Genomic DNA, 50,589 nt, shown 5'->3' with positions numbered 1-50,589 from the left:
ACCGGTACCGCTGAGCCGGGCAGCACGATTACCCTGAAAGATGCCGATGGCAACACCATCGGAACGGGCAAAGCGGGCAGCGACGGGAAATTTACGATTGATCTCGGTACGCCGCTTACCAACGGAGAACAGATCACCGCTACCGCCACCGATCCGTCCGGCAATACCAGCCCGGGCGTTCAGGTCACGGCACCGGATTTAACCGCGCCGGATGCACCCGAGATTGTCACCGTCAATGATAACGTGGGCGCCGAAACAGGCCCGCTGAGCAACGGACAACGCACGGACGATGCGCGTCCGACGTTCAGCGGCATCAGTGAAGCCGGCACCGTCATTACCTTCTATGACAACGGGAAACCGATTGGCACCGCCACAGCCGATGCCACCGGGAAATGGAGCTTTACCCCGTCGACCAACCTGTCTGAAGGCAACCACGCCATTACCACCACCGCGACCGATGCCACAGGCAATACCAGCCCGGCGTCCACGGCGGTAACCTTCGTGGTCGATACCGTCGCGCCTGGCGCGCCAGCGATCGTCAGCATCACCGATGATGTTGCGCCTGGCACCGGCACGCTCGGGAGTGGAAGCAGCACCAACGACCCGCGGCCACAGCTCACCGGCACGGCGGAAGCGGGCTCGACGGTCACCATCTATGATAACGGCATTGCCATTGGCACAGCGGTTGTGGGCAGTAACGGAAGCTGGAGCTTTACGCCGTCGGTGAATCTGAGCGAAGGCAGCCACCAGCTTACCGTGCGCGCCACCGACGTCGCCGGTAACACCGGCCTGGCCTCGCCGGTCTTTACCGTCACGGTAGATGTCACCGCGCCGCAAACGCCTTCCGGATTTATCATTAACGACGACACGGGCGTACTGAAAGGGGCGATCGGTGCCGGGCAGTTTACCGATGCCTCAGAGCCGCGCCTGACGGGCAGAGGCGAACCGGGCAGCACGATCACGGTTTACGATAACGGCGTTGTTATCGGCACCACCACCGTTCTGCCGAACGGTACCTGGAGCATCACGCCGACGAGTCCACTGGCAGAAGGCACACACTCGATTACCCTGCGGGAAACCGATGCGGCAGGCAACCAGAGCGGTCTGTCTCAGCCGATCAACTTTACCGTCGATCTTACGCCGCCAGACATGCCGGTTGCGACGCTCAACTCCGCAGGCACCCAGATCACCGGTACCGCCGAGCCGGGCAGTAAAATCGTCATCACCAACAATGCCGGGCTGCAAATCGGGACCGCCACTGCCGACAGCAACGGCAACTATGTCGCCAACCTGAACCCTGCGCAGACCAACGGTGAGATTATCTCCGTGGTCGCCTCCGATGCCGCAGGCAACCAGAGCTCACCGGCGCTGGTTAACGCAGCGGATATCACCCCGCCTGCCGCACCGGGCAACCTGGTGGTGGCGGAAGACGGGGCCAGCGTCAGCGGAACCGCCGAGCCAAACAGCACGATTATCATTAAAGCGCCGGACGGTACGATCATCGGCCAGGCCACCGTCGGTCCGGACGGCACATTTACCATCCCGATTTCGCCAGCCCAGACCAACGGCGAAGCCCTTGAAGTGACGGCCACCGACGGCAGCGGTAACACCAGCCCGTCTGGCTTTGCCGACGCGCCAGACAGCACCCCACCGCTGGCGCCGGAAAACGTGGTGATCTCTGCCGACGGCACCACCGTAACCGGTACAGCCGAGCCGGGCAGTACCGTCACCATTCGTGAAAATGGCGTGAAGGTCGGGGAAGCGGTCGCCGACGATCAGGGGAATTTCAGCGTAGATCTGATCCCGCCGAAAGCCAACGGCGAAGCCCTGACTGCCGATGCCACTGATACCGCCGGAAACACCGGTCCGACCGCGCCGTTTGACGCGCCGGACATCACCGCGGCACAAACCCCGGTCATCACGGGCGTGGTGGATGATGCCCCCGGCGTCACCGGTCCTGTCAGCCAGAACGGTCTCACCAACGACAGCACGCCTACCATCAACGGAACGGGCGAGCCTGGCACCACCATCACCCTCTACAGCGGTACTACCGAAATTGGCACCGCAGTCGTGTCGGCGAACGGTCAGTGGTCCATCACGCTGGAAACCGCGCTACCGGACGGCGGGCACGTACTGACGGCGACGGCGGTTGACGCCAACAATAACCTCAGCGGGACATCGAACACCTGGAGCATCACGGTGGATACCGCCGCCCCGGGCGCGCCGGCCATTACGCAGGTCATTGATGACGTACCGGGCCGCACGGGTGCGCTCGACACCAATGAAACCACCAACGACACGCTCCCGACGCTGAACGGTACCGGCGAGCCGGGCTCCACCGTGACGATCCGTCTGGACGGACAGGATATTGGTACTGCCGTTGTCAACAGCGGTGGCGCATGGACCTTCACGCCTACTACCCCATTAGTGAACGGGCAGCATACGTTCACCGTCGTCGCGAGCGATGCGGCCGGTAACGCCAGCGCACCATCAGCCGGCTTTACCTTTACCGTCGATACGACTCCGCCACCAGCGGCCACCATTGACACCGTTTCCGATAACGTGGGGCCCGTGCAGCTTCCGCTTAACAGCGGGGACACCACCGACGACACGCTGCCGCAGTTGCAGGGAACCGCACCGGACGGCACCACCATCACGATCTATGACGGAACCACCCTGCTCGGCACGGCCGTGCTCGACGGCAGCGGTGGCTGGAGCTTTACGCCAACCACGCCGCTGACGGACGGCCCGCACTCGCTGACGGTCCACGCAACGGATGAGGCGGGTAACACCACCATTTCGCCGCCGTTTGAACTGGCGATCGACACCACCGCGCCTGCAACGCCGGATATTCCTGAGATCACCGTCAACCCGGACGGCGGCTCGCCGGGGACGGCCCTGAATCCTGGGGAGACCACCCGGGATACCACGCCAACCCTGAGCGGCTCGGGCACGCCGGGCGATACCGTCAACATTTACGATGGCGCCACCAAAATTGGTGAAGCCGAGATCGATGGCGACGGTAACTGGAGCTGGACACCCACCACTCCGCTGCCTGACGGCACCTACGATCTCTCCCTGACGGTGACCAACCAGGACAGCGCCGGGAACGAAAGCGCGCCGTCCACGCCGGTGACCATTACCATTGATACCGACGCGCCTGCCCAGCCGGGAACCCCAACGGTGACAGACAGCGTAAGCCAGATCACCGGCCCCGTGCTGGATGGCGAATCCACCAACGATCCGCGTCCGGTCCTGAGCGGCACCGGTACGCCGAATGACGTCATTACCATCTATGACCAGGTGGGTACAGGCGAGCCGCAGGCCGTGGGCAGCGTTACGGTGGACGGTAACGGTAACTGGAGCTGGCGTCCTGAGAACAACATTGGCGAAGGGACGCACGAATACACGGCGACCGCCACCGATGAAGCCGGGAACGAATCTGTGCCATCAGCCGGTATCACGATAACGGTCGATACCCTCGCCCCGGACACCCCTGTTATCAGCGACATCGCCGGCGCGCAGAACGGCGGGTCCACTAACGACACCACACCGACCCTGAGCGGAACCGGCACCACCGGCGAGACGGTGATCATCTACAACAACGGCGTGGAAGTGGATCGCGTTGAAGTCGTCAATGGCGGATGGTCCTATACCCTGCCGACGCAGACCGACGGCCCGCTGAATATCACCGTCGCCGCGGTGGACGATGCCGGTAACGTTAGCCCGGTAAGCCCGGTCTTTACGGTGGAGGTTGATACGCAGGCGCCAACCGTGCCGCAAATTGACGCCGTCTCTGACAGCCAGCTGACCAACAGCGTGCTTTACACCCGCGACGGTACGCCAACCCTCACCGGGATTGGCGAGCCGGGTTCGAGCGTCACCGTTTCTGTTGATGGTGTCGCCTCGCCGGTGGTCGTGGAGGTTCAGCCGAACGGGACATGGTCCTGGACCGCCGACCCTGCGCTTACCGAGGGGCCGCATACCTTCTCAGTGGCCGCGAGTGACGCGGCGGGGAATACCTCCGCCAGCTCCGGCGATCTCAGCGTGACGGTGGATACCCTGCCGCCTGCAACGCCAACGAATATCACCATTGCCGCGGAGGGCACCCCGCTGACCGGGACGGCAGATGACGGAACCACGGTGACGGTTCGTGACGCCAACGGCAATGTCATCGGGACCGGGGTCGCGACGGGAGGCACCTTCTCCATTGCCCTCTCCCCGGCCCAGTTGGATGCCGCGACGCTGACGCTCACCGCCACGGACCCCGCAGGCAATGCCAGCCCGTCAACCACCTTTGACGTGCCGGACTCTCCGCTCGAGCTGCCTGCGGTACCGGTGATTACGGCGATCAATGATGACGTCGATCCCGTCACGGGTGATGTGAAAGATAAAACCACCAATGACACCACGCCGACCCTTACCGGCACCGCCGATCCGGGCAGCGTGATCGCCATTTATCAGGATGGGGCGCTGGTTCCGCTGACGAACGTTGTTGCGGATGATAACGGCAACTGGAGCTACACGCCGCTGTTGCCGCTGACGGAAGGGCCACACACCTTTGCCGTGACCGCCACGAATACCACCACCGGCGCGACCAGCGGGCAGTCGCCGATCGCGACCGTGACCGTCGACCTTACCGCCCCGACAGCGCCAGCCATCGGTGCGGTGACTGATGACGTAGGTCCGATCACCGGCCCAATCGCCGACGGGCAGAGCACCAACGACAACCGTCCTACCCTGACCGGGACAGGCACGGCCGGGGACACTATTACGGTGTACGATGACGGCGACCCGCTGGGCACCGTTGTTGTCGGTCCGACCGGCACCTGGAGCTACACGCCGCCTGCGCTGGACGACGGCAGCCACACCCTGACCGTGACCGCCACCGACCCGGCGGGCAATGAGAGCACCCCGTCGGCCGGGATCACCATTGTGGTCGACACCGTCTCCACCACGCCGGTGATTACCAGCGTGACGGATAACGCAGGCAATGCGGCAACGCCTGTCCCAAGCGGCGATCCAACCAACGACACCACGCCAACCCTGACCGGTACCGCCGAGCCGAACAGCGTCGTCGCCATTTTTGATGGCGCCACGCAGATTGGTACGGTGTCGGCAGACGGTACCGGCGCCTGGACATTTACCCCTGAAACCGCCCTCGGGGAAGGAACGCATGACTTTACGGTCAGAGCGACGGATCCGCAGGGCAACGTCAGCCAGCCGTCCGGCGTCTGGAGCATCAATATCGATCTGACGGCGCCACAGGTGCCGACGATCGATACGGTCAGCGACAACGCTCCGGGTGGCGTAACCGGCCCGCTTACCGCCGGGCAGGTCACCAATGACACCACGCCAACCCTGAGCGGCACCGGCCAGGCGGGTACCACCATTCACGTTCTGAATAACGGCGTGGAGATTGGTACCACTACGGTCGACGGCAACGGTAACTGGACCTTTACGCCGGACCCGGTTCTGACGGACGGGACGTATAACCTGCGCGTCAACGCCAGCGATGATGTCGGAAACGTCTCCGCCAACTCGCCAGTATTCGCCTTTACGGTGGATACCACTGGCCCTGCGGCCCCGGTGGTTACCACGGTGATAGACGATGTCAGCCCGGGAACGGGAATCATCGCCAGCAACGGTTCCACCAACGACACCCGTCCAACCTTCAACGGTACGGGGGAAGTGGGCGCAACGGTGCACGTTATTGTCGATGATGTGGAAATCGGCACGGCAATCGTCAACGCCCAGGGTAACTGGACCTTCACGCCGACCACCGCGCTGGGTGAAGGGCCGCATACCATTACCTTCAACGCCACCGATGCCGCAGGCAATACCGGGGTCACCTCGCCACCGTTCAACCTGACGGTGGATACGTCGGTGCCCGACGCACCAGTCTTTACCCCTGCCACCGACAATGCCGGTCCCGTGCTGGGCCCGGTCGCCTCGGGACAAAGCACAGACGACACCACGCCAACGCTGAACGGCACCGCGGCAGCCAACGCGACCATCACCATCTATGAGAATGGTCAGCAGGTGGGCACCGCCGTGGCTGATGCCAACGGCGTATGGAGCTTCACCACCGGCACGCTGGCAAACGGCAGCCACACCTGGACCGCCACGGCAACCGATGCCGCGGGCAACGTCAGTCCTGCCTCACCAGGCTTTACGCTGGTTGTGGATACGACTGCGCCTGCCGCGCCGGTTATCACCCAGGCGATTGACGATGTTGGCACCATCACCGGGGCGATTGGCTCCGGCCAGACCACGAACGATCCTCTCCCGCGCCTGGTGGGGACCAGCGAGCCGCTGGCCACCGTGAATATCTACGAAGGCACTACGCTGGTGGGCACCGGTACTGCCGATGCTAACGGCAACTGGACCGTGGATATCACCGTGCCGCTGGGCACCGGGTCACACACCTTTACCGCAGAAGCAACGGATCAGGCGGGGAACACCGGCTCGCCGTCCGCCGACTTCAGCCTGACCATTGACACCACGCCGCCAGCGCTACCGGTGCTGACCAGCATCACCGACGACGTCGGTAATGCTGCGACGCCTGTCGCCAACGGCGGGTTAACCAACGATGCACGTCCAACGCTCACCGGTACGGCAGAAGCCGGCGCGACGGTAACCATCTATGACAATGGGGTACAGATTGGCACCGCGGTCGCCACCGGCGGCGCGTGGAGCTTTACGCCGTCCACCCCGCTGGCTGACGGGCCGCATAATCTGACCTTCTCCGCCACCGACGCCGTGGGCAACGCCAGCGCGCAGACCGGGGGTTATACCATCAATGTGGATGCCACCGCACCTGTCGCACCGGCAATCACCTCGATTGTGGATGATGTGGGAACCGTCACCGGCCCTGTCACCGGCACCAACCCAACCAACGACACCCGTCCGACCTTAAACGGTACGGCGGAAGCCAATGCCACCGTACGTATTTACGACGGCACAACGCTGGTGGGAACCGTCACTGCCGATGCCAACGGCAACTGGACGCTGCCGCAAACCAGCACCACGCTGACCGAAGGCGCGCATAACTTCACCGCCACCGCCACCGATGCCGCGGGCAATACCAGCGCGCCATCGCCGATTATCACGATCAACGTTGACCTGACGCCGCCAGCAGCCCCAACCGGGCTGGCGGTGATCACCAACGGGACGCAGGTTACCGGTACGGCGGAAGCAGGAAGTACCGTCACCATTACCAGCAGCACCGGAACCGTGCTTGGAACGGCCGTCGCGGACGGCAGCGGAAACTTCAGCGCCACCCTCACCCCTCCACAGACCGGCGGGGAGTCACTGATTGTCTTTGCTACCGATAAGGCCGGTAACGCAGGTATCACCACCTCCGTGATTGCTCCGATCACCACGATCCCGAACGCGCCGGTTATCGCTAACATCGACGATAACGTCGGCACGGTGACGGGCAACCTGACCAACGGGAAAACCACCGATGACACCACGCCAACCCTGAGCGGCACGGCGCAGCCAAACGCGACTATCACCCTCTATAACAACGGGGTGCTGATGGGCACGGTCACCGCAAATGCCAGCGGCAACTGGAGCTTCACCACGCCGGTGCTGAGCGAAGGGCCGCATGCCTTCACCGCCACGGCGAGCAACGGCTCGGGCACCAGCCCGATTTCCACCTCGACCACCGTCATTGTCGATCTCACTGCGCCAACGGCCCCGACCGGGACCTTCAACGCAGACGGCAGTGTACTGACCGGTAGCGCCGAAGCGGGCAGTACCGTCACCATCCGTCTGGCGGATAGCTCAACGGTCACCGCCACGGCAGACAGCAACGGCTCCTGGAGCTATACCTTCCTCAATAAACAGACGGAAGGCCAGACGCTGCAAATCACCGCCACCGACGCGGCAGGCAACGTCTCGCTGCCCGGCTCAGCCCTTGCGCCGGTGGTGCCGCTCTCAGCCAGCACCAACGTTGAAGAGCTGGCGCTGACAACCACCGCAACGGTGACCAACTCGCAGTACAGCGACTATGGTTTCCTGCTGGTGGGCGCCGTAGGTAACGTGCTGACGCTGCTCGGCAACGACACCGCGCAGGTAGGTTTCACCGTCGGCAGCGGCGGCAATGCGGATATTGCCGTGAACGCCAACGCCACGGGGGCCGTACTCTCCCTGCTCAATACCCTTGAGCTGGTGGTACAGCGCTTTGACGCCGCCAACAACACCTGGACCACCGTGGTCGACACCGGACAGCCGCAGTTCGCTGACCTGCTGACCCTCGGCGCGACGGGGGTGTCGCTGAACCTGACCGGCCTGGCGGATGGTCAGTATCGCGTCCTGAGCTACAACACTAACCTGCTGGCAACCGGCTCTTACACCAGCCTCGATGTGGCGGTGAAAGAGACCAGCGCAGGCACCGTGTCCGGCGAGACCAGCGTTGTCGGGAACGTCATCACCGACGTGGATCCAACCGCAGGCAGCGACAACGCCCCGGCGGGCACCACCGTCACCGCGGTCACCAACGCCCAGGGCACCACCACCAGCGTCACGGCTGACGGCACGGTGATTCAGGGGCAGTACGGCACGCTGACCATCAACCTGGACGGCAGCTATACCTATAACCTGACCAACACCAGCGCCGCCGTCATTGGCCGCACGGAGAACTTTACCTACACCATCACCCACAACGGCACCAGCGCCTCGGCAAATCTGGTTCTGTCGCTGGGCGAAGGCACCAGCAGCAGCGGTATCGTGGCCGTGGACGATACCGCCTCGCTGACCTTCGATACCACCGTGGAGGCGATTAACAACGGCACCTCGTCGCAGGGCGGCTTTACCCTGGTGGGGATCAACCTTGGCAATACGCTGGGGCTGAACCTGCTGGACGATCTGGCCAACCCGATCATCTATAACGTGGAAGAAGGCACCACCCGCACCATGACCGTTCAGGCGTCCGTGGGCGGCGTGGCGCTGGCCTCGGTGTTCGACCTCTACATCTATAAGTTCAACAATGCGACGCAGACCTTCGAGCAGATGCGCGTTGAACCCGGCTGGCTGCGCGCGCCGCTGCTGGGCGGCACCTCCTCGCAGCTGACGCTGAATCTGCCCGCCGGCGAGTACCTGTTCCTGCTCAATACGGCGGCGGGGATCACCGCGCTGACGGCCTACACGCTGAACGTCTTGCAGGATCATGTCTACAGCGTGGCAAGCGTGAGCGAGAGCACGACCGGGGATGTACTGGCGGATGATATTGCGCCAGCGGGTACCGTAGTCTCCGACGTTAACGGCGTGGCGGTGAACAGCAGCGGTCTGACGGAGATCACCGGCGAGTACGGTACGCTGCGGATCAACGCGGCCGGAGAGTACACCTACACCCTGAACAGCGGGGTCGGGGCGGACCATATCAGCACGCCGGATACCTTCGTCTACACCATCACCGCGCCTGACGGCTCGAAAGACACGGCATCGCTGAACATCACCCCAACCGCGCGCCCAATGGATGCGGTAAACGATGTCAGCACCGCGATGGACGTCACGTCGGTTCACCATACCTCAACCTATACGGATACCTCCGTCGGCACCGCCAGCTGGACCACCGCCGTGTTGGGGTCAACGCAGGGCAGCGGAAGCGGGACCTTCGTGGTGGATGCAAACACCGCGCTGCATAACGCCTCGCTGCACTTTAACGTGGCCTCGCTGCTGGCGCTGGGCGGGCTGACGGTGAACTGGTCAATCACTGACGGGACGAATGTGATTCGCAGCGGCTCCTTCAGCGGAGGCTCACTGCTGGGCGGCAGCATCGACGTTCCGCTGACCGGTCTGGATCTCAACGCCGGGACCTATACGCTGAACTTTACCGGCAGCGTACCGGGGCTGAGCGTGGGGAACATCACCATTACCCCAAGCGTAAACGGCACGACCTACTCCCTGTCGCAATTCGACGCGACGGGCACCCACACCGTTGACGGCAATATCTTCGACGGCACCGGCTCCGCAGGGGCGATGGACCAGCTGCACTCGGTTGATACCCGCGTGAGCATTACTGGCTACGACGGCGTTACCACCACGCTGGATCCGTACACCGGCAGCACGATGTCAAACATCACGGGCCACTACGGGACGCTGGCGATTGCCGCTGACGGCAGTTACACCTATACCCTTAACCCGGGGATCTCGCTCTCTACCATTACCAGCAAGGAGGTCTTTAACTACACCCTGACCGACGCCAGCGGCGCCACGGATACCGCGTCGCTGACCATTGACATGGCGCCGAAATTTGTCAGTTCGGAGCATAACGATGTGATTAACGGCACGGCCTACGGCGACACGCTGATTTATCAGGTGTTGAACAATACGGCGGGTAACGCTACCGCAGGTAACAGCACGGGCGACCACTGGACGAACTTCTCCCTCACGCAGGGAGACAAGATCGACATTGGCGATCTTCTGGTGGGCTGGAACGGTAGTGCGTCGACGCTGGGGAACTATGTGTCTGTTTCACAAAGCGGTAACAATACTGTGATCTCCATCGACCGTGACGGCACGGGAGCCGCCTACACTAAATCTGCGCTCGTTACGCTGGACAACGTTCAGACCACCTACGACGAGCTTGTAAACCAGCAACACATCATTACCTAATAGCACCTGCAAGAAATGACCCGGGCGCGCACAGCGCCCGGGCATAAACAAAAAAGCAGTACTTTTTTATTAGGGACAAGACATGGGAAAGAAGATGCCTTACTGGTGGCTCTCGTGCTGCCTGATATCTGTGCCCGCTATCGCGGCAAACCCTGCGGCGATGATTAATACCGGACAATTAAGCGAAACGCAGGAACTCCCCTCTTTAAATGGTCGCGTGGCGCCCGTAGCCAGCAAAGCCGCCCCCGGCACGCTACAGCTGAATGAAGCGGTTAACCGCGCCGTGACCTGGCATCCGGCCATCAGTGAAGCCGTCGGCAAACTTTATCAGCAGAGCGAAAATGTGGACGTCGCCAAATCGAAATATTATCCGCAAATTAACGCCGGCATGGATAACGGTTATAGCCACGACGGTGACGATAATGGCTTTACCCCTTCGCTGGTGCTTTCTCTTTCGCAAATGCTTTACGACTTCGGCAAAGTCGCAAGCCAGGTACGCGCGGAAAACGCGGGCGTCGCCCAGCAGCAGGCCAACGTGCTGGTGAGCATCGACACCATCGCCCACGATACCGCCATCGCCATGGTGCAGGTGCAGACCTGGCAGCAGATGGTCGAGACCGCCAAAGAACAGCTGGATGCCCTGTCCTCCATCGGCACCCTGACGAAACAACGTAATGATGAAGGCGCAACGTCACTCTCTGACGTGGTGCAGACCGACGCCCGCATCGAAGGGGCGCGTGCGCAGCTGATGCAGTATCAGGCCAGCCTCGACAGCTCGCGCGCCACGCTGATGAGCCTGCTGGGCTGGGACAGCCTGAACGCGGTCAGCAATGACTTTCCGCAGAGTCTGGCCCGCAGCTGCGACATCGCCGAGCCGGACGATCGTCTGGTGCCCTCGGTATTAGCGGCCTGGGCGCAGGCCAACGTCGCGCAGGCTAATCTCGACTATGCCAACGCGCAAATGACCCCTACCGTTTCGCTGGAGCCGGAAGTTCGTCACTACCTGAACGACCGCTACGCCGGCAACGAAACGCGGGACCGCACCCAGTACTCCGCGTGGGTAAAAGTGCAGATGCCGCTCTATCAGGGCGGCGGCCTCACCGCCCGGCGTAACGCCGCCGGACACGCGGTGGAATCCGCCCAGTCCACCATCCAGCGCACCCGTCTTGAGGTGCGGCAAAAACTGCTGGAAGCGCGCAGCCAGGTGATGAGCCTGATGAGCACGCTTCAGATCCAGGGCCGTCAGGAAGCGCTCAGCGCCCGCACCCGCGAGCTGTATCAGCAGCAGTATCTCGATCTTGGTTCCCGCCCGCTGCTCGACGTGCTCAACGCCGAGCAGGAGGTGTATCAGGCGCGCTTTACCCAACAGCAAACCGCCGGACAGCTGCATCAGCTTCAGCTCAACTGTCTGTACAACACCGGGCGCCTGCGTCACGCGTTCGATCTTGAAAACCGCACCATCCAGACCGTGGAGATCCAGCCATGAAGCAACGCGATATTCCGCAGGGTGAAAATATGACGGATGAGGCGCTGGAGCAGTGGGCGCAGGCGTTTGGCTATGTGGCGACGCGCTATCGCGTTGCCTGTTCGCCAGGCTCGCTGATCGCCGGCGCGCCGTGGCTGAAAGGCAAACCGATGGTGCCCGCGCTGACGCAGCTCGCCCGTGAAGCCGGGCTGACATTCCAGCTGCTGACGGCCGATCAGCACGCTATCAACAGCTGGCGTCTGCCGGTGGTGGTGGAGCTGAACGACGGTAAAATCGGCGTGATCGACAATTTCGACGGCGAGGATACGCTTGAGGTCAGCTTTTTCGACGACAGCACGCACACCAACCGCCTGTCGATGAGCGCGATGCTGCCTGCCATCCGCCACGTCATCGCCCTGCGTCCGCTGGCGGCGCTGAAGGACAGCCGCGTGGATGCCTATATCTCAAAATACCGCCCGGACTGGCTCTACCGGCTGGTGATGCGCGACCTTCGCCCTTACAGCTGGGTAATGCTGGCGGCACTGTTCATTAACGTGCTCTCCCTCTCGGGCATCGTCTTTTCCATGCAGGTGTATGACCGGGTGATCCCCGCCCAGTCCTATCCGACGCTCTATGTGCTGACCATCGGGGTGCTGATCGCCACGCTGTTTGGCTTTGTGCTGCGCGTGGCGCGCGGACACATTATGGATCTGCTGGGTAAACGCTCGGATCTGCGCGTCTCGGATCGGGTGTTCGGCCACGCGCTGCGGCTGCGCCACAGCGCCATTCCGCGATCCACCGGCAGCTTTATCTCCCAGCTGCGCGAGCTGGAGCAGATCCGCGAGATGGTCACCTCCTCCACCATCTCCACCATCGTCGATCTGCCGTTTTTTATCCTGTTTGTGATTGTGCTGGCGATCATCGCTCCGCAGCTGGCGTGGATCGCCCCGGTGGCGGCGGTGATCATGGTCCTGCCTGGCCTGCTGCTGCAAAAGAAGCTGGCGGAGCTGGCGAAGCAGTCGGCGCATGAATCAACCCTGCGCAACGCGGTGCTGGTGGAGAGCGTGCAGGGGCTGGAGGACATCAAGCTGATGCAGGCGGAGAACCGCTTTTTGCAGCAGTGGAACAGCTATATCCAGATCACCGCCGAATCCGGCCTGCGCACCCGCGAGCTGACGCAGAACCTGATCAGCTGGGGGATGACCATTCAGAGCCTGGTGTATGCCGGGGTGATCGTGGTGGGCGCGCCGATGGTGATCGACGGCACCTTAACCACCGGTTCAGTGGTGGCCGCCTCAATGCTCGCCTCACGGATGATCGCCCCGATGGCGACGCTGTGCGGCGTGCTGGCCCGCTGGCAGCAGGTGAAGGCGGCCAAAGAGGGGCTGGACAGCATTATGCAGCTGCCGACCGAGAATCAGCGCGAAGAGACGCCGATCCGTCAGGACGTGCTGCGCGGACATTACCTGTTCGAGCAGGCGCAGTTTCGCTATCACCCGGAAGATCCGCGTATGGCGCTGCGCATTAACCGTCTGGAGATCAAAGCGGGCGAGAAAGTGGCGATCCTCGGGCGCAACGGCGCGGGCAAATCAACCCTGTTGCAGGCGATGGCGGGCGGGATGGATCTGGCGGGCGGTGAACTGCGGCTCGACAACCTCAGCCTGCCGCATCTGGACGTGGCTGACGTGCGGCGAAACGTCGGCTTTATGACCCAGAACGCCCGGCTGTTTTACGGCACCCTGCGCGAGAACATCACGCTCGGCATGCCGCGCGCCACCGATAAAGAGATCTTCGAGGTGCTGGAGATGTGCGGCGCGGCCAGCTTTGTGCAGAAGCTGCCGAAGGGGCTGGATTACCCGATTATGGAGAACGGTGTCGGGCTGTCCGGCGGGCAGCGGCAGTCCATCCTGCTGGCACGGATGCTACTGCGCGATCCGAATATCGTGCTGATGGATGAACCGACCGCTTCCCTTGATGAGCATACCGAGCGGGAATTTATTCAGCGCCTCGGAGCGTGGCTTGGCAACCGCACGCTGATTGTCGCGACCCACCGCGTGCCGGTGCTGGAGCTGGTGGAGCGCGTGGTGGTACTCAAAGATGGCATGCTGGTGATGGACGCGCCAAAAGCCCAGGCGCTGAACAACAGCCGTATGCAGCAACAGCAGCAGGCAACCGGACGGGAGTGGAAAAATGAAAATCAGTCAGCGTGACGTTGCCGCAGTAGAAGATCTGGATAACGCGCTCGACTCAGAAAGCGGTTATACCGGTGCCCGGCGCATTGTTTTCTTCTCCCTGCTGATGTTTGTGGTGCTTGGCGTCTGGGCGTGGTTCGGGGTGCTGGACGAAGTCTCAACCGGCACCGGGAAAGTGATCCCCAGCTCACGCGAGCAGGTTTTGCAGTCGCTGGATGGGGGCATCCTCACCGAGCTGAACGTGCACGAAGGGGATCAGGTGCAGGCCGGACAGGTGCTGGCGCGGCTGGATCCTACCCGCTCGGAATCCAACGTCGGCGAAAGCGCGGCGCGTTACCGGGCATCGCTGGCCTCCAGCGCGCGTCTGTATGCCGAGGTGAACGATCTGCCGCTTAAATTCCCGCCGTCCCTGGCGAAATGGACCGACCTGACCGCCGCTGAAACGCGGCTCTACAACTCGCGCCGCGCCCAGCTTGAGGATACCCAGCGGGAGTTGCGCGCCGCGTTAGATCTCGCGAACAAAGAGCTGGGGATCACCCAGCGGCTGGTGAAAACCGGGGCCGCCAGCCACGTGGAAGTGCTGCGCCTGCAACGGCAGAAAAGCGACCTGGAGCTGAAGCTCACCGACGTGCGTTCCCAGTATTACGTGCAGGCCCGTGAAGCGCTGTCGAAGGCCAACGCCGAGGTGGATATGGTGTCAGCGATCCTGAAAGGCCGCGAGGATTCCGTTACCCGTCTGACGGTGAAGTCTCCGGTGCGCGGGATCGTGAAAAACATCAAAGTGACAACGATTGGCGGTGTGATCCCGCCCAACGGTGAGCTGATGGAAATTGTGCCGGTGGACGATCACCTGCTGATTGAAACCCGCCTCTCGCCGCGGGATATCGCCTTTATCCACCCTAATCAGGAGGCGCTGGTGAAAATCACCGCCTACGATTACGCGATTTACGGTGGGCTACACGGGGTGGTGGAGACCATTTCGCCGGACACTATTCAGGACGAAGCGAAGCCGGAGGTGTTCTATTACCGGGTGTTTATCCGTACCAGCCAGGATTATCTGGTGAATAAGGCGGGCAGACACTTCTCGATCGTGCCAGGGATGATAGCGACGGTGGATATCAAGACCGGTGAGAAAACGGTGCTGGATTATATGATCAAACCGTTTAACCGGGCGAAGGAGGCGCTGAGGGAGCGGTAGTCAAACGCCGGGTGGCGGCTGCGCCTTACCCGGCCTACATTCTCGCAGGCCCGCGCAAGCGCAGCGCCGCCGGGCATTAATCCGCACGCAAGACGTGGAATCCGCCTCGAAGAATTAACCTTTAGTCATGCATCACACTTCCCTTCAGCCATGACCAGGATAATATTACTCGCAGACAAAACGCACTTGCGCACAGTGCAGGAGTGCATTACTATCCACTCAGCTTCAAGGACTGGAGCTTACCAGCATTATGATTAATCATTTTCGGGATCAATGGCTTGAGGATTTTTTTCTCTACGGGAGATCGAGCAATGTTATCCCTTTGAATCTGGAAACAGCGCTTGCAAGAAAGCTCGACATCATCAATGCGGCCATGTCGCACCTGGATTTACGATCGCCACCGGGCAATATGTATGAAGCATTGAGTCCTCCGTTGAAGGGATATTCCTCTATCCGGGTAAACAGACAATACAGGCTTGTATTTCGCTGGTCAGAGGGAAAAGCAGACGATCTCTATCTCTCTCCACACAAGTACACGCAACACAAGTGAGGCATCACCTATGACACTTCAACAGGCACTCCGCAAACCCACCACGCCGGGCGAGGTGTTGCAGTATGAGTATCTTGAACCGCTCAATCTGAAAATCAACGATCTGGCAGAGATGCTAAATGTACACCGCAATACCGTAAGCGCATTGGTCAATAACAATCGCAAACTTACTGCCGATATGGCGATCAAACTGGCAAAAGCCTTTAATACCACTATTGAATTTTGGCTGAACTTACAGCTAAACGTTGATATCTGGGAAGCGCAATCTAACTCCCGCACGCAGGAGGAGTTAAGCCGGATAAAAACCGTGGCGGAAGTCATGGCGAAGCGAAAATCCGGCAAGCCAGACGTTACCCTGCACGGGAACAGCGCATAACGGCATCTGCCATTATGCGCATCCTGTTACAGGGAAATTTTGAGGCGTCGAACCGCTTCTTTAAGCTGCTCATCCGTTGGGGTAACGAAAGACATGCGCAGCGTGGTATGGTCCGGCTCGTTGCAGTAGAAGAACTCACCCGGCACAAACACGACGCCGTTGCTCAACGTTTTTTCCAGCCATTTCGTCGTATTGATGCCGTTGTTCATTTTCGCCCACAGGAACATGCCGCCCTTTGGCTTGTGGAACGACATCACATCGCCCAGCTCCGCTTCCAGTTCCGTTGCAAAGGTCTGGTATTTCTGGCGATAGGCTTCGCGGATCATTTTAATCTGATTCGCCAGACGACCGGTTTTCAGATACTCGTACGTCATCAGCTGCGACAGCGTGCTGGTGTGCAGATCGGTGGTTTGCTTGAGGTTCACCACCGCGCGCTTCAGCCACTCCGGCACCAGCACCCAGCCCACGCGGGTGCCCGGCGCGAGGATTTTAGAGAAGGTGGAGGTGTACACCACGTTATCCTCATTGCCGATATCTTTGGCATGAGCAATCAGCGGGCGGAACGCTTCGTCGGTATAGTTGATCTCGCTGTACGGGTCGTCTTCGATAATCACGAAGTCATAGCGCTTCGATAATTCCACCAGCTGTTTACGACGCGCTTCGGAGAGCGTCACGCCGCCCGGGTTACCAAAGGTTGGCACGATATAAACCGCTTTGATGGTTTTGGTGGCTACCAGCGCTTCAAGTTCATCCACTTTCATGCCGTCACCGTCGGTGCCGACGGATTCAAAATTCGCCTGCGCCAGGCCAAAGACCTGCAACGCGGCGAGGTAGGTAGGCCGCTCCACGACGACCGTATCGCCCGGGTTAATTAACGCCCGCGCCAGCACGTCAAGCGACTGTTGCGAGCCGGAAGTAATGACCACGTCATCGGCTTTACAGGCGATGCCGCGACCTTCACAGATGCGTTGGATCTCTTCGCGCAGCCCCGGGACGCCTTCCGTCAGGCCATACTGGAACGCTTCGCCAAAATGCTGAGACAGCACGGCATCAGCGGCGATTTTTAAACCTTCATGATCGAACAGGTCCGGATTTGGAATACCGCCACCCAGCGAAATCACGCCTGCCATTTTGCTATGTTTTAATAATTCACGGATGGCAGAGGATTGCAGGCCCTGCGCGCTGCTGGCGAGTTTGTTTGCAGACATTCTTTACTTACCTTCTTTTTTTATATTGTGCCCAATCTTAGCAGAATATGGGCAATAAATTCCGTTAGCTTAGGCAGCGGCCGCAAATCCTGACGCCACAGTAAATGCACCGGCCTCGGCGCGGGCGTAAACGCTTCCAGAACCCGAACCAGCCTGCCGCTCGCCAGCTCTTCCGCCACCAGCACTTCCGGTTGCAGCAGGAGTCCCGCCCCGGCTCGCGCCGCCATGCGTAAGCCGTAGCCGTCATTGCATCGTAAGACGGCATCACGCTTCCAGCGCACTTCGCCTTCCACTCCCGGCAGCCGCCACTCGTTACGCGCCGTCCAGACCGTGTGCGACAGGCACAGGTGATCCACCAGATCGGCTGGCGTTTGCGGCGTACCGTGACGCGCCAGATAATCCGGCGCGGCGCAGATCACCATGTTGTAGGGACACAGGTATTTCGCCACCAGATCCTCATTACGGATCTCACCGATACGAATGGCCAGATCGACCCCTTCCTCTACCAGATCCACCATTCGGTTGGTGAGATCCAGTTCGATGCGCACTTCCGGGTAACGCTGCAAAAACGTGGCCGTCAGAGGCGCGATAACGCAGCCGCCAAACGAGGTAGGCGCCGTCACGCGCAGGGTGCCGGCGGGCGTGGCTCGCAGACGCTCAACCGCGTTTTCAGCAATCGAGACCTGCTCCAGCACGCGCCTGGCCTCTTCGAAATAAACGCGTCCGGCATCCGTCAGGCTCTGGCGACGGGTGTTGCGCTCCAGCAGCCGCGTACCGAGCTGCGATTCCAGCTGCGCAATATACTTCCCGACCATTACCGCCGACATCTCCAGCCGGGCCGCCGCGCCGGTAAAGCTGCCGCTTTCCACCACCGCGATGAACGTCTCCATGCCGCGAAGCTTATCCATATTACGAACCTCTGGTTAGTAATCTTCTAACATCAGCCCAGTTTATCTGAATTTTTATTTATTAAAGAATGAAGGCTCACAACATAAGGAGTCTGCTATGAAAATCGTCATTATTGGTGCCAGCGGTACCGTCGGTCGTGCTGTGACAGAAGAGCTAAGCCGTCGCCACGAGGTGATCCGCGTGGGTCGCACGCAGGGCGATCATCAGGTGGATATCACCTCGCAGGCGAGCGTGCAGGCGCTGTTCAAAAAGATCGGTCCGGTGGATGCGATTGTCTCCGCCAGCGGAGGGTTGCACTTCGGCCCGCTCTCAACCATGACCGACGGCGAGTTCAACCAGGGTTTGCAGGATAAGCTGCTGGGGCAGGTTCGTCTGGCGCTGACCGGCCAGCACTTCCTGAACGAATGTGGCTCGATTACGCTGATAAGCGGGATTGTGGCGCACGAGCCGATTGCCCAGGGCGTGAATGCCACCACGGTTAACGCCGCGCTGGAAGGGTTTGTGCGCGCCGCGGCCTGTGAACTGCCGCGCGGTATTCGCATTAATCTGATCAGCCCGACGGTGCTGACCGAATCCGCCGAAGCGTACGACGGCTTCTTCCCGGGCTTTGAAAGCGTTCCCGCCGCGACCGTTGCGCAGGCTTACCGCCGCAGCGTCGAAGGGGTGCAGAGCGGGCGGGTGTATAAAGTCGGTTATTAAGCCTTACGGGCGGCGATCAGCACCAGCATCGGGCGCTCTGCCTCTTCTGCCAGCGCGGGCCAGGCGTCAATTTGCGCCTGCGTTGGTCCCCACTCATTGACTTCGCTTATTGTTAATCCGGCCTTGATCAGCGCGTTGAGCGTGGTGCCCAGCGTACGGTGGTATTTAATCACCCCGTCTGCCAGCCAGTTGCTGACGCGCTGGCTTTCGTCCTGATAATGGTTCACGCCCCAGAACCGCTCGCCGCTGTTGTCCGTCAGCCAGCCCTGACGGGAGGCGCAGGTGTAAATCGGGTGCTCCATAGAGAAGACCAGGCAACCGCCGAGTTTAAGCGCGCGCTGAACGTGGGCAAATAATGTGTTCAGTTCCGGCAGATAGTGCAGCGCCAGCGAGCTGTAGACCAGATCGAGGCTGTTCTCGTTGAGCTTGAGAGACTCCAGATCGCTACGCTGATAGTGAATCTGTGGATCGGCGGTGAGCTCCACTGCGCGAGCGAGCATCTTTTCGGAGATATCCACGCCCGTGACGTCAGACGCGCCCAGCTCACGCGCCGCGCGGCAGAACCAACCATAGCCGCAGCCAAGATCGATAACCGATTTGCCGGTTAAATCCGGCAGCATCGCCCTGAGCGCAGGCCACTCCGGCGCGCCGTCCAGCCCCTGCACCGAGCGCGGAAGCTGAGCGTAGCCTTCGAAAAACGCCGGATTGTCGTAGATGTTTTGTGCCATGGCTGATCCCTCTTTAAGAATGTGCATAGCAGTATACTGCATTGTCGGGTGGCGGTTTCGCCTTACCCGACCTACAAAATCTCCGAACCGTAGGCCGGGTAAGCGCAGCGCCACCCGGCACCACATTAACCCACAGAGCCCCAGACCAGACTCCCCTTATGGAACGTAGCGGTACGCGGAGAGATGCGTGCCACGGCCTCGGCGGAACAGGAGGCATCCACCAGCACAAAGCTGGCGTCATCCTGCGCTTTCGGCCACACGCGCTCACCTTTATCGTTTAGCGGCAGCACGTCGCCGGTGGCGATGCCCAGCGCGCGCGAAAGCGTCTGCTCATTCGGGCGAATATAGAGCTGTGCATAGAGGTTGGCTTTCTCCAGCATGTCCCCCAGACCGTACGGCGACCAGTGGTCGATCACGCTGTCGGTACCGGTCATGACAAACACGCCTTTATCACGCAGCTGCTTCAGCGGCATGTGCAGAGTGCCAATCGGCACGGTGGAGGCGATGGTCACCTGTTGTGCCGCCATGCGGGTGGCGATCTCATCCACCTCTTGCTCGTTAAGCGTCGCCAGGGCGAAGGCGTGGCTGATGGTCAGCTTCCCCTTCAGCGCCGGCGTTTTCTCCACGGTTTCGACCATGTAGTTCACCGCCGCCACGCCCGCCGGGCTGGTTTCATGCAGGTGAATGTCCACCCCTTTGTCGTAATCCAGCGCAATCTGGAACATGGTGTCGAGGGATTTCTCCATCGCGCCGTCGACGTTGGTCGGGTCCAGCCCGCCCACGTAATGCGCCCCCGCCTGCATCGCCTCGCGCATCAGCTTTTCAGAATGAGACAGCAGCAGGCCGTGCTGCGGGAAGGCAACGATTTCGCAGTCAAAGCCTGCGCCCCGGCGCGCCAGTACCGCCTGCAAATTTTCCAGGTTTTTCAGGCCGGAAACCGGCTCTATGTTGCAGTGGCTGCGGGCGATGGTTGACCCTTTGGACTGGAGCAGGTCGATCAGCTTTTCGGCGCGTTCTTGCGTGTAGGGCTGTAACTCCGGCAACAGCTTCTGCTCCAGGCGGATCATGTCCTGAATGGTGGTGCCCGCCGGACGGTTCAGGGAGCGCCACGGGCCGCCGTAGAAGGTTTTATCCAGATGGATGTGCATGTCGCGCATCGCCGGGAGCATCAGCTTTTTGCCCGCGTCGAAGTGCGGCAGGGTCGCGTCCGCGTGGCTGTTGTTGTCGCGCAGGGCGACGATTTTCCCGTCTTTGATTTCCAGCGTTTTCAGCTCGGTGCGGGTACTTGTCGCCACGCTGCCGTCGAAGTTAAACCCGGCTTCCAGCAGCACGTTGTCGAGATAGTAATGTTTTGCGGTGATGTTCATCGGTTTACCCGTCTCGCAGGTTGCCCTTGCTGAATCGGCAGCATACGCGACGGAACCCGTGGCGCCAAACAGCGCGCAGGCGGTAACCATTTTGCCGCTCTGGCTGATAAACTCGCGGCGGCTTTTATTCTCACTCATCTTATCTTCCTTCATTAATAATGTGGGTACCCGTTTCACCGCGCAGCGCCGCGGGCAGGCAGTCCGGCGAGGTAATGATCACCCTCCTGCCGCCATGGCGTAAAAATTCCAGCGAGGCGACGATTTTCGGCAACATGCTGCCAGCCGGAAAATGCCCTTCTTCCATGTAGCGCGTCATCTGCGCCACGTTCACCGTGCTCAGCGCCTGTTGATTCGGCTTGCCGAAGTGGATGCACACTTTCTCCACGCCGGTGGTGATCACCAGCACGTCGGCGCGGATCTCGCGCGCCAGCAGCGCGGTGGAGAGATCTTTATCTATCACCGCGTCCACGCTCTGGTAATCGCCCTGTTCACTGCGCACCACAGGAATGCCTCCGCCCCCCGCGCCGATCACCACAAATCCTTTCTGCGTCAGCGCCTTGATGGCATCCGACTCAACGATGCGCCGCGGCTGCGGTGAAGCCACCACGCGGCGATACCCCCGGCCTGAATCCTCAACAAAATGCCAGTCCGGGTGCGCAAGTTGCAGTTCGTCGCGCTGCGCCTCGCTGAAGAACGCGCCGATGGGTTTCGTCGGGTGCGTAAAACCAGGATCGTTTTTATCCACCTCCACCTGGGTGACGACCGTGACCGCTTTTTGTTCCCCGCGCGCCGCCAGGCGGTTGTTGAGCGCCTGCTGGATCAGGTAGCCGATCCCGCCCTGGGTATCCGCCACGCAGTTTGCCAGCGGGGTCAGCGGCAGCCCTTCCCGCTCGTGGGCGATTTCGGCGCGGCGCAGATCCAGCCCCACCTGGGGGCCATTGCCGTGGGTGAGCACGATGTCATAGTCCGAGGCCAGCATTTCGAGCACCGACTCTGCCACCGCTTTGACCGCCTGCGCCTGATGCTCAATCGACTGGCTGGCGTTGTCTTTGATAATGCTGTTGCCGCCGATGGCGACGACCATAAGCTCTTTCATTTTGTTTCCTTTAGAAGGTGCGTTCTGGTGCCCTCATCCCGGCCCTCTCCCACAGGGAGAGGGGGATTAACAGAGGTATCCAGCACATGCTTCACCACAAACATCCCGCCCATCATCAGGTAGGCCGTGACGAACATCAGGGAACTGCCCTCGGCAAAGCCCACCACCGGCGCGTGGATCACCCCAAACAGCGCCAGCAGCGCTCCACCGGCCGCCGCGACGGCCCCACGCAGCGGTTTGTTGAGGATGGCGAAGATGGCGATACAGCCCCAGAGCATGCTGGCGAGCGGCGCGCCGTTGCCGAGATGCATCAGGCCTTCGTAGTAGATCCCCTTGCTGTGCAGCACGTCAGTGCCGATTTTCGCCGCGCTGGTCCCCGCCGCGCTCATCACGCTGTTCATCATGGTCAGCGCCCAGTTGGCGATCCACGGGAACAGGCAGATGAAGATGACGGGCACCTCCACTTTCGGGGTCTCCCTCACCACCTGGTTGGCGGTGACGACGCCGATAAACACCAGAATCGGCACGATGGCGGTCATCGGTATGATGGCGAGCATAAAGGCCCCCAGCCCGAACAGCGGCACGATGAACATGGTCACGCCGGACGCCAGGGTGTAGCCGATGCTGGCGCCCATCGCTTTCCAGCCAGGATGGCCGACGTAGACCGTGACCGGGAACGGATTGCCCATCAGGCAGCCGAGCATCGAGGCCAGACCGTTCGCCAGCATTACCTTGCGGGTCGGGTATTCATCCCCCGCCGCGTGGGCGCTTTCAATGTTCTCCAGGTCAAAGATGTAGTTCGCCAGCCCCAGCGGTACGGCGGACGCCAGATACGGCAGCGCGTGCGGCAGTCCCTGCATGAAGCTGTCCACGTGCACTTCTGGCGGGTTAAAGCCGAATGATGACATGGACGCTTTAATGGCATCCGGGCTTTGCAGGCCGGAGATCCACGCAAGCAGAGTACCGGCAATTAACAGCAGCAGGCCGGTCGGGATTTTGGCGAAAATCGGCTTTTTACCGAACCAGTTAATGAAGATCAGCAGCAGGACGATAAACGACACGGTCGGCGCTTCGAACGCCTGCAACATCGGGTTCATCGCCAGCAGCAGCAGGCCAAGACCGGACAAGCACGACAGCAGCACGGTACGCGGGATCATCTTGCGGATGGTTTCCCCCAGGAAGGAACCGCCCGCGAGGATCATCGCTTCCACAAAGCACCACACCAGGCCAATCTGAATCGCGAAATCCGCATCGCCGGTTTGCTGGTAAACCGGCATTAAGACCAGGAAGGTCACGGTAAAAATCGACGGCGCGCTTGGGCCGGACGGCAGCGCGGTGACGTCCGTTCGTCCGGTGGCGCGCGCCATTTGCAGGCCAAACCACGTATAGCAAAGACTCGCCACCAGCACCGCCAGCCCGAAGGCTGGCGCGATGCGTCCATAAACAATCTCCTTCGGGATGCCGACGACAAAAATGAGCAGCCCCATCATGGTCAGCAAATTGGTCAGGTTGTTGGTCATCAACCCGAAATAAGCTGCCCAGTCACCTCTTTTCCACTCCAGTTTCATGTTTTTCATGGATGCATACCTTATAGAACGTAGCGATCGCGGAAGGTTAACAGCGCCTTTTCAAAACAGCTAAACGGCGGGTGAACGATGCCCGCCCCAATCATGCCGATCCCGGCGTCCTTGTGGGCAATGGCGGTATTAATGACCGGCAGAATGCCGCTGCCCGCGACCTTCATGATGTCGATGGCGGTCGGGATGCCCATAAACGACAGCAGCGGAATGGTGACGTTCGGGTTTTCGCCGAGGGTGATTTCGCGCATCTGGCGAGAAAAATCGATGGCTTCCTCCACCGTGCCGCCCACCAGCGCAACGATGGCCGGGGCCGTCGCCATTGCAAAGCCGCCGATGCCGTAGGTTTCGGTAATCGCGCTGTCGCCGATATCCAGCCCGGAGTCTTCCGGCTTATAGCCCGCGAACATCGGGCCGATCACCTGCTGCGCCGGGCCGGTGAACCACTGCCCCGGCAGGCCGGAAACGCGCAGGCCGAACTCGTAGCCGTTGCGCGCCATGGTGGTGACGACGGTGCTGTACTCAATGCCGTGGGCGGCATCCAGCGCGGCCTTACACATCGCCATCCACGTCGGACCGGAGAAGTAGTCGCTGCTGGCGACAAACTCGAACACTTCACGCTGCTGCGCCACCGGATAGCCCGCCTGGATCAGCCCCGGCGTCAGCGCCTGAATAAGCAGCGTGGTGCCCGCGTTGTTGCGGTTGTGGCACTCGTCGCCCATGTGCAGCGCCTGGGCCAGCATCAGGCGCAGGTCGATTTCGCCGATAATCTTCATCGCGTCGCGCAGCATCGGGCCGAGCACGTCGCGCATCCAGTTCAGGCGCTCGATCACGCTCTGGTCGTTAGCCCCCATGCGCAGGATCTTCGCCATCTGCTCGCTGAGGTTGGTGAAGGCGCGGTTGCCGTAGGTTTTGTTCTCAACGATGTGCATAAACATCGACGCGGAGGTGACGCCCGCCATCGAGCCCACGCAGTCGTGCTCGTGGCAAGGCGAGAACGTAATATCTCCGGAGGCGGCGATCCTTGCCGCATCGTCCAGATCTTTCGCCAGCCCTTCAAACACCAGCGCGCCGGTAACCGCGCCTTTCATTGCCCCGCACATGTTCTCCCAGGAGACGGGCGGACCGGCGTGCAGAATGGTGGTGCGGGTCATGCCCGGCACCACGTTGATCGCCTGGTCATAGCCCACCAGCACCGGATGGGACTGAATAATCCGCTCAAGGGCAATTTTGTTCGCGGCGGCAATTTTCTCCGCCAGCGGTTTTTCCGCCAGCCGATCCAGCGCGTCCACCACCTGCATATTGCCCTGCCCCGGCGGCGTCCAGTCGAGCTGGGTCACGGGAACGTGCTGTTTTTTGAGGTCGTCGCTGAACATCGCAATCCCGACGTTAATCACGTTCAGCGGCTGGTTGAATAAGATCGTCATTATACTCTCTCCCCTTTGCAGACAAATTCGCGTGCCAGTAATCCGGTATTGGTGCTGCTGCTGGCCCAGATGACGCCTGCATCAGTCAGCAGCTGGCACTGCTGCGCCAACGACTGCGGATCCTGATCGGTGCCGAGCACGTAGCCGAGAATTTCCAGCGGACGGTTGTCGGCTTTCGCGATCGCCTGTGCCTCTTTGATCGCCTCGATCATCACCCCAACCGGATCGTCATGCGCGCCAAAGCCAAGCACGAAATCCATCACGATCACCCCCACCTGCGGATCGCGCGCCTCCTGTAGCAGGCGGCTGATGCGGTTGGTCGGGTCGATCATCGGGTGTGGCTTGCCGTTGGTGAAGTCGTCGTCACCGAAATCAAGGAAGGTGTGGGCCTGGCTGACGCTGATGTCTTTCAGACGCCTGGCCGGATCCGGCTGGATGTTGCTGTAAACATTGTCAAATTTCTCCAGCACGGCAAACATCGCTTCGTCGCACAGGGTGCCGCCGCAGAACAGGCCGCGAATGTACTTCTGCTGCGGCGTCAGGCGGGCGCGTACCTCTTCGATCAGCGGCCAGTTGAGCGGATGTAAATCCAGGTCGTCTTTTTTAATGCCGGTAAGCAGCACCGCTTTCAGGGCCGCCTCTTTGGTGCCACGAGCAAACTGCAAACCGTCTTCATCGGCTGGCGGTTCGTTGCGGCCCAGGAAGCACACAACCACAGGCTTGCGGCAGGCGCGTGCCCGGGCCAGTACTTTCTCAGCCACCGCGGGTGCAGGCGGTTTGGAGATGAGCGCTATCACCCGGGTCGCGTCGTCCGCCTCCAGCATGTCGATGGCATCGAGCATCATCAGGCCGCCGATCTTCTCGCTGAGATCGCGTCCGCCGGTGCCAATCAGCTGCGACACGCCGCCGCCGAACTCGTGAATGCGCACGCTCAGCTCCTGGCTGCCGGTGCCGGAGGCGCCAACGATGCCAATCTGCCCGCGACGCACCGCGTTGGCGAAGCACAGCCCCGCGCCGTTGATAATGGCGGTGCCGCAGTCTGGCCCCATCATCAGCAGACCCTTTTCATGCGCCAGCTGCTTCAGCGCCAGCTCGTCGTCGAGCGATACGTTATCGGAGAACAGCATCACGTTAAGATCGTTTTCCAGCGCCTGGCGCGCTTCCCGCGCGGCGAAGGTGCCGTTGACGGAAATCACCGCAAGGTTGCTGTCCGGACGATGGGTTTTGGCGCTGGCAATCGTCGCGTAGCGTGCTTCATGGGAGCCAGTGCGCTCTTTACGCGTGAATAACGCTTCAATGGCGGCCAGGGTTTCCTCATTCGCCGCGTCGCCTTTAATAACGATCATCAGGTCGCCGTTTTTCGCGTCCGCTAATTCCGGCGTTAATAGCCCGAGGTTTTTTAATACCCCTTTGTTCATTTCCGTCGCCATCGCCACAAACGCCTGCTCGACGCCCGGCAATTTATTGGCTTTGGTGGAAACCGACATTAAGGAAACCGAATCGAAATACGTATTCTTTTTTATGACGATTTTGGTTGGCATTATTTTCACCTGTTTAAGATAAAAGGGGGCCGCCGTCGTGCTAAATGCACGTCGGTAACAATGCGTTTATTGATTAACGGCCAGCCAGGGGAAGGCTGACCGAATGCACTATGCGCCTGCCGCCAGCAGCAGGTCTGCGATCGCGTTGAAGCCTTTTTCCCGCGCCAGCTCGAGCGGGGTTTTGCCGTATTTATCGGTCATGTGCGGGTTCGCGCCGTGATCGAGCAGCAGCTTCACAATTTCCTGCTGCTTTGCGCCGCCGTCGTTTAATACGATGGCCTCCAGCAGCGGCGTCCAGCCGACAAAATTGGTGTGGTTGACGTTGATGTCGGTTTTTTCCAGCAGCTCACGCACGATTTCAACGTGCCCTTTTTCACTGGCAGGGGTAATGCCCACGCCGCCAAAGCGCGTCAGACGATCGAGATCCGGATTTGCCGGAAGGACAATGCGCAGCAGGGTTAAATCATTGGTCAGGCAGCCGATCAGGAAGGGGTTAAAACAGGTCTGGTCCTGTTTATCAATATCCGCCCCGGCGGCAATTAAAAACTCCACACAGGCGTAATGCTTTTTCAGGCTGGCAATAATAATGGCGGTTCTTTTCTGGCGGTTGGTCGCGTTAATATCCACGCCTTTCTCCAGGCAGGCTTTTAGCGCGTCGATATTGCCCTCTTCTGCCGCCAGCAGAAATTCTGTAACCAGTGCAGTTGCAGACATATTCAGACTCCCTATGTTTCACTTCTGATGACCTGAGAATAGCAACAGCCTGGTCATAAAAGAATCCGCTTAAAAATGATTCATCGACACGCAATTCATTGTTGAGTTAAATTCAACAGTCCGGGAGAAATGTGCGTCTGTGCAACCTTTTCTTATGTTTTACCGCTTTTACGCGCTTCAGGCTGCATTATCCTTATGGCTGAAAAAGCCTTACACAGCGCGGTTCTACGTAAAAATCCAGAACTGTGATCGACATCAACTATGATGTAACGCCGCTGTTAAAATATGTTCAAAACTGATGGTCACCAGGAGCCATAATATGAATTCCATCTTTACCGAAGAGAATTTGCTGGCCTTCACCACCGCGGCACGTTTTGGCAGTTTTAGCAAAGCGGCTGCCGAACTGGGCGTGACCACCTCCGCCATCAGTTACACCATCAAACGCATGGAGACCGGACTGGACGTGGTGCTGTTTGTACGCAACACGCGCAGCATTGAGCTGACCGAATCCGGTTTTTATTTTTATCGTAAAGCGACCGACCTGCTGAATGACTTTCATGCCATCAAGCGCGGGATTGATACCATTTCTCAGGGCATTGAGACGCGGGTGCGCATCTGCATAAATCAGCTTTTGTATACGCCACGCCATACCGCGCGTTTGCTCCAGGTGCTGAAAAAACAGTTTCCCACCTGCCAGATCACGGTGACGACCGAGGTGTATAACGGCGTCTGGGATTCCATCATTAATAATCAGGCCAATATCGCCATTGGCGCGCCGGATACGCTGCTGGACGGCGGCGGCATTGATTACACCGAGATAGGGGCGATCCGCTGGGTATTTGCCATCGCGCCCACGCATCCGCTGGCGTTCGCCCCGGAGCCCATTTCCGAAAGTCAGCTGCGTCTGTATCCCAATATCATGGTCGAGGACACCGCGCATACCATCAACAAGAAGGTGGGCTGGCTGCTTCACGGTCAGGAGGCGATTCTGGTGCCGGACTTCAACACGAAATGCCAGTGTCAGATCCTGGGGGAAGGTATTGGCTTTTTACCGGAATATATGACGCGTGAGGCGGTGGAGGAAGGGCTGCTGGTAACGCGGCGGATCAATAATCCACGTCAGGATTCGCGCATGCTGCTCGCCACACAGCATGCGGCGACCGGTCAGGTCACGCGCTGGATCAAACAGCAGTTTGGCCCGGAAGGCGTGCTGACCCGGATCTACAGTGACTTACTGTGGCGTACCTAGCTCTTCGTCTGAACCCAAAACGCGTGGATAAGACCGGGGAAGTAGCCCAGGATGGTCAGAAGGATATTCAGAATAAACGCCCAGCCCAGCCCCTTGCCAAGCAGCACGCCCAGCGGCGGGAGAATAATCGTAAAAACAACGCGCCAAAAACCCATAAAAAACTCCGTGCAAGCTAACCAATTGAAAATTATAAAAGACACTTCTCTAAGCGTAGCCAGTTTACGGTTAACTGCCATGCGTCTCTCGCGCTTTTACCTGCCTTTACCCTCTTTACACTGGCTTAAACCCCCGCCTTAAATGCTCTACTGTTCTGAAATTGACCGTAAGGAAACGCAATGTCTCTTCCTCTTATTTCGCCGCAGCAGGCAAACGCGCTGATTGCTGAAAGTGATGCCGTGGAACCGACGTACCTGATAAGGAGTGTCTGAAAGATTAGACTGTACCCCGCCCCCGAACGTGGGCTATGGTGAAGATCATGACAATGATGAGGAGGTGCTATGTTTTCTGTCGGTGATTATGTACAACCGCGTCAGGGCGGTCCGAAACTGAAAGTGCTCGAAGTGAATGGTGAAAACATTGTGGCTGTGCAGGCCAGCAATGAGCAGGGCGAGAAATATCACCTGAAAGCGGCGGACGTGGTTCTGTACTCCGAAGACGGTGACTTTGGCGTCTGCTAAGTCAATAATCGGGCGGAATACACCGCCCGAATAATCATCAGATCAGGAAATCGTCCAGCGATTTACCGTTTGCCAGTGCGGTTGCAATTGGCTTTGGCGTACGCCCCTGGCCGGTCCAGGTTTTTTCTTCACCGTTCGCGTCAATAAAACGATATTTCGCCGCACGCGCTTTACGTTTTTTCGTCGGCTGACCCGCCTGCGCCAGATCACTGCCTAACAGATCGCTCGGAGAAATACCGTCAGCTTTCATCAGTTCCAGCAGAGCATTAATTTTATCCTGCTGTTCAGCGCGTTGACGCTCTAATTCAGCCTGCTCGCTGCGTTTTTCTTCAGTGACAATCCGGAATTTTTCCAGCACTTCTTCCAGAACATCCATGGATAATTCACGTGCCAGCGCCCGGAGGGTACGAATATTATTAAGATTCTGTAACGTTAAAGCCATAATAATGAAAAACCTTTCTTCGTGTGTATAACATAAATCAGGCAACAGAATAATTGATTTTTGTTCTGATATCTACCCACCCTGACGTTTTGACATTATTGTAAATGTTTTAGAATATCCCGTTAATATAACCCCGAAATATATGTCTGTTTTAATGCGTAATATACCGCCCTTCCCCAGGCCAAAAACCCCTTTTTAAAACAGTTCAAAAAACCGCCTCCACTCTCCCACACAACAGAGGTTTTACACGCGCACTGATAAACTAATCCATTGATTTATTTTAATAAAATATGGACAAGGAGAGAAAATAACGAAGCGCGCAAAAAACGCACAACTTTAGAGAATTTTATGGCTAAAGCGCCAGTAAATAAAAATTAATCACTACTTGTTAGTTAAAAGCCAGAGAGATACGCTATACACTCATAACAAACCAACCTAAAGCACTAAAGGCCGTAGGTAAAACGCCACTTTTTTGTCCTGTTCGAGGAGTTCAGACATGTTCTCACCGCAGTCTCGCCTGCGCCATGCGGTAGCGGATACGTTCGCGATGGTCGTTTACTGTTCCGTCGTGAATATGCTGATTGAAATTTTCCTGTCGGGAATGTCCTTTGAGCAATCCCTCTCGTCGCGCCTGGTGGCCATTCCGGTGAATATCATGATTGCCTGGCCGTACGGCCTGTATCGCGATGCAGTGATGCGTTTAGCCCGGCGTATTAGCCCGGCGGGTTGGGTAAAAAACCTGGCGGACGTGCTGGCTTACGTGACGTTCCAGTCCCCGGTGTATGTGGTTATTTTGCTGACGGTGGGCGCAGACTGGCATCAAATCGCCGCTGCGGTAAGTTCAAATATCGTGGTATCCATGCTGATGGGTGCGGTGTACGGTTACTTTCTTGACTACTGCCGCCGCCTGTTTAAAGTCAGCCCTTATAGCCAGGCAAAAGCGTAAGGTAAGGCGACTGGCTCAGGCCAGTCGCAGAGTTATTGTACGTCGCCAAACAGCCCTTTCAGGAACCGCTCCAGCGCCATACGCGAGCTGAAACCGTGCGGAATACCATAATGTTCATGCGTCTCGCCGCCTAAATAGAGCGGAAATTGCTGATAATGATCGCAGGTTTTAATATCCGAGGCGGGCTCAGCAAATGACAGGCTTCTGTCTTTGAGTGTCGGGTGAATAATGAGAGCAGTACGCCCCATTCTTGCTTCACGGTTGACGTAAACATAATTCTCACCACGGCGATATCCGTACGCTTTTGATGTTACCTCATCCATGGTGAACCCTTCTTTTTCAAGAACGCGCGCCACCTCATCGGGTCGTAAATACATATCTTTTCCTCATTATCATTCCTGCCCGGCAACCTTACAGTATTCAGCATTAGCAGGGCTTTCAGAATATTCCATAAACTGCCCGATAAGCCGTGACTCGCTTCAGATATTACATTTCTGGACTAAACTAAACGGGAACACAAATTATGGAGGATCGTATGTTTAACAGACCGAACCGAAACGATATTAATGACGACACACAGGATATTCGTAACGATGTCAGCCAATTAGCGGACACGCTGGAAGCCGTATTGAAATCCTGGGGCTCTGACGCGAAGGACGAAGCAGATGCCGCGAAACGTAAGGCTCAGTCTCTGCTGCGTGAAACGCGGGCAAGGATGAATGGCCGCTCACGTACCACTCAGGCGGCCTGCGACATGGCCAGCTGCGCCACCACCTTCGTACGTGAAAAACCACTTTGTACGCTGGGAACGGTCGCGGCGGTCGGGATTTTTGTCGGCGCCCTGCTTAGCCTGCGTAAGTAAGCGCGCGTTCTCAGCCCCGGTCGCCTCAGGCGCCGGGGCTTTTCTTTGCCTGACAGCCTGAAAAACCCGCACAGCCCGCCCTGCCCCGCCAGGCTCATCGTTGGGGCCTTATTAATCTGTATTTCCCATATCTTGTGTGGTTGAAACTTATCTCAACTACATCTAGTATTCCCTTTAGCAAGACACACACAACATGACGCGTTTACTCGCGCCGTTCTCTCATTCTAAATGGAAATACGAATCATGAGCATTATTATTTACACTCGTAACGATTGTGTTCAGTGCCACGCCACGAAACGGGCGATGGAGAGCCGCGGCGTGGCATTTGAGATGGTCAATATTGATCAGGTGCCCGACGCGGCAGACACCCTGCGGGCGCAGGGTTTCCGTCAGCTTCCGGTTGTCGTTGCCGGCGACACCAGCTGGTCTGGCTTCCGTCCGGACATGATCAACCGCCTTGCCGCTCAGGGCGTCAGTGCATGAGCACGCTGGTCTACTTTTCCAGCAGCTCGGAAAACACGCTTCGGTTTATGGAGCGTCTCGGGCTGCCCGCGATACGCATTCCGCTGAACGAGCGGGAGCGTATTCAGGTAGACGAACCCTACATTCTGGTGGTGCCCAGCTATGGCGGTGGCGGCACCGCAGGGGCTGTGCCTCGTCAGGTGATCCGCTTTCTGAACGATCCCCATAACCGGCAGCTGATTCGCGGCGTGATCGCCGCAGGCAATCGCAACTTCGGCGAGGCCTTTGCCCGCGCCGGGGATGTCATCTCTCAAAAATGCGGCGTGCCGTATCTCTATCGTTTTGAACTGATGGGGACACAGCAGGACGTAGAGAACGTGCGTAAAGGAGTGAACGAATTTTGGCAACGACAACCGCAGAACGCGTGATTCAGGCGACGCCGGATTACCACGCATTAAACGCCATGCTAAACCTCTATGACCGCGAGGGGCGCATTCAGTTTGGCAAAGATCATGAGGCGGTGGACGCCTTTTTTGCCGCTCACGTACGCCCGAACAGCGTCGTCTTTGGCAGCCAGCAGGAACGTCTCGACTGGCTGGTAAAAGAGGGTTATTACGAAGAGCGTGTCCTCACCCGCTACGACCGCGCCTTCGTGGTGGCATTGTTTGAACGGGCGCACGCCAGCGGTTTTCGCTTCCAGACGTTTCTCGGCGCGTGGAAGTATTACACCAGCTACACCCTGAAAACCTTTGACGGCAAACGCTATTTAGAAAGCTTTGAAGATCGGGTGGTGATGGTGGCGCTGACGCTGGCGCAGGGCGATGAAGCGCTGGCCGAAAGACTCACGGAGGAGATCCTCTCCGGTCGCTTCCAGCCCGCCACGCCAACGTTCCTTAACTGTGGGAAAGCCCAGCGCGGCGAACTGGTCTCCTGCTTCCTGCTGCGTATTGAAGACAATATGGAGTCGATTGGCCGTGCGGTGAATTCGGCGCTACAGCTTTCGAAACGCGGCGGCGGCGTGGCGTTTCTGCTTTCGAACCTGCGGGAAGCGGGCGCGCCGATTAAGCGCATCGAAAACCAGTCTTCCGGCGTCATCCCGGTGATGAAGATGCTGGAAGATGCCTTCTCATACGCCAACCAGCTTGGCGCACGTCAGGGCGCGGGTGCGGTTTATCTGCACGCGCACCACCCGGACATTCTGCGTTTTCTGGATACCAAACGTGAAAACGCCGACGAAAAGATCCGCATCAAAACCCTGTCGCTTGGCGTGGTGATCCCGGATATCACGTTTAAGCTGGCTAAAGAGAATGCCGACATGGCGCTCTTCTCACCGTATGACGTTGAGCGGATTTACGGCAAAGCCTTTGGCGACGTGGCGATAAGCGAGCTGTACGACGAGCTGGTGGCCGACGATCGCATTCGCAAAAAAACCATCAACGCCCGCGATTTCTTCCAGACGCTGGCTGAAATTCAGTTTGAGTCCGGCTATCCGTACATCATGTACGAGGACACGGTGAACCGCGCTAACCCGATTGCCGGGCGCATCAACATGAGCAATCTGTGCTCGGAGATTTTGCAGGTCAACAGCGCGTCCAGCTACGACGAGAACCTCGACTACGCGGACGTGGGCAAGGATATCTCCTGTAACCTCGGGTCGCTAAATATTGCCCATACCATGGATTCACCCGATTTTGGCCGCACGGTAGAGACCGCCATTCGCGGGCTGACGGCGGTATCGGACATGAGCCACATCCGCAGCGTACCGTCTATTGAGGCGGGCAACGCCGCGTCGCATGCCATCGGCCTTGGGCAGATGAACCTGCACGGATATCTGGCGCGGGAGGGCATCGCCTACGGCAGCCCGGAAGGGCTGGATTTCACCAACCTTTATTTCTACACCATCACCTGGCATGTGCTGCATACCTCGATGATGCTGGCGCGCGAACGCCACCAGCGGTTCGCAGGCTTTGAGCAGTCCCGCTACGCCAGCGGAGAGTATTTCAGCCAGTATCTGGAAGGCGACTGGCAGCCGAAAACCGAAAAAGTACGCGCGCTGTTTGCCCGCGCTGGCATCACCCTGCCGACGCGTGAGATGTGGCAACAGCTGCGTGAAGAGGTGATGCGCTACGGCATTTATAACCAGAACCTTCAGGCGGTGCCGCCAACCGGCTCCATTTCCTATATCAATCACGCCACGTCGAGCATCCATCCCATCGTGTCGAAGATTGAAATCCGTAAGGAAGGCAAAACCGGGCGTGTCTACTACCCTGCCCCGTTTATGACCAACGAGAATCTGGCGCTGTACCAGGACGCCTATGAGATTGGCCCGGAAAAGATCATTGATACCTACGCCGAGGCGACTAAACATGTGGATCAGGGGCTGTCGCTGACGCTCTTCTTCCCGGACACCGCCACCACGCGGGATATCAACAAAGCGCAGATCTACGCGTGGAAGAAAGGCATCAAAACGCTGTACTACATTCGCCTGCGCCAGCTCGCGCTGGAAGGCACCGAAATTGAAGGCTGCGTGTCCTGCGCGCTGTAAGGAGAAAGGATGAAACTGTCACGCGTAAGTGCCGCTAACTGGAACAAAATTCAGGATGATAAAGACCTGGAGGTCTGGAACCGCCTGACCAGCAACTTCTGGCTGCCGGAAAAGGTCCCGCTCTCCAACGATATTCCGGCCTGGCAAACCCTGAGCCATGCCGAGCAGCAGCTGACAATCCGCGTCTTTACCGGCCTGACGCTGCTGGACACCATTCAGAATACCGTGGGTGCGCCCGCGCTGATGAGCGACGCGCTGACCCCGCACGAAGAGGCGGTAATGTCGAACATCAGCTTTATGGAGGCGGTCCATGCCCGCTCCTACAGCTCGATTTTCTCCACCCTGTGCCAGACCAGAGACGTGGACGCGGCCTACGCCTGGAGTGAAGAGAGCGCGTCATTGCAGCGCAAGGCAGATCTGGTGCTGGAATATTACCGGGCCGACGAGCCGCTGAAGAAGAAGATCGCCAGCGTGTTCCTGGAATCTTTCCTCTTCTATTCCGGCTTCTGGCTGCCTATGTACTGGTCGAGCCGGGGCAAGCTCACCAACACCGCCGATTTGATTCGCCTCATCATCCGCGATGAAGCGGTACACGGGTATTACATCGGCTATAAGTATCAGAAAGGGCTGGAGAAAGTCAGCGCGGAAAAACGCGAGGAACTCAAAGGTTTTGCCCTCGATTTACTGATGGATCTGTATGACAACGAGCTGAGCTATACCGAAGAGCTGTACGCCGGAACGGGCTGGGAAGAGGACGTAAAAGCCTTCCTCTGCTATAACGCCAACAAGGCGCTGATGAACCTGGGCTACGAAGCGTTATTCCCACCAGAAATGGCGGAGGTGAACCCGGCGATCCTCGCAGCGCTGTCGCCCAACGCCGATGAAAACCACGACTTCTTTTCCGGGTCCGGCTCGTCGTACGTGATGGGTAAAGCGGTGGAGACGCAAGACGAGGACTGGGATTTTTAATGAATGAATTAACGTTCATTAATTAACTCTGCATTTCATTATTTCCAGCCGAATATTCCACTACGTACTACACTGTAATTTCCCCGTCATATTCGCCTGAATCACACCAATTCAGGCGAAATTCTCCCATGCAGCAGCAAAAAATTGAGAAAAATTCAAACCGCCCTCAGCCCTTTATTCATGGGAAATTCAGCCGTTTCGCTTGCGGCAAAATTCCGCCCTCAGGCCGGTCCAGGGTTGTCTCAGATTCTGAGTATGTTAGGGTAATGCCAGTTAACTATTTACCATGGTAATCATATCGACATAAACAAATAACAGGACACTCTCTATTGCATGGCAATTAAATTAGAAGTGAAAAATCTTTATAAAGTATTTGGCGAGCACCCGCAGCGCGCATTCAAATATATTGAGAAAGGCCTTACGAAAGAGCAAATTCTGGAAAAAACCGGGCTATCGCTTGGCGTTAAAGACGCCAGTCTGGCCATTGAAGAAGGCGAGATTTTTGTCATCATGGGATTATCCGGTTCGGGTAAATCCACTATGGTTCGCCTTCTCAATCGCCTGATTGAACCCACCCGCGGACAGGTGCTGATAGACGGCGTGGATATCGCCAGAATATCAGACGCAGATCTCCGTGAGGTGCGCAGAAAGAAAATTGCGATGGTGTTTCAGTCATTTGCACTGATGCCGCACATGACGGTACTCGATAATACCGCCTTTGGCATGGAGTTAGCCGGCACGCCCGCTCAGGAACGTCAGGAAAAAGCCCTTGATGCACTGCGTCAGGTCGGGCTGGAAAATTATGCTCATGCGTATCCGGATGAACTCTCCGGCGGTATGCGTCAGCGTGTGGGATTAGCGCGTGCATTAGCGATTAATCCGGACATTTTATTAATGGACGAAGCCTTCTCGGCGCTCGATCCCTTAATTCGCACCGAGATGCAGGATGAGCTGGTAAAATTACAGGCCAAACATCAGCGCACCATTGTTTTTATTTCTCACGATCTGGATGAAGCCATGCGTATTGGCGACCGTATCGCCATTATGCAAAATGGTGAAGTGGTGCAGGTCGGCACACCGGATGAAATTCTCAATAATCCGGCGAATGATTATGTGCGCACCTTCTTCCGCGGCGTGGATATTAGCCACGTATTCAGTGCGAAAGATATTGCCCGTCGAACACCAAACGGCATTATTCGTAAAACGCCAGGTTTTGGCCCGCGCTCCGCGCTGAAGCTGTTGCAGGACGAAGACCGTGAATACGGTTATCTGGTTGAACGCGGCAATAAATTTGTCGGCGTGGTCTCCATCGACTCTCTGAAAACCGCCCTGAGCGAAAACCAGGGAATCGATGCGGCGTTGATTGACGCTCCGCTTGCCGTGGACGCCGAAACGCCGCTCAGCGAGTTGCTCTCTCACGTGGGTCAGGCGCCGTGCGCCGTGCCGGTCGTCGGTGAAGAACAACAGTACGTTGGCATCATCTCAAAGCGGATGCTGCTACAGGCTTTAGATCGCGAGGGGACAAACAATGGCTGATCAATCAAACCCATGGGGCACCACTGAAGCAGCGGACAGCGCGGCGCAATCTGCCGATGCGTGGGGGTCGACGCCTGCGCCTGCCGATGGCGGCGGCGCGGCAGACTGGCTCAACAGCGCACCAGCGCCTGCCCCAGAGCATTTCAATATTATGGATCCGTTCCACAAGACGCTGATCCCGCTGGATAGCTGGGTAACGGAGGGGATCGACTGGGTCGTTACCCACTTCCGTCCGGTGTTCCAGGGGATCCGCATCCCGGTGGATTACATCCTGAACGGCTTCCAGCAGCTGATGCTGGGCATGCCCGCGCCGGTGGCGATTATCCTGTTCTCGCTGATCGCATGGCAGTTCGGCAGCGCGGGTATGGGGATCGCCACGCTCATCTCCCTGATTGCCATCGGCGCGATTGGCGCGTGGTCTCAGGCGATGATCACCCTGGCGCTGGTGCTGACCGCCCTGCTGTTCTGCGTGGTGATCGGCCTGCCGATGGGGATCTGGCTGGCGCGCAGCCCCCGGGCCGCGAAGATTATCCGCCCGCTGCTGGATGCGATGCAGACCACGCCAGCGTTCGTTTACCTGGTGCCTATTGTGATGCTGTTCGGCATCGGTAACGTACCGGGGGTGGTCGTGACCATAATCTTCGCCCTGCCACCGATTATTCGCCTGACCATTCTGGGCATTAACCAGGTGCCTGCGAATCTGATAGAGGCATCGCGCTCGTTCGGCGCCAGCCCGCGTCAGATGCTGTTTAAGGTTCAGCTTCCGCTGGCGATGCCGACCATTATGGCAGGTGTTAACCAGACGCTGATGCTGGCGCTGTCGATGGTGGTGATCGCCTCGATGATTGCCGTTGGCGGGTTAGGTCAGATGGTACTGCGCGGCATTGGCCGTCTCGATATGGGGCTGGCGACCGTCGGCGGCGTCGGGATTGTGATCCTCGCCATCATTCTTGACCGCCTGACCCAGGCTGTCGGTCGTGATTCACGTAGTCGCGGCAACCGTCGCTGGTACACCACCGGCCCTGTCGGGTTACTCACCCGCCCATTTACAAAATAAGGAACAACGATGCGACATAACGTACTTTTTGCCACAGCGTTTGCGACCCTTGTCTCCACCAGCGCAGTTGCCGCTGACCTGCCGGGCAAAGGCATTACCGTGCAGCCGGTGCAGAGCACCATTTCGGAAGAGTCCTTCCAGACCCAGATTGTCAGCCGTGCGCTGGAGAAACTGGGCTATACGGTGAATACCGCCAGCGAAGTGGATTACAACGTGGGCTATACCTCCATTGCCTCCGGTGATGCCACCTTTACCGCCGTGAACTGGCAGCCGCTGCACGACGACATGTATGCCGCCGCAGGCGGTGACAAGAAATTCTACCGCGAAGGCACCTTTGTGACCGGCGCTGCGCAGGGATATCTGATCGACAAGAAAACCGCCGATAAATATCACATCACCAATATTGAACAGCTGAAAGATCCGAAGATCGCAAAACTGTTTGATACCAACGGTGACGGTAAAGCCGACATGATGGGCTGTTCGCCGGGCTGGGGCTGTGAAGCGGTGATTAACCACCAGAACAAAGCCTTCGATCTGGCGAAGACCGTCGACGTGAGCCACGGCAATTACTCTGCGATGATGGCCGACACCATCGCCCGCTTTAAAGAAGGAAAGCCGGTGATCTACTACACCTGGACGCCGTACTGGGTGAGCGACGTGCTGAAGCCGGGCAAAGACGTGGTGTGGTTGCAGGTGCCCTTCTCCTCCCTGCCAGGCGAGCAGAAAGATATCGACACCAAACTGCCAAACGGCATGAACTATGGCTTCCCGGTGAACACCATGCATATCGTGGCGAACAAAGCCTGGGCCGAGAAAAACCCGGCGGCGGCGAAGCTGTTCTCGGTGATGAAACTGCCGCTGGCAGACATTAACGCCCAGAACGCGATGATGCACGCGGGTAAATCATCCGAAGCTGATATCAAAGGCCACGTGGATGGCTGGATCAAAGCCCACCAGCAGCAGTTCGATGGCTGGGTGAAAGAGGCGCTTGAGGCGCAGAAGTAAAACATTTTCCCTCACCCTAACCTCTCCCAGGGGAAGAGGGAACGATGACCACCCTCTCCCCCTGGGAGAGGGTCGGGGGGAGGGGATCAAACCGCACCCAACCTTAACCGCACAATCCACCACGTAACAATTCCCCAACATTCACCATCATTGGTTATTATGTTTCCGGAAAAATAATCACTTAACTCACGATTCCTGAAACTAATGACAAAAACAACTCAAGGGCTTAGCCCCGCACTCATCCTTTTAATGTCCGTGGCAACGGGTCTGGCCGTCGCCAGCAACTATTACGCACAACCACTGCTCGACACCATCGCACGCGCCTTCGATCTTTCAGCCAGCTCCGCCGGGTTTATTGTCACCGCCGCACAGCTCGGCTATGCGGCCGGGCTGCTGTTCCTGGTGCCATTAGGCGATATGTTTGAGCGCCGGATGCTTATCGTCTCCATGACGCTGCTGGCGGCGGGCGGGATGTTGATCACCGCCAGCAGCCAGTCGTTAACGATGATGATTATCGGCACCGCGCTGACGGGGCTGTTCTCGGTGGTGGCGCAAATTCTGGTTCCCCTCGCCGCGACGCTGGCTTCCCCGGAAAAACGCGGCAAAGTGGTCGGCACTATCATGAGCGGCCTGCTGCTGGGCATCCTGCTGGCGCGAACCGTTGCCGGGCTGCTGGCGAGCCTCGGTGGCTGGCGCACCGTTTACTGGGTGGCGAGCGTGCTGATGGTTATCATGGCGCTGGCCCTGTGGCGCGGCCTGCCAAAGGTGAAGCAGGAAAATCACCTGAACTATCCGCAGCTCCTCGCCTCCGTTTTCAGCCTCTTCACCCGGGATAAACTCCTGCGCACGCGCGCCGTTCTGGGGTGTCTCACCTTCGCTAACTTCAGCATCCTATGGACGTCGATGGCGTTTCTGCTCGCCGCACCGCCGTTTAACTACTCAGAAGGCGTGATTGGCCTGTTCGGGCTGGCAGGCGCGGCTGGCGCACTGGGCGCGCGCCCGGCGGGTGGGCTGGCCGACAAAGGCAAATCTCATATGACCACCTCCGCAGGGCTGGTTTTACTCCTGCTCTCCTGGGCGGCCATCTGGTACGGACACGTCTCCGTGCTGGCGCTGATTGTCGGTATTCTGGTGCTCGACCTCACCGTGCAGGGTGTACATATCACCAACCAGACCGTGATTTACCGCGTGAAGCCGGATGCCCGTAACCGTCTGACGGCCGGGTACATGACCAGCTACTTTATCGGCGGCGCGGCGGGCTCGCTCATCTCAGCCTCCGCCTGGCAGCATGCGGGCTGGACGGGCGTGTGCGCCATCGGCGCCATCGTCGCGGCGATAAATCTGCTGGTATGGTGGCGCGGCTATCACCGTCAGGAAGCAATTCACTAAGTTTTACATTGCTTTGGGCCCCCTGGGGTGTAAAGGGGGCCTGCATCTGTTAAGGTAACGGTAATCATTTATCCCAGAAATTTTACTGTGGGTGACATATTTACTACCGGCATGAATAGTTCAGACCCCTGTCCTCACATCCCCTCTTTCGCGGGTACACACCCCACGCTCTCTGTGCTCACCGGGTCACGGATTTACCCGGCGCTTTCTGATGGTGACATACGTTTGGCGGATATAACCGCACAAATAATTCATTTACATTATTTGTCACTGTCGTTACTATATCGGCTGTAATTAATGAGGTTATGCCCAAAATGGATAGTTCGTTTACGCCCATTGAACAAATGCTTAAGTTCCGCGCCAGTCGTCATGAGGACTTCCCGTATCAGGAAATTCTGCTGACCCGCCTGTGCATGCACATGCAGGGTAAGCTGCTGGAAAATCGTAACAAGATGCTGAAAGCGCAGGGGATTAACGAGACGTTGTTTATGGCGTTGATTACGCTGGAGTCTCAGGAAAATCACAGCATTCAGCCGTCGGAACTGAGCTGTGCGCTGGGGTCATCCCGTACCAATGCGACCCGTATCGCGGATGAACTGGAAAAGCGCGGCTGGATTGAACGCCGTGAAAGCGATAACGATCGCCGCTGCCTGCATCTGCAACTGACCGAGAAAGGTCACGAATTCTTGCGCGAAGTGCTGCCACCGCAGCACAACTGCCTGCACCAGCTCTGGTCTGCCCTCAGCACCGCCGAGCGCGACCAGCTTGAGCACATTACTCGCAAGCTGCTCACCCGTCTGGACCAGATGGATGAAGACGGCGTCATCCTTGAGGCGCTGCGCTAACGCGACGATCCGCTCAACATTCCAGATTGCTAAAAAGAAAAACTGACAGGCCAGCACGTGAAACTGCTGGCCTTTCTGACAACAGGTCGGCTCAGCCGATGTGAAAATAAAAAGATCGTGGAGAACAACAATGAGCGCAAATGCGGAGAACACCCTCCCGCAGCAACCGGCCAACAAAAAGGGCAAACGTAAGAGCGCCCTTATTCTGCTGACCTTGCTCTTTATTATTATTGCCGTGGCATATGGGATCTATTGGTTTTTAGTCTTGCGTCATGTTGAAGAGACAGACGATGCATACGTGGCAGGGAATCAGGTTCAAATCATGGCCCAGGTGTCAGGCAGCGTGACGAAAGTCTGGGCTGATAACACCGACTTTGTGAAAAAAGGCGATGTGCTGGTCACGCTCGACCCGACCGACGCCCAACAGGCGTTTGAAAAAGCACAGACGGCGCTGGCCTCCAGCGTTCGCCAGACCCGCCAGCTGATGATCAACAGCAAGCAGCTTCAGGCCAATATCGACGTGCAGAAAACGGCCCTGGCTCAGGCGCAGAGCGACCTCAATCGTCGTGTTCCTCTCGGCACCGCCAACCTGATTGGCCGTGAAGAGTTGCAGCACGCCCGCGATGCGGTGGCCAGCGCACAGGCGCAGCTGGACGTGGCGATCCAACAGTACAACGCTAATCAGGCGATGGTGCTGGGTACCTCTCTGGAAAACCAGCCAGCGGTGAAACAGGCGGCGACCGAAGTGCGTAACGCATGGCTTGCCCTGCAACGTACCAAAATCGTCAGCCCGATGACCGGCTACGTTTCCCGTCGTTCCGTACAGCCTGGGGCGCAGATTAGCACCACCACGCCGCTAATGGCTGTCGTTCCGGCGAACAATCTGTGGGTCGATGCGAACTTCAAAGAGACTCAGCTGGCGCATATGCGTATTGGCCAGACCGCGACCGTGGTCAGCGATATTTACGGCGATGACGTCAAGTACACCGGAAAAGTGGTCGGTCTGGACATGGGGACCGGCAGCGCGTTCAGCCTGCTGCCTGCACAGAACGCCACCGGCAACTGGATCAAAGTGGTACAGCGCTTGCCTGTGCGTATCGAGCTGGATCCTAAGCAGCTGGCAGACCATCCGCTGCGAATTGGCCTTTCCACGCTGGTGACGGTCGATACCGCTAACCGCGACGGTCAGATCCTCGCAAGCCAGGTGCGCAGTACGCCAGCTTATGAAAGTAACGCCCGTGAAATTAGCCTCGATCCGGTCAATAAGCTGATCGATGACATCGTGAAGGCAAACGCCGGTTAAGCCGAAGGTGAGCGTTATGCAACAGCAAAAGCCGCAAAAACCGCTGGAGGGGGCGCAGCTGGTCATTATGACCATTGCGCTGTCGCTGGCGACATTCATGCAGGTGCTGGACTCCACCATCGCAAACGTGGCGATCCCTACGATCGCCGGGAACCTTGGCTCATCGCTGAGCCAGGGGACCTGGGTCATTACCTCGTTCGGGGTGGCGAACGCCATCTCCATTCCCATCACCGGCTGGCTGGCGAAGCGCGTCGGTGAAGTGAAGCTGTTCCTCTGGTCGACGATCCTGTTCGTGCTGGCCTCCTGGGCCTGCGGCATGTCCAGCAGCCTGACGATGCTGATTTTCTTCCGCGTCATCCAGGGGATTGTCGCCGGGCCGTTGATTCCGCTGTCGCAGAGTTTGCTGCTGAACAACTATCCGCCCGCCAAGCGCTCCATCGCGCTCGCGCTGTGGTCGATGACGGTGATCGTCGCCCCAATTTGCGGGCCAATCCTCGGCGGCTATATCAGCGATAACTATCACTGGGGCTGGATCTTCTTCATCAACGTGCCCATCGGTGCGCTGGTGGTGCTGATGACGCTACAGTCTCTGCGTGGTCGCGAAACGCGGACCGAACAGCGGCGGATCGACGGCATCGGGCTGGCACTGCTGGTTGTCGGCATCGGCAGCCTGCAAATCATGCTCGACCGCGGCAAAGAGCTGGACTGGTTTGCCTCTACGGAAATCATTGTGCTGACGGTGGTCGCCGTGGTGGCCATCAGCTTCCTGATTGTCTGGGAGCTGACGGACGATAATCCGATAGTCGACCTCTCGCTGTTTAAATCGCGAAACTTCACCATCGGCTGCCTCTGTATCAGCCTCGCCTATATGCTCTACTTCGGCGCGATTGTTCTGCTGCCGCAGCTGTTGCAGGAGGTGTACGGCTATACCGCAACCTGGGCGGGGCTGGCCTCCGCGCCGGTGGGGTTAATTCCGGTTCTGCTGTCGCCGATTATTGGCCGTTTCGCCCATAAGCTCGACATGCGCAGGCTGGTGACGTTCAGCTTCATCATGTACGCCGTGTGCTTCTACTGGCGCGCGTATACGTTTGAACCGGGAATGGACTTTGGCGCCTCCGCGTGGCCGCAGTTTATTCAGGGCTTCGCCGTAGCGTGCTTCTTTATGCCGCTGACCACCATTACGCTTTCCGGCTTACCGCCTGAGCGGATGGCGGCGGCATCGAGCCTGTCGAACTTCACCCGTACGCTGGCGGGCTCGATCGGGACTTCGATCACTACCACGCTGTGGACCAACCGGGAATCGATGCACCATGCTCAACTCACCGAAGCGGTGAACCCGTTCAACCCTAACGCTCAGCAGATGTATAGCCAGCTTGAGGGGATGGGGATGACGGAGCAGCAGGCGTCCGGCTGGCTTGCCCAGCAGATCACCAACCAGGGGCTGATTATCTCGGCAAACGAGATTTTCTGGATATCGGCGGGGATCTTCATCGTCCTGCTGGGGCTGGTGTGGTTTGCCAAACCACCGTTTGGGGCCGGTAGCGGGGGCGGTGGGGCGCACTAGCCCTGTGCACGGGTTGCCGGGTGGCGGCTACGCCTTACCCGGCCTACGATCGTAGGCCCGGTAAGCGCAGCGCCACCGGGCAACAATCGCCCCCCTTGTCCAAAACGCGACAGCGATTGTCAGTTCCGATAAAGCAGCGCGCCTGAAATCGATTCACGATAGTGAAAAGACAACAGGAGCGCACCATGCTGAACACACCCGCCGACAAATACCAGCCTTACCCCACCCTTTCGTTGCCCGACCGCCGCTGGCCGGAGCAGATTATTACCCGCGCCCCGCGCTGGCTCTCGACCGACTTACGCGACGGTAACCAGGCGCTGGCCGAGCCGATGGACAGCGCGCGCAAGCTGCAATTCTGGGATCTGCTGCTGAGCTGCGGGTTTAAAGAAATCGAAGTCGCCTTCCCGTCCGCCTCGCAGACGGACTTCAATTTTGTGCGTCAGTTGATTGAGGAGAACCGCATCCCGGATGACGTCACCATTCAGGTGTTAACGCAGGCGCGGGACGATCTTATCCGTCGCACTTTCGACTCCCTGCGCGGCGCGAAGCAGGCCACCGTTCACCTGTATAACGCCACCGCCCCGCTGTTCCGCCGTCTGGTATTCGGCATGGAGAAAGCGCAAATCGTCGAGCTGGCGACGCGCGCGACGCGCCTGATTCGTCAGCTGTGTGAAGAGAACCCTGACACCTGCTGGCAGTACGAGTACTCCCCGGAAACCTTCTGCTTTACCGAACCGGAGTTTGCGCTGGAGATTTGTGAAGCCGTGGCGGAGATCTGGCAGCCGTGCGCGGCGCGTCCGATGATCGTCAACCTGCCCGCTACCGTCGAGGTGAGCACGCCGAACGTCTATGCCGACCAGATCGAGTATTTCTGCCGCCACTTCAGCCGCCGCAGTGACGTCTGTATCAGCGTGCACCCGCATAACGATCGCGGTACCGGCGTCGCCAGCGCAGAGCTGGCCGTCATGGCCGGGGCTGACCGCGTGGAGGGCTGCCTGTTTGGTAACGGTGAGCGCACGGGCAACGTCTGCCTGGTGACGCTGGCGATGAACCTCTACAGCCAGGGCATTAGCCCGAATCTGGATTTCAGTGATATGAATCGGGTGGTTGAAACGGTAGAAACCTGCAACCAGCTGCCCGTCCATCCGCGCCATCCGTGGGCGGGTCGTCTGGCTTACACCGCCTTCTCCGGCTCGCACCAGGATGCCATCAAGAAAGGTTTCGATGCCCGTAAGCCTGGCGAACGCTGGGAGATGCCCTATCTGCCCGTCGACCCGCAGGATATTGGCTGTACCTATGAAGCGGTGATCCGCGTGAACAGCCAGTCAGGAAAAAGCGGAAGCGCCTGGCTTATTGAGCAAAACCACGGCCTGAAATTGCCTCGCGCCCTGCAACAGGATTTTAGCCAGCACGTGCAGCAGGAAACGGATAACCATGGAAAAGAGATGACACAGAATGCGCTCTGGCAGCTGTTCCGCGCCCGCTACGGCCTGGTGGCGAGCCCGCCATTAGCGCTGCAATCGTACCGCAGCGACAGCCAGCAGGACGGCCAGCTGCGGCTGACGGCAAGCGTCGCCACGCAAGGGGGCACCCGCCAGCTGGAAGGCCAGGGAAACGGTTTGCTCTCCGCCGCCGCTCACGGCTTAAGCCGCTGGATCAACGCACCGTTTGTGATCAAGGATTATCACGAACATACGTTAGGCGAACGCAGCGACAGCCGCTCGGTGGCCTATATCCGCTGCCTGTTCCAGGATGGGACCAGCCGCTGGGGCGTGGGCATCGACAGCGACGTGGCACGCGCGTCGATTCAGGCGCTTTTTAACGCGGTCAGTCGTTCCTGAAGTAATCGCTGGGTGAGAGACCCATTACCCGGCGAAACATTGCCGTAAAGGCGCTGTGGCTGCCATACCCCAGATCCAGCGCCACGCGTAATACTGGCTGGCCCTGCGCCAGCCGCACCAAGGCTTCCAGCAGTCGCGCCCTTCTCACCCACTCGCCGTAGCTCAGGCCTGTCTGCTGCTGAAAATGGCGGTTCAGCGTGCGTTCGCTCATCCCCACAATACCTGCGGCCTGGGCGCTGCTCCAGCTTTCTCCCGGGGCCATTCGAATCTGCTGGCAGAGATGGCGCAGCGCTTCGCTTTCCGGCTCGGGCAGGTGAAACGGCAGTACCGGCATGAGGCGAATTTCATCGAGGATCAGCTCATAAACACGTTCATCGCGGCTTCCGGGTGCGTAAGATTCAGGAAGCGTAAGGGAGGTCAGGATCAGCTCGCGCAGCAGGGGCGAGATCTGCACGATCTGGCAGGTCGCCGGGAGATCGGCGCGCGCCAGCGGGTCGATAAACAGCGTGCGGGCAGCAACGTTGCCGGTGATGCGCAAGGCGTGCTGCGTACCCGCAGGTAGCCAGACGCCGCGACCGGGCGGCACCACCCAGCAGCCGGATGCGGTATCGACCCGCACGACGCCGGTGAGGCTGTGCAGGAGCTGCGCGCAGTCGTGCTGATGCCACGGCTCGCTGTCGCCATGAGCATAATCATGCGAAAACGGCACAAGCGGGCGATGGGTAAAGGAGAAGGTGGTGGTTGTCGTCATCAGAATTGTAGGCCCGGTCAGCGAAGCGCCACCGGGCATCCACAGGCACGATACTAAATGTGCAGTTCCTGAAGTTTTTCTTTTGGCAGGGCCAGCTCGTCATTGCTGTTTACACGAACATCACGTTCGATGATATGACGGGCAATCTCCTGAGCTTCTTCCAGAGAGTGCATCTGGTAAGTGCCGCACTGGTAAACGTTCAGCTCAGGGATCTGGTTCTGCTCTTTCACCTTCAGCACGTCTTCCATCGCCGCTTTCCACGCATCCGCGACGCGTTTCTCATCAGGCTGACCAATCAGGCTCATGTAGAAACCGGTGCGGCAGCCCATCGGAGAGATATCGATGATCTCCACGCCGTTGCCGTTCAGGTGGTCGCGCATGAATCCGGCGAACAGGTGTTCCAGCGTGTGAATGCCTTTCTCTGGCATCACTTCTTTATTGGGCACGCAGAAGCGCAGGTCGAAAACGGTGATCGTGTCGCCGTGCGGCGTGTTCATGGTCTTCGCCACGCGGACTGCTGGTGCTTCCATACGGGTATGGTCGACAGTAAAGCTATCTAATAACGGCATACGTCACCTCCGATAGTGATTTTTTTAAAATAAACTGAACTCTTCTACAGAATGCGCGTCTGAGTATATGAAAGACGCGCATTTGTTATCATCATCCCTGAATTCAGAGATGTATATTTTGGCCACAGCGATGTGGCCTTTTTCTTTTGGTTCAGGCCTGCTTCGCCAGAAACGCCTCAAACGACTCCGTATCCGCCGCTTCGACCTCTTTCTGACGCACAACGGACGCATCACGCTCTGCCACAAAATCCGCTTCGCTCAGGATCTCTAACGGCTCCTGCATCAGCATCTCACGGTACTCCGCTGAGAGTGAACGCCCTGTGCCACCAATTCCCTGTTCAATCATAGAACGCAGAATTCGTGCTGAGAATGTCAGTTCCGGGTTATCAAAGCTTTCAACCAGTTCGTCGCAGACCTTCTGGTAAGCTTCGCCGCCGTACACGCTGTCCAGCGTCTGGGCTACGCGCTTCAGGTCATGGAACAGATCCTTCCCTACCTTAGACAGTGGGAACTGAGCCGTTTCACAGCCAATACCTAACGTCAGACCCGGCTTGCGCCCTTCCAGAATCACGCGATTCCAGTTGGCACGGGTACACAGCAGTTCGTCGGAACTCATTTCCGGCGCATCCGCCAGTACGCACCAGACCATAAACAGGTCAAGGAAGCGAACCTGCTGTTCGTCAACGCCAATCGGTGAGAACGGGTTGATATCCAGCGAGCGCACTTCAATGTATTCGATCCCGCCGCGCTGTAGCGCATCCGACGGCGTTTCACCGCTGCGCGTCACGCGCTTCGGACGAATCGGCGCATACAGTTCATTTTCAATCTGCAACACGTTAGTGTTAATTTGCAGGCGCTTACCGTCTTTTTCGAGGCCGATTTTTTCGTACTCTTCCGACGGGGTTTTTATCGCCCGCTTCAAGCCTGCCACATATTCGTGCAGATCGTTAAACGTAATTCCGAGATTACTTTGCGATTTATTGGTATAGCCAAGGTCGCTCAGGCGCAGGGAGGTCGCATACGGCAGGTAATACATGCCACATTCGGTCTTCTCGAACGGCAGCGTGGTCGGTTTCCCTTGCAGGAACGAAGAACAGACGGCCGGTGACGCTCCGAACAGATACGGAATAACCCAGCCAAAGCGGTAGTAGTTGCGGATCAGGCGGAAATAGCCCGCGGAGATCGCTTCTTTATCCGTTTCACCGCACTTCGCCTGCCAGAACGCCATCGGCAGAGAAAAGTTGTAGTGCACGCCAGAGATCGTCTGCATCAGTGCGCCGTAGCGATTTTTCAGTCCTTCGCGATACAGCGTTTTCAGCCGACCAATATTCGAGGTGCCGTACTGCGCCAGCTCGATATCCTGCCCCTGCTCGATATAGCACGGCATGCTGAGCGGCCACATACGCTCGTCGCCGAGGTTGCGGGCGGTGAAGCGATGCACGTCGCGCATGATCGTCAGCATATGATCAATATCACCGTCTACTGGCGTGATGAACTCCAGCAGCGCTTCGGCGAAATCGGTTGTGATCCATTTATGTGTCAGCGCCGAGCCTAACGCCTTCGGGTGTCCCGTAGTCGCTAAGCTACCATCCGCATTTACGCGCAGCGTTTCGCGCTCAAGCCCACGCTGAATACCCTTCAGTGCCTGAGGGTGATTTTCCAGCCAGGCCAGCGCCTGTGATACGTCCGGGATCAATTTGACCTCCCGCCTGTCAAAAAATTGTCACTCAGCATAATTGTAATGGTTGACGATTGAAGGTCGCGAATTCATTCCACCAATTAGTGCCACCACGTCATACCCTGTAGTGTTACCCATGCCAGTAAAACATAGCGTAACGCCTTGCCAAGGCACAAAAAAAAGAGCACCGGTCCCCAGGAAATGCGCATCCATCCCGCCAGCAGACACAGTAAATCGCCTATTACAGGCATCCAGCTTAATAACAGCGTGGCAGCGCCATAGCGTTTTAGCCAGCCGACTGCCTTTTCCTGCCAGCGAGATTTTTCGCGTAGCGGAAAGAAACGTCCAAGAATAACGTTAGTCAGCCCTCCAAGGCTATTACCCATTGTTGCTATTAAGACCAGCAACCAGGGCTGACTTACGCCGGACAACAGCATCGCCACCAGCACCACTTCCGAATTCCCCGGTAAGAGGGTGGAGCTTAAAAGACTGCTGGCGAATAATGAAGCGAGTGACAGCGCGTCACTCACAGTAAGCGAACGTCCACCGCCGCCATTCCGGCATCACGCGCGGCCTGAATGCCAAAATCAGCATCTTCAAACACCACGCATTTTGCAGGTGGAACACCCATTAATTCTGCACAGAGCAGGAAGGTATCCGGTGCGGGTTTGTGATGTTTAACATGATCGGCGGCAACGACGGCAGAAAAATAGTGGCGCAGGCCAAGGTGGTTGAGTAGCGCTTCAGCAATCGCGCTCTCGCTGCCCGTACCGACAGACATAGGACGACGCCCATGCCACTCCTTGACGACGTCAATGAGTGGTAAAGGCTGCACGGTGTCTAACAGTATGGCTTTTACCGCGTCGGTTTTTTCACGCGCGAGCTGATGCGGGTCGAGATCGGCCTGATTCAGCTCAATCACGGCCTGTGCGATACGCCAGGTGGGCGATCCATTGAGGGCAATCATCGCCTGTAAATCGAAACGCATACCGTAACGGCCCAGGACTTCGGTCCAAGCCTGACGATGCGTGGGTTCGGTATCCAGGAGGGTGCCGTCCATGTCGAAGATCAAACCGTCATACTGTGCGTACATCGTGCTCTCGCTAAGCGATTAACAAAGCATTACTTTATCGTAAAAGGGGATCTTTGTCGCTGACAGAGAGAGTGATTGCTGACGAAACGTCGAAGGAATAAACAAAGGGGGAGAATATGGTGCATCCGGGAGGATT

40 protein-coding genes are annotated in these 50,589 nt (G+C 58.4%); 23 read left to right on the top strand and 17 right to left on the bottom strand.

Going from position 1 to position 50,589, the window contains the following annotated elements; all coding sequences use genetic code 11:
- The 6 genes from INF61_RS16655 to INF61_RS16630 all read left to right on the top strand — a co-directional run.
- Positions 1–10,623: BapA/Bap/LapF family large adhesin (locus INF61_RS16655; protein ID WP_193547931.1), on the top strand; the 10,623-nt coding region annotated here is incomplete at its 5' end.
- An 82-nt stretch (positions 10,624–10,705) separates the two neighbouring features.
- Positions 10,706–12,109, top strand: a complete 1,404-nt coding sequence (locus INF61_RS16650; RefSeq protein WP_023295304.1) for a TolC family outer membrane protein — start codon at positions 10,706–10,708, stop codon at positions 12,107–12,109.
- Positions 12,106–14,298 (top strand): type I secretion system permease/ATPase, encoded by a 2,193-nt coding sequence (locus tag INF61_RS16645; protein WP_017692801.1) that lies wholly within the window; start codon positions 12,106–12,108, stop codon positions 14,296–14,298. Before INF61_RS16650 ends, INF61_RS16645 begins: the two co-directional genes overlap by 4 nt.
- Positions 14,279–15,478, top strand: coding sequence for an HlyD family efflux transporter periplasmic adaptor subunit (locus tag INF61_RS16640; RefSeq protein WP_227413504.1), 1,200 nt, complete (start codon positions 14,279–14,281; stop codon positions 15,476–15,478). Before INF61_RS16645 ends, INF61_RS16640 begins: the two co-directional genes overlap by 20 nt.
- A 250-nt stretch (positions 15,479–15,728) precedes the next feature.
- Positions 15,729–16,028 (top strand): type II toxin-antitoxin system RelE/ParE family toxin, encoded by a 300-nt coding sequence (locus INF61_RS16635; RefSeq protein WP_015571638.1) that lies wholly within the window; start codon positions 15,729–15,731, stop codon positions 16,026–16,028.
- 10 nt (positions 16,029–16,038) lie between these two features.
- Entirely contained in the window at positions 16,039–16,404 is a 366-nt protein-coding gene (locus INF61_RS16630) for a HigA family addiction module antitoxin (RefSeq protein ID WP_015571639.1), read from the top strand.
- 26 nt (positions 16,405–16,430) lie between these two features.
- Here the strand turns inward: INF61_RS16630 and INF61_RS16625 are convergent, their stop codons facing one another.
- Complete coding sequence (locus INF61_RS16625; RefSeq protein ID WP_017382758.1) at positions 16,431–17,612, bottom strand: PLP-dependent aminotransferase family protein; 1,182 nt, start codon at positions 17,610–17,612, stop codon at positions 16,431–16,433.
- A 20-nt stretch (positions 17,613–17,632) separates the two neighbouring features.
- On the bottom strand, positions 17,633–18,520 hold the full coding sequence (locus INF61_RS16620; protein ID WP_015571641.1) for a LysR family transcriptional regulator: 888 nt from the start codon (positions 18,518–18,520) through the stop codon (positions 17,633–17,635).
- A gap of 97 nt (positions 18,521–18,617) precedes the next feature.
- On the opposite strand from INF61_RS16620, the gene INF61_RS16615 reads away from it, so the two are divergent.
- Positions 18,618–19,220, top strand: coding sequence for a short chain dehydrogenase (locus INF61_RS16615; RefSeq protein WP_126495384.1), 603 nt, complete (start codon positions 18,618–18,620; stop codon positions 19,218–19,220).
- On the opposite strand, the gene INF61_RS16610 is transcribed toward INF61_RS16615, so the two are convergent.
- From INF61_RS16610 to INF61_RS16580, 7 genes are all read right to left on the bottom strand, one after another.
- Positions 19,217–19,948 carry a bifunctional 2-polyprenyl-6-hydroxyphenol methylase/3-demethylubiquinol 3-O-methyltransferase UbiG gene (locus tag INF61_RS16610; protein ID WP_126495383.1) on the bottom strand — a complete coding sequence of 244 codons (732 nt, stop codon included), beginning with the start codon at positions 19,946–19,948 and terminating at the stop codon, positions 19,217–19,219. The two genes, INF61_RS16615 and INF61_RS16610, sit on opposite strands and share 4 nt — an antisense overlap.
- A gap of 125 nt (positions 19,949–20,073) precedes the next feature.
- Entirely contained in the window at positions 20,074–21,453 is a 1,380-nt protein-coding gene (locus INF61_RS16605; protein WP_193547930.1) for an amidohydrolase family protein, read from the bottom strand.
- A gap of 1 nt (position 21,454) precedes the next feature.
- Positions 21,455–22,411: a carbamate kinase family protein gene (locus tag INF61_RS16600; RefSeq protein ID WP_017382762.1), complete on the bottom strand. Its 957-nt coding sequence runs from the start codon at positions 22,409–22,411 to the stop codon at positions 21,455–21,457.
- Positions 22,408–23,988, bottom strand: coding sequence for a hypothetical protein (locus tag INF61_RS16595; RefSeq protein WP_015571646.1), 1,581 nt, complete (start codon positions 23,986–23,988; stop codon positions 22,408–22,410). The genes INF61_RS16600 and INF61_RS16595 overlap by 4 nt, the downstream gene beginning before the upstream one ends.
- Before the next feature lie 11 nt (positions 23,989–23,999).
- Entirely contained in the window at positions 24,000–25,415 is a 1,416-nt protein-coding gene (locus INF61_RS16590) for a DUF1116 domain-containing protein (RefSeq protein ID WP_178097705.1), read from the bottom strand.
- The gene (gene fdrA / locus INF61_RS16585; RefSeq protein WP_193547929.1) at positions 25,415–26,956 is read right to left on the bottom strand and encodes an acyl-CoA synthetase FdrA; all 1,542 of its coding nucleotides are present in this window, start codon (positions 26,954–26,956) and stop codon (positions 25,415–25,417) included. The genes INF61_RS16590 and fdrA overlap by 1 nt, the downstream gene beginning before the upstream one ends.
- Positions 26,957–27,064: 108 nt before the next feature.
- Positions 27,065–27,670: an ankyrin repeat domain-containing protein gene (locus INF61_RS16580; protein WP_015571649.1), complete on the bottom strand. Its 606-nt coding sequence runs from the start codon at positions 27,668–27,670 to the stop codon at positions 27,065–27,067.
- 319 nt (positions 27,671–27,989) lie between these two features.
- Between INF61_RS16580 and INF61_RS16575 the strand changes: the two genes are divergently transcribed.
- Positions 27,990–28,919 (top strand): LysR substrate-binding domain-containing protein, encoded by a 930-nt coding sequence (locus INF61_RS16575; protein WP_023295311.1) that lies wholly within the window; start codon positions 27,990–27,992, stop codon positions 28,917–28,919.
- On the opposite strand, the gene INF61_RS16570 is transcribed toward INF61_RS16575, so the two are convergent.
- Positions 28,916–29,074: a YqaE/Pmp3 family membrane protein gene (locus tag INF61_RS16570; protein ID WP_003862203.1), complete on the bottom strand. Its 159-nt coding sequence runs from the start codon at positions 29,072–29,074 to the stop codon at positions 28,916–28,918. The genes INF61_RS16575 and INF61_RS16570 overlap by 4 nt on opposite strands.
- A 342-nt stretch (positions 29,075–29,416) precedes the next feature.
- On the opposite strand from INF61_RS16570, the gene INF61_RS16565 reads away from it, so the two are divergent.
- Positions 29,417–29,596 (top strand): hypothetical protein, encoded by a 180-nt coding sequence (locus INF61_RS16565; RefSeq protein WP_015571651.1) that lies wholly within the window; start codon positions 29,417–29,419, stop codon positions 29,594–29,596.
- A gap of 37 nt (positions 29,597–29,633) precedes the next feature.
- Here INF61_RS16565 and stpA read toward each other — a convergent pair whose 3' ends face one another.
- The gene (stpA, locus tag INF61_RS16560; RefSeq protein WP_022651717.1) at positions 29,634–30,038 is read right to left on the bottom strand and encodes a DNA-binding protein StpA; all 405 of its coding nucleotides are present in this window, start codon (positions 30,036–30,038) and stop codon (positions 29,634–29,636) included.
- A gap of 496 nt (positions 30,039–30,534) precedes the next feature.
- Here stpA and alaE point away from each other — a divergent pair, with 496 nt between their 5' ends.
- A complete protein-coding gene (gene alaE, locus INF61_RS16555) occupies positions 30,535–30,984 on the top strand; it encodes an L-alanine exporter AlaE (protein WP_015571653.1) in 450 nt (149 codons plus the stop codon).
- Between the two features lie 32 nt (positions 30,985–31,016).
- On the opposite strand, the gene INF61_RS16550 is transcribed toward alaE, so the two are convergent.
- Positions 31,017–31,361, bottom strand: coding sequence for a DUF2002 family protein (locus tag INF61_RS16550; RefSeq protein ID WP_006811693.1), 345 nt, complete (start codon positions 31,359–31,361; stop codon positions 31,017–31,019).
- Positions 31,362–31,519: 158 nt separating this feature from the next.
- Here INF61_RS16550 and INF61_RS16545 point away from each other — a divergent pair, with 158 nt between their 5' ends.
- From INF61_RS16545 to leuA, 13 genes are all read left to right on the top strand, one after another.
- A complete protein-coding gene (locus tag INF61_RS16545) occupies positions 31,520–31,846 on the top strand; it encodes a DUF883 domain-containing protein (protein WP_017382769.1) in 327 nt (108 codons plus the stop codon).
- A gap of 243 nt (positions 31,847–32,089) precedes the next feature.
- Positions 32,090–32,329, top strand: coding sequence for a glutaredoxin-like protein NrdH (gene nrdH / locus INF61_RS16540; protein WP_017382770.1), 240 nt, complete (start codon positions 32,090–32,092; stop codon positions 32,327–32,329).
- Entirely contained in the window at positions 32,326–32,736 is a 411-nt protein-coding gene (gene nrdI, locus INF61_RS16535) for a class Ib ribonucleoside-diphosphate reductase assembly flavoprotein NrdI (RefSeq protein ID WP_015571656.1), read from the top strand. Before nrdH ends, nrdI begins: the two co-directional genes overlap by 4 nt.
- Positions 32,709–34,853, top strand: coding sequence for a class 1b ribonucleoside-diphosphate reductase subunit alpha (gene nrdE, locus INF61_RS16530; RefSeq protein ID WP_086524007.1), 2,145 nt, complete (start codon positions 32,709–32,711; stop codon positions 34,851–34,853). The genes nrdI and nrdE overlap by 28 nt, the downstream gene beginning before the upstream one ends.
- A gap of 9 nt (positions 34,854–34,862) precedes the next feature.
- Positions 34,863–35,822 carry a class 1b ribonucleoside-diphosphate reductase subunit beta gene (nrdF, locus tag INF61_RS16525; RefSeq protein ID WP_193547928.1) on the top strand — a complete coding sequence of 320 codons (960 nt, stop codon included), beginning with the start codon at positions 34,863–34,865 and terminating at the stop codon, positions 35,820–35,822.
- 333 nt (positions 35,823–36,155) lie between these two features.
- Positions 36,156–37,358: a glycine betaine/L-proline ABC transporter ATP-binding protein ProV gene (gene proV / locus INF61_RS16520; protein ID WP_015571658.1), complete on the top strand. Its 1,203-nt coding sequence runs from the start codon at positions 36,156–36,158 to the stop codon at positions 37,356–37,358.
- Positions 37,351–38,415, top strand: a complete 1,065-nt coding sequence (gene proW, locus INF61_RS16515) for a glycine betaine/L-proline ABC transporter permease ProW (protein ID WP_193547927.1) — start codon at positions 37,351–37,353, stop codon at positions 38,413–38,415. The genes proV and proW overlap by 8 nt, the downstream gene beginning before the upstream one ends.
- Positions 38,416–38,424: 9 nt before the next feature.
- Positions 38,425–39,420, top strand: coding sequence for a glycine betaine/L-proline ABC transporter substrate-binding protein ProX (gene proX / locus INF61_RS16510; protein ID WP_017382774.1), 996 nt, complete (start codon positions 38,425–38,427; stop codon positions 39,418–39,420).
- Positions 39,421–39,624: 204 nt separating this feature from the next.
- Positions 39,625–40,809 carry an MFS transporter gene (locus tag INF61_RS16505; protein ID WP_017692795.1) on the top strand — a complete coding sequence of 395 codons (1,185 nt, stop codon included), beginning with the start codon at positions 39,625–39,627 and terminating at the stop codon, positions 40,807–40,809.
- Between the two features lie 314 nt (positions 40,810–41,123).
- Positions 41,124–41,654: a multidrug efflux transporter EmrAB transcriptional repressor EmrR gene (gene emrR, locus INF61_RS16500; protein ID WP_017694792.1), complete on the top strand. Its 531-nt coding sequence runs from the start codon at positions 41,124–41,126 to the stop codon at positions 41,652–41,654.
- Between the two features lie 130 nt (positions 41,655–41,784).
- On the top strand, positions 41,785–42,957 hold the full coding sequence (gene emrA / locus INF61_RS16495) for a multidrug efflux MFS transporter periplasmic adaptor subunit EmrA (protein ID WP_017382776.1): 1,173 nt from the start codon (positions 41,785–41,787) through the stop codon (positions 42,955–42,957).
- 16 nt (positions 42,958–42,973) lie between these two features.
- Positions 42,974–44,521 (top strand): multidrug efflux MFS transporter permease subunit EmrB, encoded by a 1,548-nt coding sequence (gene emrB, locus INF61_RS16490; protein ID WP_006811709.1) that lies wholly within the window; start codon positions 42,974–42,976, stop codon positions 44,519–44,521.
- A gap of 185 nt (positions 44,522–44,706) precedes the next feature.
- Entirely contained in the window at positions 44,707–46,362 is a 1,656-nt protein-coding gene (gene leuA / locus INF61_RS16485; RefSeq protein ID WP_032654746.1) for a 2-isopropylmalate synthase, read from the top strand.
- Here the strand turns inward: leuA and INF61_RS16480 are convergent.
- The 5 genes from INF61_RS16480 to yqaB all read right to left on the bottom strand — a co-directional run bounded on the left by INF61_RS16480 (position 46,349) and on the right by yqaB (position 50,453).
- Positions 46,349–47,113: a helix-turn-helix domain-containing protein gene (locus INF61_RS16480; RefSeq protein ID WP_003862181.1), complete on the bottom strand. Its 765-nt coding sequence runs from the start codon at positions 47,111–47,113 to the stop codon at positions 46,349–46,351. The two genes, leuA and INF61_RS16480, sit on opposite strands and share 14 nt — an antisense overlap.
- A 53-nt stretch (positions 47,114–47,166) precedes the next feature.
- On the bottom strand, positions 47,167–47,682 hold the full coding sequence (gene luxS / locus INF61_RS16475) for an S-ribosylhomocysteine lyase (protein WP_017382778.1): 516 nt from the start codon (positions 47,680–47,682) through the stop codon (positions 47,167–47,169).
- 151 nt (positions 47,683–47,833) lie between these two features.
- On the bottom strand, positions 47,834–49,378 hold the full coding sequence (gene gshA / locus INF61_RS16470; RefSeq protein WP_032669330.1) for a glutamate--cysteine ligase: 1,545 nt from the start codon (positions 49,376–49,378) through the stop codon (positions 47,834–47,836).
- A gap of 83 nt (positions 49,379–49,461) precedes the next feature.
- Entirely contained in the window at positions 49,462–49,890 is a 429-nt protein-coding gene (locus INF61_RS16465) for a YqaA family protein (RefSeq protein ID WP_017382780.1), read from the bottom strand.
- Complete coding sequence (gene yqaB / locus INF61_RS16460; RefSeq protein WP_015571665.1) at positions 49,887–50,453, bottom strand: fructose-1-phosphate/6-phosphogluconate phosphatase; 567 nt, start codon at positions 50,451–50,453, stop codon at positions 49,887–49,889. The genes INF61_RS16465 and yqaB overlap by 4 nt, the downstream gene beginning before the upstream one ends.
- Positions 50,454–50,589: the final 136 nt, after the last annotated feature.

Origin of the sequence: Enterobacter cloacae complex sp. P18RS, from assembly GCF_014982105.1 — a bacterium.
Lineage (GTDB): Bacteria > Pseudomonadota > Gammaproteobacteria > Enterobacterales > Enterobacteriaceae > Enterobacter > Enterobacter hormaechei_C.
This window is presented reverse-complemented; position numbering and strand designations above follow the sequence as displayed.

What these genes read in the sequence shown, in the direction of transcription:
- INF61_RS16650 (WP_023295304.1), top strand. Translation starts at nt 10,706, where the DNA reads ATGGGAAAGAAGATGCCTTACTGGTGGCTCTCGTGCTGCCTGATATCT.
- INF61_RS16645 (WP_017692801.1), top strand. Translation starts at nt 12,106, where the DNA reads ATGAAGCAACGCGATATTCCGCAGGGTGAAAATATGACGGATGAGGCG.
- INF61_RS16640 (WP_227413504.1), top strand. Translation starts at nt 14,279, where the DNA reads ATGAAAATCAGTCAGCGTGACGTTGCCGCAGTAGAAGATCTGGATAAC.
- INF61_RS16635 (WP_015571638.1), top strand. Translation starts at nt 15,729, where the DNA reads ATGATTAATCATTTTCGGGATCAATGGCTTGAGGATTTTTTTCTCTAC.
- INF61_RS16630 (WP_015571639.1), top strand. Translation starts at nt 16,039, where the DNA reads ATGACACTTCAACAGGCACTCCGCAAACCCACCACGCCGGGCGAGGTG.
- INF61_RS16625 (WP_017382758.1), bottom strand. Translation starts at nt 17,612, where the DNA reads ATGTCTGCAAACAAACTCGCCAGCAGCGCGCAGGGCCTGCAATCCTCT.
- INF61_RS16620 (WP_015571641.1), bottom strand. Translation starts at nt 18,520, where the DNA reads ATGGATAAGCTTCGCGGCATGGAGACGTTCATCGCGGTGGTGGAAAGC.
- INF61_RS16615 (WP_126495384.1), top strand. Translation starts at nt 18,618, where the DNA reads ATGAAAATCGTCATTATTGGTGCCAGCGGTACCGTCGGTCGTGCTGTG.
- INF61_RS16610 (WP_126495383.1), bottom strand. Translation starts at nt 19,948, where the DNA reads ATGGCACAAAACATCTACGACAATCCGGCGTTTTTCGAAGGCTACGCT.
- INF61_RS16605 (WP_193547930.1), bottom strand. Translation starts at nt 21,453, where the DNA reads ATGAGTGAGAATAAAAGCCGCCGCGAGTTTATCAGCCAGAGCGGCAAA.
- INF61_RS16600 (WP_017382762.1), bottom strand. Translation starts at nt 22,411, where the DNA reads ATGAAAGAGCTTATGGTCGTCGCCATCGGCGGCAACAGCATTATCAAA.
- INF61_RS16595 (WP_015571646.1), bottom strand. Translation starts at nt 23,988, where the DNA reads ATGAAAAACATGAAACTGGAGTGGAAAAGAGGTGACTGGGCAGCTTAT.
- INF61_RS16590 (WP_178097705.1), bottom strand. Translation starts at nt 25,415, where the DNA reads ATGACGATCTTATTCAACCAGCCGCTGAACGTGATTAACGTCGGGATT.
- fdrA (WP_193547929.1), bottom strand. Translation starts at nt 26,956, where the DNA reads ATGCCAACCAAAATCGTCATAAAAAAGAATACGTATTTCGATTCGGTT.
- INF61_RS16580 (WP_015571649.1), bottom strand. Translation starts at nt 27,670, where the DNA reads ATGTCTGCAACTGCACTGGTTACAGAATTTCTGCTGGCGGCAGAAGAG.
- INF61_RS16575 (WP_023295311.1), top strand. Translation starts at nt 27,990, where the DNA reads ATGAATTCCATCTTTACCGAAGAGAATTTGCTGGCCTTCACCACCGCG.
- INF61_RS16570 (WP_003862203.1), bottom strand. Translation starts at nt 29,074, where the DNA reads ATGGGTTTTTGGCGCGTTGTTTTTACGATTATTCTCCCGCCGCTGGGC.
- INF61_RS16565 (WP_015571651.1), top strand. Translation starts at nt 29,417, where the DNA reads ATGTTTTCTGTCGGTGATTATGTACAACCGCGTCAGGGCGGTCCGAAA.
- stpA (WP_022651717.1), bottom strand. Translation starts at nt 30,038, where the DNA reads ATGGCTTTAACGTTACAGAATCTTAATAATATTCGTACCCTCCGGGCG.
- alaE (WP_015571653.1), top strand. Translation starts at nt 30,535, where the DNA reads ATGTTCTCACCGCAGTCTCGCCTGCGCCATGCGGTAGCGGATACGTTC.
- INF61_RS16550 (WP_006811693.1), bottom strand. Translation starts at nt 31,361, where the DNA reads ATGTATTTACGACCCGATGAGGTGGCGCGCGTTCTTGAAAAAGAAGGG.
- INF61_RS16545 (WP_017382769.1), top strand. Translation starts at nt 31,520, where the DNA reads ATGTTTAACAGACCGAACCGAAACGATATTAATGACGACACACAGGAT.
- nrdH (WP_017382770.1), top strand. Translation starts at nt 32,090, where the DNA reads ATGAGCATTATTATTTACACTCGTAACGATTGTGTTCAGTGCCACGCC.
- nrdI (WP_015571656.1), top strand. Translation starts at nt 32,326, where the DNA reads ATGAGCACGCTGGTCTACTTTTCCAGCAGCTCGGAAAACACGCTTCGG.
- nrdF (WP_193547928.1), top strand. Translation starts at nt 34,863, where the DNA reads ATGAAACTGTCACGCGTAAGTGCCGCTAACTGGAACAAAATTCAGGAT.
- proV (WP_015571658.1), top strand. Translation starts at nt 36,156, where the DNA reads ATGGCAATTAAATTAGAAGTGAAAAATCTTTATAAAGTATTTGGCGAG.
- proW (WP_193547927.1), top strand. Translation starts at nt 37,351, where the DNA reads ATGGCTGATCAATCAAACCCATGGGGCACCACTGAAGCAGCGGACAGC.
- proX (WP_017382774.1), top strand. Translation starts at nt 38,425, where the DNA reads ATGCGACATAACGTACTTTTTGCCACAGCGTTTGCGACCCTTGTCTCC.
- INF61_RS16505 (WP_017692795.1), top strand. Translation starts at nt 39,625, where the DNA reads ATGACAAAAACAACTCAAGGGCTTAGCCCCGCACTCATCCTTTTAATG.
- emrR (WP_017694792.1), top strand. Translation starts at nt 41,124, where the DNA reads ATGGATAGTTCGTTTACGCCCATTGAACAAATGCTTAAGTTCCGCGCC.
- emrA (WP_017382776.1), top strand. Translation starts at nt 41,785, where the DNA reads ATGAGCGCAAATGCGGAGAACACCCTCCCGCAGCAACCGGCCAACAAA.
- emrB (WP_006811709.1), top strand. Translation starts at nt 42,974, where the DNA reads ATGCAACAGCAAAAGCCGCAAAAACCGCTGGAGGGGGCGCAGCTGGTC.
- leuA (WP_032654746.1), top strand. Translation starts at nt 44,707, where the DNA reads ATGCTGAACACACCCGCCGACAAATACCAGCCTTACCCCACCCTTTCG.
- INF61_RS16480 (WP_003862181.1), bottom strand. Translation starts at nt 47,113, where the DNA reads ATGACGACAACCACCACCTTCTCCTTTACCCATCGCCCGCTTGTGCCG.
- luxS (WP_017382778.1), bottom strand. Translation starts at nt 47,682, where the DNA reads ATGCCGTTATTAGATAGCTTTACTGTCGACCATACCCGTATGGAAGCA.
- yqaB (WP_015571665.1), bottom strand. Translation starts at nt 50,453, where the DNA reads ATGTACGCACAGTATGACGGTTTGATCTTCGACATGGACGGCACCCTC.